The following is a 57,617-nucleotide window of genomic DNA, read 5'->3' on the forward strand; positions in this document are numbered from 1 at the left end:
CGCGCGCCCGCCCTCGGGCAGGTCGCGCGGACGGCTGATGCGCAGCGGCTGGCCGGCGACGCGCACCTTCTTCAGGTGCTCCATCAGCTCCTTGGGAATGCCCTCGGGCAGGTCGACGTAGCTGTGGTCCTGCTGGATGTCGATGCGGCCGATGAAACGGCTCTCCAGCTCGGCCTCGTTGGCGATCGCGCCGACGATGTTGCCCGGTTTGACGCCATGCACGTGGCCGACCTCGATGCGGAAGGTCTCCATGCCGGCTTCGGGTGCGTGCGCGCCACGATCGCGCGGCGGCCTGGGCGCGGCATCGGCGAAGCCCTGTTCGCCGCGGTTGCCCGCGAAGGGACGCGCTTCGCCGCGCTCGGGCTGCGAAGCGCGCTCGGGACGCGGGCGCTCGCGGGGCTGGTCCAGCAACAGCGGCTGTTCGCCCTGGACGAGGCCGGCCAGGGCGGCGGCGATCTCGGCCATCGGCACGTTCTTCTCGCGCTCGTAGCGCTCGACCAGGTCGCGGAACAGCGACAGGTCGGGGCGCTCGAGCGACTCGCCGATGCGGCCGAGGAACTTGTTCACGCGCTGCTCGTTGACCGTGTCGATGCTGGGCAGTTCCATCTGCTCGATCGGCTGGCGGGTGGCGCGCTCGATGGCGCGCAGCATGCCGCGCTCGCGCGGGGTGACGAACAGGATCGCCTCGCCGCTGCGGCCGGCGCGGCCGGTACGACCGATGCGGTGCACGTAGCTTTCGGTGTCGTAGGGGATGTCGTAGTTCAGCACGTGGCTGATCCGCTCCACGTCGAGCCCGCGCGCGGCGACGTCGGTCGCGACCAGCACGTCGATGCGGCCGTCCTTGAGCTGCTGCACGGTCTTCTCGCGCTGCGCCTGCTGGACGTCGCCGTTGATCGAAGCGGCGGAGAACCCACGCGCGGTCAGCTTCTCGGCCAGCTCGTCGGTGCCGAGCTTGGTGCGGGCGAAGATGATCATCGCGTCGAAGGGTTCGGCCTCCAGGATGCGGGTCAGCGCATCGAGCTTGTGCACGCCGCTGACCGACCAGTAGCGCTGGCGGATGTTCGCCGCGGTGCTGGTCTTGTTCTTGATCGAGACCTCGACCGGGTCCTTCAGGTAGGTCTGGGCGATGCGCCGGATCTGGCTGGGCATCGTCGCCGAGAACAGCGCGACCTGGCGCGTCTCGGGGGTCTTCTTCAGGACCGCCTCGACGTCGTCGATGAAGCCCATGCGCAGCATCTCGTCGGCTTCGTCCAGGACCAGGCCGCGGAGCTCCGACAGGTCCAGCGAGCCGCGCTCGAGGTGGTCGATGACACGCCCCGGGGTGCCGACGACCACGTGCACGCCGCGCCGCAGCGCCGCCAGCTGCGGATGGTAGCTCTGGCCGCCGTAGATCGGCAGCACGTGGAAGCCCGGCAGGTGGGTGGCGTACTTCTGGAAGGCCTCGGCGACCTGGATCGCCAGCTCGCGGGTGGGCGCCAGGACCAGCGCCTGTGGCTTCTTCTGCGCCGGGTCGATGCGCGCCAGGATCGGCAGCGCGAACGCGGCGGTCTTGCCGGTGCCGGTCTGCGCCTGGCCAAGCATGTCGCGGCCTTCAAGCAGCGGCGGGATGGTGGCGGCCTGGATCGGTGAGGGCGACTCGTAGCCGACGTCGCGCAAGGCCCGGAGCAACGGCTCGGGCAGCGCCAGGTCGCTGAACTTCATTTGGGGAGTGCTGTCGCCAGCGGTGTCGTCGCTCATCGGGGTGACCCTCGTGCTGCCCGCGAGGGCCAATCGGACATTTTACGCTCCCAACCGCCCCGGATGGTGCATTGCGTCATGGCCGGGTCAGGCGCGATTGGGCTTTCAGCCCAGCACCACGCGATCGCAGCCGCGCAGCCGTGCTTCCCGCATCGCCGCTTCGGCGCGCCCGGTCGCGGCCTTCAGTGCCTCGCGTTCGCGGGTCTGGGTGATCCCGACGCTCAGGGTGATGGGCGTGTCGCCCCCCATGCCGGCGATCGCGCCACGGATCCGTTCGACCACGCGCGTCGCGGCGTCGGCGTCGCTGCCCGGCAGCATGACCACGAAGCTGCGGCCATCCACGCGTGCGAGCAGGTCCCCGTGGCGCAGGCAGTCGCGCATGACGCGGGTCGACCGCTTCATCAGTTCGGCGACCGATTCGTTGCCATGCCGTTCGCGGATGTCGTCGACGGGGTCGAGGTCGAGCCGGACCACCGACAGGTCCTTCTGGATGTCGCGCTGGTGCCGGTGCAGGAAGTGGGCCCGGGTTTCCCAATGGTCGCGGTCGCCGGCTTCGAAAGAGGCCTGGTTGGCAGCGGCCTGGTGCAGGCGCCGGAGCAGACGTTCCCGGTACAGGAAGATGTCCATCGACGAGGACAGTTGCGCGCGGCGCAGGGTGGCCCCGATCACCACGCCCGCGACGAAGAAGAGGGTGTAGGCCCCCCACAGCCCCCTTGGCGCCTCGAGGTACCAGAGCATGCCGTACATCGGCAGGATCAGCGCCAGCGCCGTGGCGACCGCGGTCACGCGGGTCAAGGCGAAGGGCAGCAAGATGATCGCCATCAGCATGATCGGCACGTGGGTCAGGCTGAGGCGTTCGGGTTCGATCGAGGAGGTCACCGCGATGGCGATGCTGAAGAGAAGCGCATAGAGCGTGCCGAACAGCTCGGCGCTGCGGCTGAAGCCCGACAGCCAGGTCAGGCTGGCCAGGATGAGCAGGCCGAAGGTCAGTGAAAGCCGCAGCAGCAGGGTCCACTGGGCGGTGTCGCCCATCATGACCAGGTCGCGTGCCCAGCCCAGCGCGAACAGCAGCGGCAGCCCGAACATGAGCAGGCGCAGCGCGTGGCGCATCTTCTTGTAGGCGAATTTCTGGAAGCGCAGGAACTCGTCGGCCGACAGCCGATGCCTGGCCTTGTCGTAGTTCAGCAGTCCGGAAAACATCGATCGCGCCCCCTGTTCGACTGATCGAGATCCTGTGATGGTCTCGCCTGCCAATCCTTGCGGGCGCCTCGGCATACAATCGGGTGGACCCGGCTCCCTGCCCGGATTCGCGACGCATGCCCACGCCCCCCAGTCTACGCTTCGACAACGCCTTTGTGACGAGCCTGCCCGGTGATCCGGAGACCGGCCGGCACGTCCGCGCGGTCGAGGGCGCGCTATGGTCCCGGGTGGCGCCGGAGCCGGTCGCCGCGCCCCGCATGCTGGCCTGGTCCGCGGACATGGCCGCGCGCCTGGGCCTGGACCCGGGATGGATGCGCACGGAGGCGGCGGCGGAAGTCCTGGCGGGCAACCGGCTGCTGGAGGGCATGGCGCCTTTTGCCAGCAATTACGGCGGCCACCAGTTCGGGCATTGGGCCGGACAGCTGGGCGACGGCCGCGCGATCGGCCTGGGCGAAGTGCTCGATCCGGGCGGGCGCCGCTGGGAGCTCCAGCTCAAGGGCGCCGGCCCCACGCCGTATTCGCGCAGCGCCGACGGGCGGGCGGTGCTGCGCTCCTCTCTGCGCGAGTTCCTGTGCAGCGAGGCCATGCACCACCTGGGCGTGCCGACCACGCGCGCGCTCAGCCTGGTCGGGACCGGCGAGCAGGTGGTGCGCGACATGTTCTACGACGGCCACCCCGCGCCCGAGCCCGGCGCGGTGGTGTGCCGGGTTGCACCGTCCTTCATACGCTTCGGCCATTTCGAACTGCCGGCGTCGCGCGGCGACGTCGACCTGCTGCGGACGCTGGTCGATTTCTGCATCGCGCGGGATTTCCCGCACCTGCAGGGCACCGGCGAATCCTTGCTGGGCGACTGGTTCGGCGAAGTCTGCGAACGGACCGCGGTGATGGTCGCGCACTGGATGCGGGTCGGCTTCGTGCATGGCGTGATGAACACCGACAACATGTCCATCCTCGGCCTGACCATCGACTACGGCCCCTACGGCTGGATCGACGACTTCGATCCCGACTGGACCCCGAACACCACCGACCGCCAGCATCGGCGCTACCGCTTTGGCCAGCAGCCCCAGGTGGCCTACTGGAACCTCTCGCGCCTGGCTGGGGCACTGTCGCCTGTTTTCGACGGGCACGAGGCCCTGCAGGCCGGGCTGCGCCGCTTCGTGGACGCCTATGGCGCGGCCGACCGGGGCAACACCGCGGCCAAGCTCGGGCTGTCCGCCTGCCGGGACGAGGACCTCGACCTGATGCAGGCCTTGCGCGACCTGTTGAAGGCCGGTGAGGTCGACATGACCCTGTTCTTCCGCCACCTGGCCGACATCGATCCGGACGCGCCCTCGCTGGACGGGTTCGACGACGCGTTCTACGACGCCTCGCGCCGCGCGTCGGTCGAGGCGGCGCTTGGCGAGTGGCTGCGGACCTACGCCGCCCGTGTCGCCGGTGACCCCTTGCCCGCGGAGCACCGCAAGGCGCTGATGGATGCCGCCAACCCGCAATACGTGCTGCGCAACTACCTGGCGCAGGAGGCGATCGACCTGGCCCACGGGGGCGACATGTCGCGCACCGAAGCGCTGCTTGCGGTGCTGGGCCACCCCTACGACCTCCAGCCCGGGCGGGAGGCGTTTGCCCGCCGTCGCCCGGACTGGGCGCGCGACCGCGCGGGCTGCTCGATGCTCTCGTGCAGTTCATGAAACCTCGACAGGCGCGGGCGCAGCATCGGCGACACCTGGCTTCGATGGATGGGAGGACACCTCGATGGGACAGCTACTTTCGCAGGGCCCATGCCCGGCCTCACTGCTCCGGAAATGCGGCCTGCTGGTCGTCGCGCTTGCCCTGACCGCCTGCGCCACCGGCAGCGGTCCGGTCGCCAACGGGAGTGCCGGCAAGGCGTTCGTGGGCACGGTGGCCAGGATCGACATGGCCGACCGCCGACTCGCGCTGGCCGACGACAGCCGCACCGGCAACGCCCTGGGGCAGGGCGCCAGCACCCACCTGCGTTTCGACGCCGATACCCCGGTGCGTGAGGCCGGGCGCGCCGTCCCGCTCGCCGGACTCGCCGTGGGCGACCGCGTGCGGGTCGAAGCCGGCGACGACGGCACCCTACCCATGGCCCGCCGCATCGACGTGCTACACGCGCCCGATGCGCCCTTGCCCTGGGGGCGGTACGTGCATGGGCGAATCGTGTCGATCAACACCCGCAGCCGTACCGTCAACCTGGCGCAGGCGGGGACCAACCTGTCGGTCCGCGTGCGCTACGAAGCCGACACCAGCGTGGTCGATCTCCAGGGCGCGCCGATCGACGCCGCCGGGCTGGTGCCCGGAGACGAGGTCGACGTCGTGCTGCGCGTGGTCACGCCCGATCCGGTCGCGCTGAAAGTCACTCGCCTGCGCTGAACACGCGCATCCCCCGTAGAATGGGCGGATGTCCCTGATCAATCTCATCGACGTCGACTACAGCGTCGGCGGTCCCCTGCTGCTCGAACGCGTCAACCTGGCCATCGAGGCGGGCGAGCGTGTCGCCCTGATCGGCCGCAACGGCGCCGGCAAGTCGACCCTGCTGCGCCTGCTGTCGGGCGAGCTCCAGGCCGACGACGGCGAGGTGCGTGGCGAGGACGGCCTGCGCGTGGCGCGACTGGAGCAGGAAGTGCCGGCGGGCGCCGGGGGCGACGTCTGGGACGTTGTCGCCGAGGGCCTGGGCGAGCTGGGCCGCTGGCTGGCCGAGTACCACCACCTCAGCCATGCGGACGAAGTCGACATGGATGCACTGGCCCGCGTGCAGGGCCGGATCGAGGCCGCCGACGGCTGGTCGCTCGACCAGCGCGTGACCGAGACGCTGGACAAGCTGGAACTCGACGGCGATGCGCCCTTCGCGCGCCTGTCCGGCGGCATGAAGCGCCGGGTGCTGCTGGCCCGGGCGCTGGTGTCCTCGCCGGACGTCCTGTTGCTCGACGAGCCGACCAACCACCTCGACATCGAGGCGATCGACTGGCTCGAGGGCTTCCTCAAGGGATGGCAGGGCGCCCTGGTGTTCATCACCCACGACCGCCGCTTCCTGCGTTCGCTGGCGACGCGCATCGTCGAGATCGACCGCGGCCAGGTCACCAGCTGGCCGGGCGACTGGGCGAACTACGTCCGGCGCCGCGAGGAGCGCCTCAACGCCGAGGCGCAGGAGAACGCGCGCTTCGACAAGCTGCTGGCGCAGGAAGAAGCCTGGATCCGGCAGGGCATCAAGGCACGGCGCACCCGCGACGAGGGCCGGGTCAGGCGCCTGAAGCAGATGCGCAGCGAACGCGCCGAGCGGCGCGAGCTGCAGGGCAACGTGCGCATGGACCTCGCCCGCGGCGAGTCCTCCGGCAAGAAGGTCATCGACGCCAAGGGGCTGGGCTTCGCCTACGGCGACCGCGTGCTCGTGCAGGGCCTGGACACCACGGTCTTCCGCGGCGACCGCATCGGCCTGATCGGCCCCAACGGCAGCGGCAAGACCACGTTGATCAAGCTGCTGCTGGGCGAGATCGCGCCCTCGCGCGGCGAGGTACGACTGGGCAGCAACCTGCAGGTCGCGTATTTCGACCAGTACCGGGCGACCCTGCGCGAGGACTGGAACGCGCTGGAGAACGTCGCCGAGGGCCGCGAGTTCGTCGAGGTGGGCGGGAAGCAGAAGCACGTCATCGGCTACCTGCAGGACTTCCTGTTCACGCCCGAGCGCGCGCGCGCGCCGATCACCCGCCTGTCCGGCGGCGAGCGCAACCGCCTGCTGCTGGCCAAGCTGTTCGCCCAGCCGTCCAACCTGCTGGTGATGGACGAACCGACCAACGACCTGGACGTGGAAACCCTCGAGCTGCTCGAGGAACTGCTGGGCGACTACCCCGGCACCCTGCTGCTGGTCAGCCACGATCGCGACTTCCTGGACAACGTGGTGACCTCGACCATGGTCATGGAGGGCGGGGGACGGGTGGGCGAATACGTCGGCGGTTACACCGACTGGCTGCGCCAGCGGCCGCGCCAGGTTCCGTCCACGGCCAGTGTCGATCGAACGGCGGCAGCTGCCAGTCCGGCGGCGACCGACACCGCCAGTGCTGTCCCCGGCGCGCCCTCGCCACGGCGCAAGCTGAGCTACAAGGATGCGCGCGAACTCGAGCAACTGCCCGCTCGCATCGAGTCGCTGGAAGCGCGTCTGTCCGAGCTCACTGCGGCGATGAGCGATCCGGCGTTCTTCCAGGGCGAACCCGACGCGGTGGCCGGACATACCGCCCAGCTGGGCGCCGTCCAGGCCGAGCTCGACGCCGCCTATGCGCGCTGGGGCGAGCTGGAAGGCGAGGCGGGCTGAGCTTCGCGGGCGAGGGCGCATGGACCAGCTGACACTGGGCGGCTTCGAGCCGTCGCCGGAACGGCTTCGCCATCGCCTGTTCTTCGCGCTCTTGCCGGACGCGGCGACGCGGGCACGGATCGAGGCCGTGACGCTCCAGTCGCTGTCCCGCGTTCCCGGAGGCGGGCGCCGAGTGCGTCCGCACCGGTACCACCTGACGCTGCGCTGGCTCGGCGATCATCCGGACGCGCACGCCCACGTGCTGGACATGGCCACGCATGCGGCGCGAGGCGTGCGCTTGGCTCCCTTCGACCTGGACCTGGACCTGCGCGGCGCCTTCCCTTCGGCGCGCGTGTGCTGGCTGGGATGTCGCCAGGCGCCCGCTGCGCTCCCGGCGTTGCGGGTCCGCCTCGACCAAGGCCTGTTGGGTGGTCCCGTGCGCCTGAAGGGCGGGACGGCGCTGGTGCCGCACGTGACGGTGCTGCGCGACTGCATCGATCCCTGGCCCGAAGGCGCGCTCGAATCGCCGGTGCCCTGGCGGGTCGAGCGCTTCGTCCTCCTGCGCAGTGACCTGGACGGCGGGCACGCCTACGAGGAAGTCGCGGCCTGGCCGTTGCAGGGCTGAACGCCTGCCGCCCCGGCGTGCCGGTCAGGGCGCGGGGAAGCTGCCGCAGCCGCGAAAGGTCTCGCCATTGACGTGCAGGCGCGCGCTGGCCTCGAAGGACTCGCCGCTCATGTCGTCCTGGCAGGCGGTGCGCTCGACCTCGAGCCGCACGACGCTGCCGTCCGTGGCCGTGCCGGCATAGCCCAGCCCCTGCGCGGCCGCGCGCTCGACCTCGACCGTGCGTGTGCCGTAGTCGAGTTCGGCCTTGAGCCGGGGCGCATCGCCGGTGCCCACTTCCACGTGCCAACCGGGTTCGTTGCCGGCCGCACGAAAGGCGATGCCGCGACGGGCCGCGGCGCCCCAGGGCGAGGGCGTCTCGACCGGCGTGCAGGCGACGGCAGGTTGTCCCGCAAGCGAAAGCGCGTAAGCGCCGTCGCGTGTATCCAGCGCGTTGCCCAGGTCGTCCTCGTAGCGATTGCCGTCGTCGGCCGAGGCGAGCACGAGCTGCCGGCCGGAGAGGGCCAGCATGGCCTTGCCGTCACCGGGGCGCAGCTGGGCGTCGACGCGCAGGTCGCCGCACTGGAGCGTGAGGCCGGCTTGCGGCACTTCGCCTGGCGTATCGGGCGCGGCGCGACCGGCCACGCGCTTCATCAGCAGCTCGATCGGCGCGTCGCTGGCCGGGTCGACCGCATGACGGGTATCGGTGACGAAGAGCAGTCTGCCGTCGGGGCCCCTCACCGAGGCGTGCAGACCGTACAGGCCGTTCGGGCGCAGCTCCGTGGCGTCGTAGGGCAGGCGGAAGGGAATCGGCGAGCTGCGCGCGTCCTCGACCTCGACCTCGGCCAGGACAGCCCTGGGCGTGTCGGCCAACTGGTTGTCGAGCAGCTGCACGCTCAGTCGCGATCCCGGCGGAAGCAGCATGCGCTCGCGGTAGGTCGCCCGTCCCTCGATCATGGCGTCCGCGGGCGCGGGCGCCGCTTCCGCGGGCGTCGCGGCCGCATCGCCCGCCGCGGTGGCCGGAGCGGGCGGTGTGGGCTGGCAGGCCGAGAGGGCGAGCACCAGGCCTCCCAGCAGGCTCGCGGGCAGGGCATGGGGACGGAAGGATCGAGGGACCAGCTGCATGGGACGCTCCCGCGTGGGTGACGGCGCCAGTATGCGCCGCCGCCGTCTAGGTCGCGTCAGCGCCGGTGCCCGCGCCTCAACGGGAGGGGTCGGCGTCGGTGCGCAGCACCGGGTACAGGTTGTAGCGGTCGTCCCATGCGCTGTGCATCCGGTAGAAGTAGTCCAGTCGTGCCTGCGGACTGTCCGCGAAGGCCTTGTCCGATGCCACGCGCCGTTCGAAGGCGGATTTCAGGGCCGGGTCGCGGTCGAGCATCTCGCGCGCGACCTCCTCGGCGACATAGTCCTCCATGTACTCCTTGCGTTCGAAGGCGTTGTTGAACGCGCCCCAAGCGAGGAGGGCGTCGGGCGCAGCCGGCTCCAGCAGCGCCATGACCAGCCGCGCCTTGGGCTGCGCGATCGGCACGAACAGGGCGCCGGCGCGCAGGTCGTGGCGCCCGCGTGCCCAGTCCCCCTCGACCTCCAGGCGCTGGTGGCCTTCCAGCGGCGTGCTGGCGAACGTCGAGCTCGTGGCGCGGAAGGCCTCGGCCTCGACCCCTTCGACGGGGTGCGCCAGGCGTATGAAGCGGATGTCGTGCACGGCCAGCCGGGGCGCGACACGGTCGGCCTGCGCAGCCGGCACGAGGTAGCCGCCGCGCGGCGCGGTCGCGACGTCGTCCGGGACGATGCGGTCGTACAACGGGACCTTCCAGACCTGCGGTTGGCTTTCGTCGTAGCGGGTCATCAGCGCGCCGGACACCTCCGAGGGCGTGCGGGTGTAGGCATAGCCCCGGAACTCGATGGTGCGCGGCGTGTCGGTCGTCTTGTAGTCCAGAGGCACGGCTTCGCCACCCAGGCGGCTGGCACGCAGGTCGGCGTCGCGCGCCTGGCGCTGCCACTGGCGGCCGTGCCGGGCCACCAGGCTGAGCGATGCGAGGATGGTGTCGTGGGTGGCCTTGACCCGCTCCGGATAGGTCTTCCAGGAGTGGGTCTCCACCAGCATGCCGATGCGGTTGCGCAGCCAGGGATAGCCGTGCGAGAAGCGCGGCGGGGCGACGCCGTCACGGAACCCCGAAGCCGGGTTGTCGTACTCGATGAAGGAGGGGTAGAAGGGCAGGGGCATGGAGCCGGCGCGCTCGAGCGCGGCCAGCACGCCGTCGCGGAACGCCAGGCCGACCTTGCGCATCCCGGCGTCGCCGGCATTCAAGGGCTCGACCTGGATCGAGATGTCGTGTTCGAACTTGGCGCCGTCGGTCACGTGCAGGTCGAGGTAGGCCAGCGGGTCCCAGGCGTTGTACAGCGCCAGCATCGCCTGCATCTCCGGCGCGTCGGCCTTGGCGTAGTCGCGGTTGAGGTTGTAGTTCTGCGCCGTCGTGCGCCAGCCCATTTCCTCCGGGCCCCGCTGGTTGGGCCGGTTCCAGGCCTTGAAGCGTTCATGCCCGTCGACGTTGAAAACCGGCACGAACAGCAGGACCTGCGCGGCCAGCGGGTCGCCCTCGATCTCGCCGTCGAGCATTTCCCGCAGGGCCAGGAAGCCCGCGTCCTTGCCGTCGATCTCGCCGGCGTGGATGCCGCCCTGGACCAGGGTGACCGGCAGGCCCTGCTCGCGCGCCTGGGCCGGGGTGAACGCGCCGACGCGCGATGCCACCAGCAGTTTCATCGGCCGTCCCTCGGGCGTGGTGCCGAAGGTCTCGCACCGCACCGCGTCCGGATAGCGCGCGGCGAAGGCATCGCACAGCGCGATCACTTCCTCGTAGCGACCCGTCCGGACGAACCCGCTGCGCTCGGCGACGGTCCGCAGGCCGTCGTCGGCGGTGGCCGCGGACACGGGAGGGGCGAGAGTGGTGCAGGCAAGGACGAGGGCAGTGCAGAGGCGTCGGATCATCGTAGTTCTGGCAGCGGATGGCAGTGCCGACATGTTAACGGAGCCGTGGCGTTTGGCCCTGGCGCGGGGCACGTCTGCTGCCACCTGCCGTCGGCAGTGAGCGGCCCGGAGCGGCATGCGTACGGACGCGGGGCCCTGCCGCCGACTGGAGCGATGGGTGCCAATGCCCGCTTTGCCGGCATGGGGGCATCCCCCGAGAGGACGATCTGCGGTAGGCTCGCGGGTTAGTGCCTGCTCCCTGGACCGCCTGATGTCGACGAACGCCGCAGCCCCCTCAACGCCCGGGAAGATGCCCCGGCAGATCCCCTACATCATCGGCAACGAGGCCTGCGAGCGGTTCAGCTTCTACGGGATGCGCAACATCCTGGTCCCGTTCCTGGTCAGCAGCGTGCTGCTGGCCTACCTGCCCGAGGCGGACCGCGACGGCGCGGCGAAGGACATCTTCCACACCTTCGTCATCGGCGTGTACTTCTTCCCCCTGCTGGGCGGTTGGCTGTCGGACCGCTTCTTCGGCAAGTACAACACCGTGTTCTGGCTGTCGCTGGTCTACTGCGCGGGCCATGCCTGCCTGGCGCTGTTCGAGGAGAACCGCACCGGCTTCTATACCGGCCTGTTCCTGATCGCGTTGGGCTCGGGCGGCATCAAGCCCCTGGTGTCGGCCTTCGTCGGCGACCAGTTCGACCAGAGCAACAAGACCCTGGCCAAGGTGGTCTACGACGCCTTCTACTGGACGATCAACTTCGGCTCGTTCTTCGCGTCCTTGCTGATGCCGCTGTTCCTGCGCGAGCTGGGGCCGAGCATCGCGTTCGGCATACCGGGCATCCTGATGTTCGTCGCCACGGTGATCTTCTGGAGCGGGCGCCACAAGTACATCCACGAGCCGCCGTCGCCGCGCGACCCCCACGGCTTCCTGGCGGTGGTGAAGACCTCGCTGTTCGGCGCGGGCAGCGGCGGTGGCACCGTCCTGGCGGTCGCCGGCATGGTGCTGGCGGTGGCCTCGCTGGGCCTGATCCCGGCGCTGGGCTTCGTCAAGGCGGCGCTGATCGGGCTGGGCGTGCTGATCGCCCTGGTCGGCATCGGAGCGTCCATGCAGCTCGACCGCGCGCGCGGCCGGCATCCCGACGTGGCGGTGGAGGGCGTGCGTGCGGTGCTGCGCATCCTGATCGTGTTCGCCCTGGTCACGCCGTTCTGGTCGCTGTTCGACCAGAAGGCCTCCACCTGGGTGCTGCAGGGTGCGGACATGCGCATCCCGCACGAAAGCTGGTGGTGGCCGAGCTGGCTGGTGAAGGAGGCCGCGCAGATGCAGGCGCTCAACCCGATCATGGTCATGGCGCTGATCCCCTTCAACAACCTGGTGCTGTATCCGGCCTTGCGGCGGATGGGCTTCGAGCCCACGGCCCTGAAGCGGATGGGCTTCGGCATCGCGTTCTCGGGCCTGGCGTGGATCGTCGCCGGCATCGTGCAGCTGTGGATCGACGGCGGCGACCCGGTCTCGCTGGCCTGGCAGATCCTGCCCTATGCGTTGCTCACCTTCGGCGAGGTGCTGGTGTCGGCCACCGGCCTGGAATTCGCCTACAGCCAGGCGCCCAAGTCGATGAAGGGCACGATCATGAGCTTCTGGCTGCTGTCGGTGTCCTACGGCAACCTCTGGGTGCTGATGACCAATGCCGCGGTGCGCAACGACGCCGTCACCTCGCAGATCGCCAGCACCGGGCTCAGCGAGAACGCCTTCCTGATGTTCTTCTTCGCGGCGTTCGCCTTCGTCGCGGCCCTGCTGTTCGGGTGGTACGCCAAGCACTACCCGATGCAGGACCACTACCGCACGGTCTGACGGAGCGCCCGCATGCTGACCCTGATCCTGATCGCCGTCACCGTGCTGGTGTCATGGCAGGCGTTCGAGCGGCCCCGGCTGATCGAGCGCCTGATCCTGTGGCCGCCGGCGATCGAGCGCAATCACCAGTACGACCGCCTGGTGACGCATGGCTTCATCCATGCCGACTGGCAGCACCTGCTGTTCAACATGATCACGCTGTTCTTCTTCGGACGCGCGGTCGAGCCGGTGTTCGCCCAGTTGCTGGGCCCGGTGGGTTACGTGTTCTTCTACCTGTCGGCGATCGTGGTGGCGATCCTGCCGACCTGGCTCCGCCATCGGCATGATCCGCGCTATCGCAGCCTGGGCGCGTCGGGCGCGGTGTCGGCGGTGCTGTTCGCCTACATCCTGCTGTCGCCGTGGTCGCTGATCTTCGTGTTCTTCCTGCCGGTGCCGGCGATCCTCTACGGCGTGTTCTACGTCGGCTATTCGTTCTGGATGGACCGCCAGGGCGGGGACAACATCAACCACAGCGCCCATCTGTCCGGGGCGATCTACGGCGTGCTGTTCATGCTGCTGATGGAGCCGCGCGTGGGTGCGGTCTTCCTGGAGAGGCTGCTCAACCCGTCGTTCTGAACGTGGCCCGGTGGTCCGGGGCCGGCCCGGGACCGGCCGTGGGCGTGCGGTCCTGACGGCTCAGGCCGCCATCATGGTCTCGACGGGCATGTCTTCCAGGGACTGGCCGTAGGCGCGCGCGAGGCGCTGGTAGACCTCATGGTCGATCACGGAGAACTCCTCGGCGCCGGCGTTGCCGTTGCGGACCATGGAGAACAGGCGCTCGACGAGGACGGAGTCGCTGGCGGCGTGGATCAGGGCAATCTGGTTGTCGGTCATGGACTTAGCTCCCCTCGGTGATCGTTACCTCAATTCCCAAGCATGTTCCGTGCCAACGCTTCAGCTTCCTTTCATCTCACGGTGTGCCAAAAAAAATGTGACGAAGTACGTCAATTCTGGTCCTGCAATGGAGGCTCCTGCCCTTGGACGCCGTCCGCGGACCACCCGGCGTCGGCGGCATCACTTGCGGTGCAGCGGCCCCATGGTAAGGATGGACCGCCCGGTACCGGTGTCCTGCGAGATGAGCAAACGGCGCTGGCCATCGGCGCCGGTCACGTCCCCACCGGGGCAGCCGGCACGCTTCCCGATCCCGTCCCTTGGAGCCAGGCATGAGCCCCCAGAACCCGACCCCGTCCCACGCCCCGGAGATCCACCACGACGGCGACGTGCGCCGGTTCGCCACCACCGTCGACGGCGCGAAGGCCTACCTGGACTATCGCCAGGCCGATGGTGTCATGAGCATCACCCACACCTGGGTGCCTGCCGAGATCGGCGGGCGCGGCATCGCCGGCCAGCTGGTGCGCGCCGCGCTCGAGCATGCGCGCGCGTCCGGGCTGAAGGTCGAGCCCGCCTGTTCGTATGCCGCCGGCTGGATCCAGCGCCACCCCGAGTACGCCGACCTGGTGGCCTGAGCAGGAGGGGGCAGGCCTGCGGTCCTTGCGCTGGGCACCCCGCGAGGGTGGCCGCTGGCGTCCCGGGCATGCGTTTTCCCGTGCGGCGCGGGCCCGTGACCCTCACGTCACGCGGCCCCCGATAACGTTCGCGCATCGAAGACACAGGGGCCCCCGGATGAGTTCGTACCTTGCCGTTTCGCCGCCACGCCTGCGCGACGCGCTCCTGGCTTGCGGCCTGGCAGTCGTGCTGGCCAGCTGCGATCGCGGCGGCGGCACGCCCGAGGCGGAGCCGCCGACGGGCGGCGCGCTCGACGCTGTGGATCAGCCCGCAGCATCCGCGCCGGACACGCCCGTGGGCCCGGTGGAACTGGTCGACGTCTCCGACGCCACCGCCGACTATGTCGTCGGGATCACCTATCCGCCTTCCGCGGCCCGCTATCCCGCCCTGGCGGCCCGACTGAAGGCCTATGCCGACGCGGCCCGCGACGACCTCATGCAGGCCGTGCAGGCGAAGGGCGAGGGTGGCCCACCGAGCCTTTACGACCTGTCGCTGTCGTTCACCGAAGTGGTCGACACGCCCGAGCTGTTCGCCGTCGCCGCGGAAGGCAGCAGCTATACCGGCGGTGCGCACAGCGCGCCCCTGCTGGCGCGCTTCGTATGGCTGCCCAAGGAGAACCGCCTGCTCGAGATCACCGACCTCATTCCGGAGGGCGACGGCTGGCGGGACATCGCCGGGATGGTGCGCGAGCAGCTTCACACCTCGCTCTCGCAGCGTATCGACGCCGACAAGCTGGAGCCGGGCGAGCGCGACGCCATGGCGCGCGAGGCAGGACGCATGATCGACGACGGCACCGGCCCCGAGCCGGAGAACTACCGCGATTTCGAGCCCGTTGTCGACCGCAGCGGGCGCATCGTCGCCATTCGCTTCGTGTTTCCGCCCTACCAGGTGGGGCCGTATTCCGATGGCGCGCAGAGCGTCGAGATTCCCGCGGCCGCGCTGCGTCCCCACGTGGCCCAGGCATACCGCGACCTGTTCGTTCCCTAGTCCGGTCGTCGCTCCGGGCCGCCTTGACCTGACGCTGACGCCCCGTGGCGATATGGTAGGGGCCGGGTACAGGCAAGCGGGGACCCGCATGGCAGACGCCTCGAACCTGATCGGTCACCGATCCGCGACGCGCGGCTTCGCGCGCGAGCGCGTGCACGCGCTGCTCGCCTCGGCCGGCGTACGCGTCCGCGAGGGCGACGGCGGCGGCAGCCAGGACGATGAACTGGTGGTGCACGACCGGCGTCTTTACGGTCGGCTGCTGTTGCAGGGCTCGCTGGGCCTGGGCGAGGCCTACATGGACGGCTGGTGGGACGCGCCGTCGCTGGACGGGGTGCTCGCGCGGATCCTCGGCGCGCGGCTGGACCGTCGCGTCACCGGCGTGGCCGCGCGCCTGGACGGACTGCGTGCCCGCTGGTTCAACCTGCAGACCCGACGCCGAAGCCGCGAGGTCGGCCGAAGGCACTATGACCTCGGCAACGACCTCTACCGCGCCATGCTCGGCAAGCGGCTGGTCTACAGCTGCGGCTACTGGCGCGAGGCCGGTGACCTGGACGCCGCCCAGGAGGCCAAGCTCGACCTCGTCTGCCGCAAGCTGGGCCTGCGCCCGGGCATGCGCGTGCTCGACATCGGCTGCGGATGGGGCGAGGCGCTGAAGTTTGCCTGCGAGCGATATGGCGTCCGCGGCGTCGGCGTGACCATCTCCGCCGAGCAGGCCGGTTTCGCCCGCGCATTGTGCGCCGGACTCCCGGTCGAGATCCGGTTGCAGGACTACCGCGACGTCGACGAGCGCTTCGACCGCATCTTCTCGATCGGCATGTTCGAGCATGTCGGCCACGCCAACTACACCGCCTTCATGGACGTCATGCGCCGATGCCTGCCGGACGACGGCCTGTGCCTGCTGCATACGATCGGTCGCAACGTGTCGCGGCGGATCACCGATCCCTGGATCGCGCGCTACATCTTCCCCAACTCGATGCTGCCCTCGGCGATGCAGGTCAGCCATGCCGTGGAAGGGCGCTTCGTCATCGAGGACTGGCACAACTTCGGTACCGACTACGACCGCACCCTGCAGGCTTGGCGAGACAACATCGAACAGGCCTGGGAGCGCCTGCCGGCCCGATACGACGCCCGCTTCCGGCGGATGTGGCGCTTCTACCTGGCCGGTGCCATGGCCAGCTTCCGGACCCGGCGCGCGCAGCTGTGGCAATGGGTGCTCTCGCCCCATGGCGTCCCCGGCGGCTACGTCGCGCCGCGCTGAGCGACGCCCGTCACGGGGTCACGCCGCCGTTGCCGGGCGGTAACGCGCGCGACATGCCCGCACACGAAGCTGGCGTCGCCGGCGGAGGGGGTGCTGGCGCCACCCCCGCCATTGGAGGCACGCATGAACCCGGACACCCCCGTAGCCCCGTGCCGTCGCGCGACTGCCCGCAGGCGGCTTGCCTGCCTCTTGCTGGCAGGCTGCAGCGTCACGCATGGTTTGCCGGCACTCGCCGCCGGTCCCTCCGCGGCGGATGGCGCCAAGGCCCACGCCGCGCCGTCGCACCATCGCCCGCGCGCACCGCGCGACGGCCTCATCGTCATCGCCCATCGCGGCGCCAGCGGCTACCGGCCCGAGCACACCCTGGAGGCCTATCGCCTGGCGATACGACAGGGCGCTGACTTCATCGAGCCCGACCTGGTCGCCACGCGCGACGGCGTGCTCATCGCCCGCCACGAGAACGAGATATCCGGGACCACCGACGTTGCCCGCCATCCGGAGTTCGCCGATCGCCGCACGACCAAGCGCGTCGACGGCCAGCTGGTCACCGGCTGGTTCACGGAAGACTTCACCCTCGCCGAGATCCGCCGGTTGCGTGCGCGCGAGCGTATCCCCGGCATACGCCCGGACAATGCCCGCTTCGACGGCCTGTACACGATTCCCACCTTCGCCGAGATCCTGCGACTGGCCGCGCGCGAGAGCCGCGGGCATCGCCGCATCGGGGTGTATCCGGAAACCAAGCACCCCACCTACTTCGCGCGCGAGGGTCGCAGGCTGGACGGCTCGCCGATCGGCATCTCGCTCGGGCAGGCTCTGGTCGAGACCCTGGTGGAGGAGGGTTTCACCGATCCCCGGCGGGTCTTCATCCAGAGCTTCGAGTTCGAGAACCTGATCGAGCTGCACGAGGCGATCATGCCGGCGGCAGGCGTCGACCTGCCGCTGGTCCAGCTCTACGACGACCTGGACACGGCCGTGCCCTACGACCTGGCCTACAACGTGGCGCAAGGACGCGACCTGGCGACCGTGTACGGCGAGCTCGGCAGCAAGGTCGAGGGCGGCCTGCAGGCCGGCACGCCGTATGGCGCGTTCGCCACGCCGGCGGTGCTGGGCTGGATGAAGGCGAACTACGCCAGCGGGGTGGGGCCGTGGAAGGGCAACCTGCTGCCGCGCGCACCGCTGGCGCCACCGGTCGATGGCGACGGCGACGGCGAGGCGGAGGTGGTCTCGCGCAGCACCGCGCGCGTGCATCCGATGCTCGGCGATGCACTGGCGCAGGGCCTGCTGGTGCATCCCTATACCCTGCGCGCCGAAGAGGGCTACCTCGCTCAGGCGCCGAACGGCAACGTCGCCACGGCGCTGGCCGAAGCCGTCCAGTTGTATGGGCTGGGCGTCAACGGCTTCTTCATCGACCAGCCGGACGTGGGCGTCGCCGCCCGCGACATCTTCCGCGAGATCAACCGGCCGCTGATCGAGGGGCGTTGACCTGCAAGGGCCCGGCGTCCGCGCGATCGTCCTGACCGGTCGACGCGGATGCCGGGCCGGGGGGCAGGCCAAGCGCCGCGGGCAGGACCTGCACGGCATCGGCCGCCAGCTTCAGCGTCGCCAGCGCATCGGCGCGGGTGACCCCGGCGGTGAGGATCGCCAGGGGCAGTCCCGCTTCGCGCGCCGCCCGGGCGAAGCGGAACCCCGAATAGACCATCAGCGAGGAGCCGACCACGAGCATTGCATCGGCGCGGGCGAGGGCGGCCTGGGCCTCGGCGACGCGGGGGCGGGGCACGTTCTCGCCGAAGAACACGACGTCGGGCTTGAGCAGGCCGTTGCAGGCGGGGCAGCAGGGCGGCCGGAACGCGCCGAAGTCCAGGCCCTCCAGGTCGGCGTCGCCGTCGGGAGCGGCGCCCGCGTCCAGTCCCGTCCAGGCGGGGTTGAGGCGATCGAGCATCGCTTGCACGGCCGCGCGCGGGACGCGGTGGCCGCAGTCCAGGCACACCGTCATGTCGATGCGGCCATGCAGGTCCACCACGCGCCGGCTGCCGGCGCGCTGGTGCAGGCCGTCCACGTTCTGGGTGACCAGGCATTCGACCTGGCCGCGTGCCTCCAGCTCCGCCAGGGCCAGGTGCGCGGGATTGGGCCGGGCGGCGGCCACGACCGGCCAGCCCACGTGGCTGCGCGCCCAGTAGCGGGCACGGGCGAGCGGGTCGCCGGTGAAGGCCTGCCAGGTGATCGGTGGCGACCGCTTCCAGGCCCCGCTGGCGTCACGATAGTCGGGGATCCCCGAACCGGTGCTGCACCCCGCGCCGGTGAGGACGAGTACCCGTCGATGCGCGTCCAGCCAGTCTGCAAGCACGGCGCCCACATCCAGTTCATCAACGGGATCGGGCGGTTTGGCTGACCTGGGTGGGACCGCGGACATGATCCGATGCTACCAGCCGCGTCAGTCAGCCGGACGGGAACTGCGTGGCCATACGACGTCCACTGTGTGCTCGATGCCGTCGTCGACGAGCGTCAGCTGGAAGTCCGCCTGCTCGATGCCATCCAGTCGCAGGGTGGGATGCGTGACATCGGCTTGCAGCACGTCTATCGAGTAGGTGGTGCCCCCATGGCGGTATCGGAGCCGGTAGCCCGGCCAGTCCGTGGGCAGGCAGGGCTTGAGTGAGAGCCGGTCCCCCACGCGCCGCAGGCCCAGCAGCGATTCGGTGAGGAGCCTGTACATCCAGCCGGCCGAACCCGTGTACCAGGTCCAGCCGCCGCGGCCCTCGTGGGGCGCGACCCCGTAGACATCGGCCGCGAGGACGTAGGGTTCGGCCTTGTAACGGGCCACGGCCTCCGCGTCGCGCGCGTGCTCGATGGGGTTGATCATCCGTGCCAGCTGCCACGCGCGCGCGGCATCTCCCTGCTCGGCGAAGGCCATTGCCGCCCAGACCGCCGCGTGCGTGTACTGCCCACCGTTCTCGCGCACCCCGGGCACGTAGCCGCGGATGTAGCCGGGGTCCTTGGTCGTCTTGTCGAACGGGGGATCGAGCAACTGGATCAACCCCGACGCGTGCTTCACCAGGTGACGGTCGAGCGACGCCATGGCCTGCTCCGCACGGGCGGGATCAGCGGCACCCGACAGCACCGACCAGCTCTGGGAGATGGAGTCGATCCGGCATTCGTCGCTCTGGCTGGAGCCGAGCGGAGTGCCGTCGTCGAACCAGGCGCGGCGATACCATTTCCCGTCCCAGGCATGCAGCTCGAGGTTCGAACGCAGGCGCTCGGCCTGGTCGCGACACGTCTCGGCGAACGCCTCGTCGCCGCGTGCACGGGCGACATCGGCGAAGCGCCGCAGCGCGTCGAACAGGAAGAAGCCGAGCCAGACGCTTTCGCCACGGCCCGCTTCGCCGACCCGGTTCATGCCGTCGTTCCAGTCGCCGGTGCCGATCAACGGCAGGCCGCGTTCGCCCAGGAGGCGACACCCGCGTTCCAGGGCCAGCACGCAGTGCGCGTAGAGCGGCTGCTGGAGGTAGGAAGACACGGGCATGTCGTAGTAGGACTCTTCCTCGGGGCTGACCGGGCGCCCATCGATGTAACGCACGTTCTCGTCGAGCACGCTGGTGTCGCCGGTGACCTCGAGATAGCGGCACGCAGCCAGGGGCAGCCACAGGTAGTCGTCCGAGCATCGCGTGCGCACCCCGCGGCCCTGCGGGGGATGCCACCAGTGCATGACGTCCCCCTGCGGGAACTGGTGCGCGGCGCACAAAAGCAGGTGCTCGCGTGCGAGTGCGGGCCTGGCGTGGACGAGGGCCATCGTGTCCTGCAACTGGTCGCGGAAGCCGAACGCGCCGCCTGACTGGTAGAAGCCGCTGCGGGCCAGGTAACGGCAACCGAGGGTCTGGTAGGGCAGCCAGCCATTGACCAGGACGTCGACGCCGGGGTCCGGGGTCTCCACCTGGATGGAGGAAAGCAGGTGCCGCCAATGGATGCGGACGGCATCGAGTGCATCGTGGGCCCAGTCGGACCCGCGGACCCGCAACGCGGTGCGCACGGCATCGCCCTGGTCCTTGCCGATGCCCAGTCGGAACACGGTCTCGTGTTCCGCGCCGTCGGCCAGCTGGAGCGGTACCTGGATGGCGGCGCAGGGATCGAGCCCGACGCCGAGGCGCCCCGCGAGATTCTCCTGGCGCAGTGCCGCGGGATCGCGTGGATCGCCATTGCGGCCCAGGAATCCGGTGCGGTCGGCGGTGTAGCTGCAACCGTTGGCATCGGTGTCGAAGAAGGCGACGCGGCCCTGGAACTCGGTGTTGTAGGGATTGCGCGCGGTCAGCAGGCCGATGTCGGCGTGCAGTTCGCTGACCACGTGCATCTGCGACTTCACCCTCAGGTCGCCCAGTACCCACTCCACGTATCCGGTGGCGGTCAGCCGGCGCGCGCGGCCCGACAGGTTCCGCACGCGCAGCACGCTGACCTTCACCGCCTCGTCGAGGGCGACGTACACCCAGAGTTCACTGGCAATGCCGTCCTCGACGTGCTCGAAGACGCTGTAGCCGAAGCCGTGGCGGGTGCGGTAATCGCCCTGGCCTCGGCAGGGAAGGGGCATGGGCGACCAGACGCGACCGCTGTCCTCGTCGCGCAGGTAGAAGGCTTCGCCGCCGCTGTCGCCGACGGGGTCGTTGTGCCAGGGGGTCAGGCGGAACTCGTGCGCGTTCTCGAACCAGGTGTAGCCGGGTGCACTTTCGCTCACCACGGTGCCGAATTCGGCGTTGGCCAGCACGTTGCACCAGGGGGCCGGCGTCGGCGCACCCTCGCGGGAGACGATCACGTACTCGCGGCCATCGGCGGAGAAGCCGCCGACGCCGTTGTCGAACAGGCGGTCGTCCGACACGGCGCCGAAGGGCCAGGCGTCGAAGGTCTCCTCCTGGCTCCGCGGCGGGGGCAGGCCCGACGGGACCGGGTCCGGCGTGCCTGACTCCGGGGGCTCGACGTTGCCAGCCGGCACCAGCGCAGGGACCGTCCGCCCGTGCGGCACGTGGCGGCCGACCTGGGTCGCGAGCGTCCCGTTCTGGTCGCTGATGATGACCCTGGCGACCGACTGCAGCAGGATGCGGTCTTCCTGGGAAATGTGCTGCGCCGGGCGCACGAAGATGCCACCGGGGCGGTCGAGCATGCTGGCGTCGGTATCGGCGGAGATCATGCCGTGGATCTGTTCCTGCAACTGCTGCCGGTATCCAGCCTGGCTCTCGTTCCATATCACCAGGTCCGCGCGGAGGCCCTTGAGCCGCCAGTAGGCGTGCGCCTGGACCATCTGGCGCACCAGTTCGAGGTTGTCGGCGTCGGCGATCTTCAGAAGGACGATGGGCAGGTCGCCGGAGATCGAGTGCCCCCACAAGCCGGACTGGCCGCGCTGGTTCTGGAGCAGGACCTCGGGGTCCGCGCGCAGCATCGGATGGGCGTAGACCATGAGCCCTGCAAGGCGTTCGTAGAGCTGGGCATCGGCCTGGGAGGCATTGATCTGGCGCCTGACCACCTGGCTGTGGGTCCAGGCGAGATCGAACACGCGGTCGGCCAGGCGGCGGTCGCGGTACTTGTCCACCAGCCCCGTGCAGGCCTCGCGATCGACGCCCACGCCCTGGACCATGTCGATGATCGCGGTCTGGCCGGGTGCCAGTTCGATCCGGCAGCGGATCGCCACGATCGGATCCAGCACCGAGCCCTCGCTGTCGGACAGGACGTCGAGGGACGAGAGTGCCAGCGGCGCACGGGCCGTATTGCCGCGGCCGAGGAAGCGCGCGCGGTCGGTCTCGTATGAGATCGCGCTGATGTCCGCGTCGTGGACCGCTACCAGGTGGAACATCCACGGCGGCACCTCGTCGTGGGCGCGCGGCCGGCGCGTGCACAGCAGCGCCTGCTTGGCGCGCAGGATCTCCGATTGCACGAACAGGTTGCTGAAGGCCGGGTGCAGTTCGTCGGAGATCGCCGGCGCGAGCACGACCTCGGCGTAGGTGGTGACCTCGATCGTACGCGTCCGTCGGCTGCGGTTGCTCAGGCGCAGGCGGCGCAGTTCGATGTCGTCCTCGGCCGAGATGGCGATCTCGAGATGGCTCTCGTAACCCCGCATGCGTCCGCGGAACTCGGCCTTGGCATCGGAGAAGATCGCTTCGTAGTGGTCGACGGGCACGCAGGTTGGCTGGTGCGCGGCGGACCAGTACTGGCCGCTGTATACGTCGCGCAGATAGCAGAAGCTGCCCCAGTGGTCCCGCGTGCCATCTTCGCGCCAGCGCGTGACGGCCATCTCCCGGTGGCGACTGTAGCCGCCGCCGGCGCTGGTGAGCAGCCCATGGTAGCGTCCGTTGGACAGCAACTGGAGGGCCGGCCGGGACGTGGAAGGATTGCGGAACACGCGCAGGCGTGAACCGGCATCTTCGCTGCTTGCCCGCGTTTCCGTGGTTTCCGCCTCGTGTGGATGGAAGACGCCGGTGTGCGGGATCCTCTCCTGCAGCAGCAGCAGGGTGGCCTGGAACTGGGTGTCGGCGACGAAGCGGCGCTGCATCGGCTGCCGGCGCAGCAAATGGTCCAGTGCCAGCAGGCCCATGCCCTGGTGGTGGGCCATGAACGAGCGCACCACCACGTGATCCTGTCCGGGCGGCACGCGCGCCCGGGTATAGTCGATCGCCTCGTACAGGCCGAATTCGCCGCCGAAGCCCAGTGCCGTGAGCCGCTGCAGGTTCTGGCAGGCGGCTTCCGGTGCGACCATCAGCGCCATCATGCTCGCATAGGGCGCGATCACCAGGTCCTGCCCGAGGCCCCGCTTGAGTCCGAGGCCGGGGACGCCGAACGCCCGGTACTGGTAGTTCATCCGCGCATCGACGGCGTTGTAGCCCGATTCGGAAACCCCCCACGGTACCGCGCGGTCGTTGCCGTGGGCGATCTGCGCATCGACGGCATGGCGCGAGGTCTGGTCGAGCAGGGTGTCCGGGTAGCTGGGCATCACCAGCTGCGGCATCAGGTACTCGAACATGGAACCGCTCCAGGACAACAGGGTGGCGTTTCCATTGACTTCGGTGAGCAGCCGACCGAGCGCGAACCAGCTGTCCTTGGGCAGCAACCCCAGGGCAATGGCGACGAAGCTGCACAGGCGCGCCTCCGATGCCAACAGGTCGTAGGCACCTTCGTCGAGGTGGTGTTCGTCGACGTTGTAGCCGATCGACAGCAGGTGGCGGGAACGGTCGTAGAGGAACTCGTATTCCATCAACGAGAGCTGCCCCGCCGCGTGAGCGAGCCGTTCGAGCTGATGGACGCGTTCGCTGGCGCGCGAGCGGGCCAGGCCGTTGCCGGCGCCCGCCTGCAGCTCGCGCAGGGTCGGGATGCGTTCGTCCGGCATCCCGCCCGAGGGATGGCTGGCTTCCGCGGCGTCCGGCGGGCAAAGCTCCAGCGCGGCCCGGGCCGACCGGCAACCGGCAGCCAATGCATGCGCCCATCGCGCCGCGCGCGGTGCGTCCGTGCCGGGCAGGGCGGCGACGATCCGATCGGCGAGCGCCGCGAGTCGGGCCAGCCTACGGTCGGCTTCGGACACGCTGGAAGGTGCCCGAGCCAATGCCGGCTCCAGGGCGGTCCGGAATTCGGCCAGTGCAGCGGAGAGACCCGCATCGTCCCGTGCATCGACGGCACGGTCTTCTTCCAGTACGCCGAGCGTATCGGCCAGGCCGGTGAAGGTGCACGGCGCCAGCACGGGCGCGTCGATCAGCGCCAGCAGCCCCTGGCGCAGGGTCAGCAGGTGCCCGGCCAGGTTGCCGCTGTCGACGGTGGAGACGTAGCGCGGCGGAAGCGGTTGCAGGGTTTCGGTGTCGTACCAGTTGTAGAAATGGCCACGGTGGCGCGGCAGCTCTTCGAGGGTGGCGAATACCCGTTGCGTGTTGCGCGCCACTTCATTGGCCTGCAGGTAGCCGAAGTCATGGGCCGCCAGGTTGGCCAGCAACGACAGGCCGATGTTGGTCGGGGACGTGCGGCGCGCCACGACCAGGGCGGGGTGCTCCTGGATGTTGTCCGGCGGCAGCCAGTGGTCCTCGGCGCGAACATGGGTTTCGAAAAAGCCCCAGGTGCGACGCGCGAGCTTGCCCAGGAACTCGAGCTGCATCGGCGAGAGCTGGGCCGCTTGCTGCGGGGGCGGGTGGGCCAGCCACGCCATGAGCAGGGGCGACAGCAGCCAGAGGACCAGCAGGGGCGCGGCGACCCACAAGGACGCGGGCTGGACGATGGACAGCAGCAGGGCCACGCCAACGGCGAACACGGGCGCGAACCACATGCCACGCAGTTCCGCGTCCATGCCATCGCCGAGGCTGCGCTCGACTTCGCTGGAGGGATTCCATTGCAGCAGGTGCCGGCGGCTCGCGAGCAGGCGCCAGAGCGTTCGTGCGATCGCGTCCAGGCTCAGGGCGGTTTCGTACGGCAGGCACGCGACGTTGACGCCGGCGCGCCGGAGCTCGCCAAGGGCGGCGTCGCCGACGCGCACCAGGTGGGCTTCCAGCGGCACGTCCACGGGGAGGGCGGCGGCATGGCGCAACGCCGGCAGGAGGACCGGGAGCAACCAGAGGCATGACAGCCACGCCATCCAGGCGAGCAGATGGGTCGAGAAGATCCAGCCCAGCAGCAACAGGGTGGTGGCGGCCACCGGCACCAGGCTGCGTCGGAGATTGTCCAGCAGCTTGCCTCGCGACAGCCACGAGAGCGGGTTGCGCTCATGGCCTTTCCCTGCGCCCGGCACCCAGGGCAACAACCAGGGCAACAGCTGCCAGTCACCGCGGATCCATCGATAACGTCGCTTGGCATCGGCCGCGTAACGCGTGGGGTAGTCCTCGAAAAGACGCACGTCACTGACCAGCCCGGCGCGTGAATAGCAGCCTTCGAGGAGGTCGTGGCTGAGGATGCTGTTGTCCGGGAAACGGTCCGCTAGCGCCGCCTCGAACGCATCCACGTCGTAGATGCCCTTGCCGACGAAAGACCCCTCGCCGAACAGGTCCTGGTACACGTCGGAGACGGTGCGGGTGTAGGGATCGATGCCGGGCTCGCTGCCGAACATGCGTGCATAGCGCGTGCTCGGTCGTCCGCTCTGGCTGGTGCCCACGCCGGGCTGCAGGATGCCGTACCCCCTTACGACCCGTCGCAAGGAGGGGTCGAAGCGCGCGTGGTTCAGCGGGTGCGCGAGCGTGGCGACGAGTTCTCGCGCCGCGTCGCGGGGGAGCCGCGTGTCGGTATCCAGGGTGATCACGTAGCGGACCTGCGCCAGCACGGCGACTTCGCCGGCGACGGCGGAAAAACCCGCGTCGGTGGCGCCGTTGCGCAACAGCCTGTTCAACGCGGCCAGCTTGCCCCGCTTGCGCTCATGTCCCATCCAGCAGCCTTCGCGCGGATTCCATGCGCGCGGCCGGTGGAACAGGAAGAACACGTCGCCGCTTTCGGGGGAGTAGCGGGTGTTGAGCAATCGGACCTGTTGCACGGCCCGCGCCACCAGGGTGTCGTCACCGGGCAGGTTTTCCTGCGCGGCATCCAGGAAGTCGGTCAGCAACGCGAAGTGGAGGTGCGGGTCGCGGTTGGCCAGGAAGCGGACCTCGAGCCCTTCGACCAGGCGGTCGACCCCTTCGATGCTGGCCAACATGCTGGGCACGACCACCAGGCTCCGGCAATCGGCGGGGATGCCGGACGAGAAGTCCAACCGCGGAAGGGGGCGCGGCGGGACGAGGAGGGTGGCGGTCCAGTTCACCAGGGCGATGCCCAGCTCGCTGAAGACCACCACCGCGAGGGCCGCCAGCAGCCATGCCGGGATCCCCTGCTGCGGTATCCCCGCGCCCGCGGACAGCAATCCCCAGGTGAACAGCCCGGTCACCAGGGCGATGGGGGCAAGGTAGGCCGGCAGGGGAAGATGCCGTGCGCGCAGCCCCTTCATGCCCTTGCCGGGCCTCGACGCCGACAAGGCGGCCCGGGTCCGCGACATGCCGTCATCGACCAGGTAATAGCCGACGTGCGACTCGAGCACGCCGGGCGCCGACGCGGCGGTGGCCGAACGTGCCAGTCCCAACACCAGGTCCGCGACCTCCACCTCGTCGGCGCCACTGAGACGCGCCATCTTCTCCACCATGCGCCGGTAGCTGTCGCGCGTGTGGAAGTCCATCCGTGGGTAGGTCCCGGCGGGGTCTTCGCGCAGCCGCGCGTCGATCAAGCTGGTGTTTTCGACGAAGCGCCGCCAGTCCATGCGGGACAGGAAGCGCAGGCTGCCAATGCTGTTGCTGACCGAGACCTGGTCGGCGGCCTGTTGCTGGCTCTCCAGATGCACCAGCGCCTCGACGCTGTGTCCGCCGTCGGCCACCCATTGTTCGAGCCAGGTGGTGCACATCGACAGGACCGCGCCGCGACCCTGCAGCCCCCGGGTCAGCTCCGACACGAATGCACCGGTCAACGGTGGCGTGGAGCGCGCCAGGTCGGCGACTACCATCACCAGTGCCTTGGGATTCTCGGCGGCGGTCTCGTTCAAGCGGCGTGTCCAGCCGCTTGCCAGGCGATGGTCGGCGCCATCGCGCATGACCCGCACGGCCACGCGTCGCAGGTTGTCGATCAGGGCCAGGCGCAACATGATCGGAATGGCCCAAAGTTCGCCCAGCTTCAACGGCGCGGTTGACTGGTACGCCATGACGAAGCGATCCAGGGTCTGGGCATCGATGCGCCCATCGCCGTGGGCGATGGCTTCCAGCGACAGGTCGTACACCCGGGGAAGGCCCGCCGACGGGCCCTGGCTCAGCGAGGGGAGCTCCCGGCTGTAGCCCTTGGGGAGGTGGCGCCGGGCGGTGTGGATCTGTTCCTCGATCAGGTAGTAGTTGTCGAGCAGCCATTCACCGGCGGGGGTGACGCGCATCCCGTCGTGCACCATCCGCGCCAGCAGGGTGTAGGCGTCGTCGAGCAGGCCTTCGTTCTCCTCCAGCCGCTCCAGCAGGCGTTCGGGGCCGGCCCGGGGATTCAGCTGGTGCAGGCGGGAAAGTGCCCTCCCGTGAAGCTCCATTTGCTCGGCATTGAACAACTGGGACCGGAGCGGGGGCTCGGTTCCCAACGGACCGGGAATGGTGTCGCGCCGCCAGCGCCACAGGCGCCGCCGCAGGCGCAACCATCGGCCGTAGATGTTCCAGGGAGTAGGCATCGTGGACCCGCGGTGGGCGAGCGATCGCCGTGGGGGCCATCCTTGCATCGCGTCGCGGACAGCGAGGTGAACGCGCGTCCGGCAGGACGGAAAAGGCCGCCCCGGTTGCGCGGGGCGGCCTCATCACAATGGGCTTGGAGCGAGCCGGGGGCTTACTTCGTCCCGGCCGGCTCCGTCGGACCCGCGGCGGGTGCGCCGTCGTCGGCTTCCGGCTTCAGTCCGCGCTTGATCAGCAGGGGTTCGATCTGCGGGTCGTGGCCGGCGAAGTCGCGGAAGATCTTCATGGCGTCCTGGCTGCCGCCCTGCGAGAGCAGGGTGTCGCGGAAGTGGTCGCCGTTCGCGCGGGTCAGGCCACCGTTCTCCTTGAACCACTGCACGCTGTTGGCGTCCAGGACCTCGGACCAGATATAGGCGTAGTAGCCCGCCGAGTAGCCGCCCATGATGTGGCTGAAGTACGGCGTGCGGTAGCGCGGCGGCACCGGCTTGTAGTCGATGCCGTCGGCGGCGAGCGCGTCGGCCTCGAACTTCAATACGCCCGACGCGTCCGGGACCTGGTCGGCGGTGACCTGGTGCCAGCGCTGGTCCAGCATGGCCGCGCCCAGGTACTCGGTGGTGGCGAAGCCCTGGTTGAACTTCGACGATGCCAGGACCTTGTCGAGCAGCGCCTGCGGCATGGCCTCCCCGGTCTGGTAGTGCTTGGCGTAGTTGGCCAGGATCTCCGGCCAGTCGGCCCACATCTCGTTGACCTGCGAGGGGTACTCGACGAAGTCGCGCGGCACGCTGGTGCCGCTGAAATACGGGTACTTCACGTCCGAGAACATGCCGTGCAGGGCGTGGCCGAACTCATGGAACGTGGTGGTGACCTCGTCCCAGGTCATCAGCGTCGGGTCGCCTTCCGGCGGCTTCGGGATGTTGAGGTGGTTGGCCACCACCGGCTTGTCGCCGCTCAGCTCGGACTGCGACACGTAGGAGTTCATCCACGCGCCACCGCGCTTGGAATCGCGCGCGTAGGGGTCGAAGATGAAGATCGCCAGCTGGCTGCCGTCCTCGTTGAAGACGTCGTAGGTCCAGGTGTCGGGATGGTACTTCGGCAGGTCGGTGCGTTCCTTGAAGTCCAGGCCGTAGAGCTTGTGGGCGGCGAAGAACACGCCGTTCTCCAGGACGTTCTTCATCTCGAAGTAGGGCTTGAGCTGCGACTCGTCGAAGTTGTACTTCTCCGCGCGCACCTTCTCGGTGTAGAACGCCCAGTCCCAGGGCTCGAGCTTGAAGCTCGGCTCGCCCTTGGCGGCCTGTTCGCGGTCGATCATCGCCTGCAGGTCGGCGCCTTCGCGGCGGGCATTGGCGACCGCGGCGGGGGCGAGCTGGCCGAGCATCGCGTTGACCGCCTCCGGGGTCTTGGCGGTCTGGTCCTCCAGGCCGTAGGCCGCGTGGTTCGGGTAGCCCAGCAGCTTGGCGCGCTCGGCGCGCAGCTTCATCACCCGGGAAATGATCCCGCGGTTGTCGAATTCGCCGCCGTGGCTGCCGCGGGCGACGGAGGCCTCGTGGATGCGCTGGCGCAGGGCGCGGTTGGTCAGCTGCGACTCGGGCGGCTGGCCGGTGGTGTTGAGCAGGGTGATGACGTACTTGCCCTCCTTGCCGCGTTCCTTGGCGATGCGCGCCGCGGTGGCGATCTGGGCCTCGGTCAGGCCATCGAGTTCGGCGACGTCGTCGACGACGACCGCGGAGGCGTTGACGTCCTTGAGCACGTTGTCGCTGAACTTCGTGCCCAGCTCGGCCAGCTCGGCGTTCATCGCCTTGAGCTTGGCCTTGTCGGCGTCATCGAGCTTGGCGCCCGCGCGCACGAAACCGGTGTGGTAGCGCTCGATCAGGCGGACGGCCTGGGCGTCCAGGCCCAGGTCGCTGCGCTTGGCGTAGAGCGCGTCGATGCGCTCGAACAGCTTGCCGTTGAGGTTGATCGCGTCGCCATGGGCGGCGAAGCGGGTCGCGTAGTCGCTGCGCAGCTTGTTGCGCGTGTCGTTGGTGTCGGTGCCGACGAGGTTAAAGAACACCGTCGTCGCGCGGTCCAGGACCTGGCCGCTCTTCTCCATCGCGATGATGGTGTTGTCGAAGGTCGGCGGCTCGGGGTTGTTGGCGATCGCCTCGATCTCCTTCAGGTGCTGCGACATGCCGTAGTCGAAGGCCGGGGCGAAGTCGCTGTCCTTGATCTTGTCGAACTGCGGGTAGTGCAGCGGCAAGGGGCTTTCGGACATGAACGGGTTGGAGCTCTGGGGCGTCATCGCGGCACCGGTATCGGCGGATTGGGCATGGGCGGGAATGGCGACGACGGATACGGCCATCGCCAGGGCCAGCGCAAGGGGGTGCTTCATCGGGTGGAACCTCGTCGTGAGTCAGTCCCCAGCCTAACGGATGAACACGAGACGATCCCATGACGAAAGCCATGCACGGGCCGGCCGTAACCCTGGGGCGCCCCGGTGCGAACGGGTCGGGTGGGCGATTGGCGCCCGGTACCCGCACGAAAGCGGCCCTTCATGAACGGGGCGCTGGCGTGCTTAATGGGACGATCCGCGCCGGCAGGGCGGTCCGCGGGTGGCACCCGGCACGCGATAGGAGCATATGGCTGTGTTTTCGCAGGAGTTGGCGGCTCGATGAGGCACTTCATACCCCGCGCGGCCACCGCGGCCGCCATCGCCTGCCTGCTCCAGGCGGTCACTGCGCCGGTACGGGCGGCGCCCGCCTGCGAGGTCGCCAGCGGATCGCAGGTCGTCCCGCTCGTGGAGCTCTACACGTCCGAGGGCTGCAACAGCTGCCCGCCTGCCGACGCCTGGTTGACGCGGCTGGCCGCGCGCGAGGACGCCGCCGCGACCTCGTTGCTGGCCTTCCACGTGGACTACTGGGACGACATCGGCTGGGTCGACCGCTTCGGCGCGGCCGCGCATACGCGGCGCCAGCGTGCGCGGGTGACGCTCGACAAAGGAACGACGGTGTTCACACCCCAGGTCATGATCGGCGCCGATACCCGGGTGGACTGGCGCGACGAGGGGGATGCGCGTCGCGCCCTGCGGACCGCGAAGGGCAAGTCCTCACCGGTCTCGCTGGTGATGCGGGTCGTGCCGGCGGACGACCGGGTCCGGGTCGGCATCAAGGCCGCGCCGGTGGGCGGGACGGTTGCCGGGCGCGGGATGTTGTGGCTGGCGCTGTACCAGGATGGCCTGCGCACCGAGGTCAGGGCCGGTGAGAACCAGGGCCGGACCCTGCGCCACGATCGCGTGGTGCGCACGCTCGAAGGGCCTTGGGACGTGGGCATGGCGCCCGTGGTCGGCGAGGCCACGATCAGGTATCCGGAAGGTGCGGACCCGGCGACGCTGGGCCTCGTCCTGTTCGCCGAGTCGATCGAGGACGGTCGCGGGTGGCAGTCGCTCAACCTGCCGCTGGCCGCCTGCGCGCGCCCGGAACCCTAGCGCGCGATCGTGACGCCGCCCGCCAACGCCACCGGAGGCATCGCGGTAGCGGTTGGCGGACGCCCCGCGCCGGGCCCCTGTCGCCCCATGCCCCCCGTCACCCTCTCGTAGGGCCCTTGCCCGCGCCCCGGGCATGTTGCATGTTGGCGCGTACATTTCGCCCGGCCCCGCGGCCCGACACGGGGACATCAGATCGCCGCGAGGCCCGGGCCATCGCGGCGCACGTCGCCACAAGGAGATCCGCGATGCCGAGCCATGCCGTTTCCCCGCCCAGGGGCCTATCCTCGCTTGCCGTGGCGCTTTGCCTCGCCGCGCTCGCGACGCCGATCCATGCCTTCGCGGCCGAGACGTTGCGTTACGTCGCCCTCGTCGATGGTGGCCGCCAGGCCGGCCAACAGGTCGTGACCCGCGCCGACGACGGCACCGTCGACGTCGACTTCGTGTTCAAGGACAACGGCCGCGGCCCCGAACTCAAGGAACGTTTCACCCTGGCCGCGGACGGCACCTTCAGCACCTACCGGGTCAAGGGGACCTCGACCTTCGGCGCGCCGGTGGACGAAAGCTTCACCCTGGCCGACGGCATCGCCCGCTGGAAGTCGACCTCCGACGAAGGCCGGCAAGCGGTCGAGGGCGCTGGCCAGTATTCCCCGCTCGCGGGCACCCCGGCGACGCTGTCGGTGGCGATCCGGGCCCTGTCCAGGCGGCTGGACGGGCGCCTGCCGCTGATCCCGAGCGGGACGCTGACGATGCGGCCGGTCGAGACGGTCGAGGTCGGCGAAGGCACGAAACGGCGCAAGGTCCAGCTGCTGGCACTCACCGGCGTGGGCCTGACCCCGACCTTCGCCTGGGCGACCACCGGCGAGTCGCCGCGACTGTTCGCCTTCATCGCGCCCGGTTGGGTCCAGCTCATCGAGGATGGCTGGCAGTCCAGTGCCGACGACCTCGAGGCCCGGCAGAAGAAGGCCGAGGGCACCGTGCTCGCGGAACTGCACCGACGCCTCGCGCACCCTGCCGGCGGCACCCTGCTGATCCGCAACGCACGCGTGTTCGACAGCGAGCACGCGCGCCTGGGCGAGGCCAGCGACGTGCTGGTGCGCGCGGGACGCATCGTTTCGGTCAGCGCGACGGGCAGCGAGCGCGCGCCGGCCGACCAGGTCGTCGACGCCGGCGGTCGCGTGCTGCTGCCGGGCCTGTTCGACAGCCACGCCCACGTGGGCCGCTGGGACGGCGGCCTCAACCTTGCCTCGGGCGTGACCAGCGTGAGGGACATGGGCAACGACAACGCCACCCTGCAGCAGGTCAAGCGCGACGCGGAGGCGGGCAAGCTGATCATGCCGCGCATCGTCGCGGCCGGCTTCCTCGAGGGCGAAAGCGATTTTTCCGCGCGCAACGGCTTCGTGGTCAGCGACCTGGCCGGGGCGCGCAAGGCCGTGGACTGGTACGCCGCCAACGGCTATCCCCAGATCAAGATCTACAACTCCTTCCCGAAGGCCATCCTCGCCGACACCGTCGACTATGCCCACGGCAAGGGCCTGCGGGTGAGCGGGCACGTGCCGGCCTTCCTGCGCGCGCAGGACGTGATCGACGCCGGTTTCGACGAGATCCAGCACATCAACCAGCTGCTGCTGAACTTCTTCGTCACCGACACCACGGACACCCGCACACTGGAACGCTTCTACCTGGTCGCGGAAAAGACCGCCGGCCTGGACCTGGACAGCGCGCCCGTGCAGGACTTCATCGCCAGCCTGGTCGAGCACGAGGTGGTGATCGATCCGACCCTGGCCACCTTCGAATTCCTCCACCAGCGCGACGGCGAGATGTCGCCGATCGTCGCCGACGTCGCCGACCACCTGCCGCCGGATATCCAGCGCAGCCGCCGCTCGGGCGAGATGAACATCCCCGACGATGCGACCGGCGCGCGCTACGACCGCAGCTTCGCCGGCCTTGTCGACTTCGTCGGTCGCGCCCATGCCGCCGGCGTGCCCGTGGTCGCCGGTACCGACGAGATGGTCGGCTTCACCCTGCAGCGCGAGCTGGAGCTCTACGTGCAGGCCGGCATGACGCCGTCCGAAGCCTTGCAGACGGCGACCTGGAACGGCGCCCGCTATGCGCGCGTGCTCGACCAGCGTGGCTCGATCACGCCCGGCAAGCAGGCCGACCTGGTCCTGGTCGACGGTGACCCGACCCGCGATATCCGCGACATCCGCAAGCTGGCCTTCGTGCTGCAGGGCGACCGGGTCTATTACCCGGCGGAGATCCACGAGGCCATCGGGATCGAGCCGTTCACCCAACCGCTTCGTTTCCAGCCCACGGCCCGCTGAGCGGGCCCGCGACCGGTCGTGGCACGGGGCCGCGGCCGGCCGCCCGGGACGGCCTGCATACGCCTTCGTACGCACCCTTTAACGATGTTGTAACATCTGCCTGCCACGCGACCTGCCGCGGCGTGCCGATGCGCGCCCGGGCCGTCAAGGGACGGTCCCCGAGAACCCGGTCCACCCCGCGTCCCGACGGGCATGCCCGTGCCGGACCCGGCGGACCGACATGCCGAACCGCCCCGGCCCGCACCGTCGCGCCCGGGGCGCCCGCCCAGACAGTCCTCCCGACAAACCCTTGCCGAGACCCCTCATGACTGCCCATCGCACCCCGGTCCGTCCCGGACTTTCCCGCCATGCCCTGGCCGCCGCCGTCGCCGCCGCGCTCGTCCTTGCCCTGCCGGCCGCCGCCGCGGCGCAGGAGGCCGATCCGGTCGATCCCGCCAGCACGACCGATGCCAAGACCCTCGACACCCTGATGGTGACGGCCCAGCGCAAGATCGAGAACGCGCAGGACGTGCCGATCTCCATCACCACCGTCGACCCGCAGAAGCTCGACGTGCTGAACTCCGGCGGCGGCGACGTCCGCGTGCTGTCGGGCCGCGTGCCGAGCCTGAACGTCGAATCCTCGTTCGGGCGTGCCTTCCCGCGGTTCTACATCCGCGGCTACGGCAACACCGATTTCCGCCTCAACACCTCGCAGCCGGTGTCGCTGGTCTATGACGACGTGGTGCAGGAAAACCCGATCCTGAAGGGCTTCCCGATGTTCGACCTCGAGCAGGTCGAAGTGCTGCGCGGCCCGCAGGGCTCGCTGTTCGGCCGCAACAGCCCGGCCGGCGTGGTCAAGTTCGACTCCGTGCGCCCGTCCCAGGACATGGACGGTTACGCCAAGCTCGGGGTCGGCAGCGACAACATGGTCAACTTCGAGGGCGCGGTTGGTGGCGGCGTCAGCGAGCGCTGGTCCATGCGCGCCTCGGCGATGTTCCAGCGCCGCGACGACTGGGTGGAGAATACCTTCGACGGCCCCAACGACGGCTTCGAGGGCTACGACGAGTCCGCCGCGCGCGTCCAGGCGCTGTACGAAGGCGAGGATTTCCAGGCCCTGCTCAACGTCCATGGTCGCCACCTCAACGGCACCGCCCGCCTGTTCCGCGCCAACATCTTCAAGCCGGGCAGCAACGACCTGGTCGACGGCTTCGACGAGGACAAGGTCTCGCTGGACGGCTACAACCATTCCGAGCTCGACAGCGAAGGCGCGAGCGCCCGCCTGAGCTGGGACCTGGGCGGCTACACGCTGCACTCGATCACCGGCTACGAGTCCGTGGAGACCTACAGCCGCGGCGACGTCGACGGCGGCTACGGTGCCTCGTTCCTGCCCGATTCCGGACCCGGCGTGATCCCCTTCGCCTCCGAAACCGCCGACGGTATCCCCGACCACTCGCAGTGGACCCAGGAAATCCGCCTGGAATCGGACTCCGGCACCGCCTTCAACTGGCAGGCCGGCCTGTTCTATTTCGCCGAGGACTACGACGTCGAGAGCTTCAGCTACGACTCGCTCAACGGCGGTGCGCAGGACGGTTACCAGCGCGTGCGGCAGACCAACGATTCCTGGGCCGTGTTCGCCGCCGCGACCTGGGACGTGAGCCCATCGTTCCAGCTGCGTGGCGGCCTGCGCTACACCTGGGACGAGAAGGAGCTGACGGTCGAGGAATACTGGAACACCGGCTTCGTGCCCTGCGTGCTCGAGGGCAAGTGCACCCTGGACCAGCTGGCCGCGCTCGAGCCCGACGGCGACCTCTCGGCCTCGCCCGAGGACAAGAAGCTGAGCTGGGACCTGTCGGGCACCTACGCGCTGAGCGATGAGGTCAAGCTCTACGGCCGCGTCGCCACCGGCTACCGTGGCAGCAGCATCCAGTCCGCCGGTGCGTTCAACGCCAAATCGGTGGCCGATCCGGAGACCTCCACCTCGATCGAGGTGGGCGTCAAGGCCGACCTGTGGGAGCGCCGCGCGCGCCTCAACGCCGGCCTGTTCTACTACGAGGTCAAGGACCAGCAGCTGACCGCCGTGGGCGGCGCGTCGAACGCCAACATCCTGCTCAACGCCGAGCGCAGCACCGGCCAGGGTTTCGAGATCGACTTCCAGGCCTACCTGACCGACGGGCTGCTGCTGACCGTGGGCAGCAGCTACAACGACACCGAGATCAAGGACGACGACCTCGCCGTGTCGATATGCGCGGCCTGCACCGTGACCGACCCGCTCGACGGCACCGGCCGGGCCCTGATCGATGGCAATGCCCTCCCGCAGGCGCCGGAGTGGACGCACAACCTGACCCTGCGCTGGGGCGTTCCGGTCGGCGAGACCGGCGAGTTCTACGCCTTCACGGACTGGTCGTACCGCAGCGAAGTGAACTACTTCCTCTATGAATCCAGGGAGTTCACCGGCAAGTCGCTGGTGGAGGGAGGGCTGCGCCTGGGCTACAACTGGGCGTACGGCAAGTACGACGTGGCCCTGTTCGGCCGCAACATCCTCGACGAGGTCCAGGCCGTCGGCGGCATCGACTTCAACAACCTGACCGGCTTCATCAACGAGCCGCGCGTGGTCGGGGTGGAGTTCAAGGCCGCCTTCTGACGCGGCATCGCTGCCCCGCTGGTCGCAAGCGAACGCCGGGCTCGTCCCGGCGTTCGCGCATGCGGCATCCGCGAGGGTGCCCGTGGCGCTATGCTGGGGTCTCGCCCCGGACACAGGAAGCGCCCGCATGACCACCGCCTTCGATTTCAGTGCCGTCGACATCGACGGCCAGCAGCAGTCGCTCGATGCCTACCGGGGCAAGGTGCTGCTGGTCGTGAACGTCGCTTCCAAGTGTGGCTTCACGCCCCAGTACGAGGGGCTGGAGAAGCTCTGGCGCGAGTTCGGGCCGCAGGGCCTCGTCGTACTGGGCTTCCCCTGCGACCAGTTCGGGCACCAGGAGCCGGGCAACGAAGCCGAGATCAAGGACTTCTGCTCGCTGACCTACGACGTGACGTTCCCGATGTACGCCAAGGTCGATGTCAATGGGGATGCCGCCCATCCGCTGTGGAAGTGGCTCAAGGACGAGAAGGGCGGCTTCCTCGGCATCGACGCGATCAAGTGGAACTTCAGCAAGTTCCTCGTCGGTCGCGACGGGCATGTCATCAAGCGCTACGCCCCGACCGACAAGCCGGCCTCCCTGGCCGCCGACGTCCGCGCGGCGCTGGCGACCTAGGGCGTCCGCCATGGGAGGCAGGGATTGCCCGTACACCATCGCCTACGACGGGAACCGCGGCATGCTCCGCGCGCATGTCACCGGGACCAACGGCAGCTTCGAGACATCGCTGCGCTACTGGCTCGACATTGCCGGGGAGGTGCGCCGGGTGGCGCCCGAAAGCCTGCTCGTCGTCGACGAGATGAGCGGCGAGGTACCTCCGCCGGGACAGCTCGCACAGCTGGTGGAGGCACTCATGCACCAGGGCTTCGAGGGCGTCCGCGTGGCCTACGTCGAGTCCCACCCCGAGCAGATCCCCGAGGTCGAGGTGGCCGAGATCCATGCCCGCGAGCGCGGATACGCGTTCCGCGTGTTCGGCGACGAAGCCGCGGCGCGGGTCTGGCTCCAGTACGGCGGCGCCTGAGGCGGCGTCAGTTGCCGGCCGGTCGCGCCAGGACCTCAGGTGGCAGCAGGGCCAGGATCTCCTGCGAGAAACCGGCCAGCATCTCCTCGGAATACCCCCTGTGGACGTGGGCGACGCGGCCTTCGCGGTCGATCACGAACATGTTCGGCAGGACGGACACGCCGTAGCGATCGCCGGCCTTTCCGCGGGCATCGTGCACCCAGGTCACCTCGAGGTCGCGGTTGGCGCGCAGGACCGACAGGAAGTCCTGCCGAGGCTCCTTGAGGTTGATGGCGACCACTTCGAGGTGGTCGCGACCCACGACCTTCTGCAAGCGATCGAGGATCGGCAGTTCCTTCCTGCACGGTCCGCACCACGAGGCCCAGAACGTGACGATCAGGACCTTGCCGCGGTACTGGCTTACCGTGAGCGCGTTGCCCTGGCGGTCGCTGCCCAGGGAATCCGGGGGTGCCTGGCCGACTCGCGGCTGCTCCGGCTCCGCGGCGATCGCGGCGACCGCGAACAGACAGAGCAGGAGAAGGCCCATCGCGCACATGGCCTGCTTGTTCTTCTGCATCGACTTGCCCTGGTTCGTCCTTGAAGCCCCAAGCATCGGGGATCGTGGCGCCGGCGTCGAGAGGCCCGCGAAACGGGCCACGGCGTCGCCGGGCTCGCGGGACGCGGTCCTACTTCTCGACGAACGCGCGCTCGAACACGTACTGCCCGGGCGTGCCGATGCGGGGCGCGGCGCTGAAGCCACGGCCGTCCAGCAGGGTGCGGAAATCGGCCAGCATCTGCGGGCTGCCGCAGACCATCGCCCGGTCGCGCTCGGGGTCGAGTGCCTCGATGCCCAGTTGCTGCATCATCTGCCCGCTGGCCATCAGGTCGGTCATGCGCCCGCGGTGGTCGTGGCCGTCGAACACGAAAGGCTCGCGCGTGACCGCGGGGTAGTAGCGCAGTTGACGGGCGATGGTCTCGCCGAGGAACTCGTGGTGCGGCAACTCGTTGACGATGTAGTCGCGATAGGCGAGGTCCTGCGCGTTGCGCACGCCATGGCAGAGGATCACGCGCTCGAAGCGCTCGTAGGTCTCCGGGTCCTTGATGATCGACAGCCATGGCGCGAAGCCGGTACCCGTGCCCAGGAGGTAGAGGTTGCGCCCCGGGTGCAGGTCGCTGATCAGCAGGGTGCCGGTGGGCTTGCGGCCGATCAGGATGCCGTCGCCGGGCTTGATGTGCTGCAGGCGCGAGGTGAGCGGGCCATCGGGCACCTTGATGCTGAAGAACTCCAGCTGCTCTTCCCAGTTGGCGCTGGCGATCGAGTACGCGCGCAGCAGCGGCTTGCTGCTGCCATCGGCCTGCTCGACCGGCAGGCCGATCATCACGAACTGGCCGTTGTCGAAGCGGAAACCGTCGTCGCGGGTGGTGGTGAAACTGAAGTAGTCGTCCGTCCAATGACGGACGTCCAGCACGGTTTCGGTGCCGAAAGCTGAGGACATGTCGGGGTGGGGGCGTGGAGCGAAGCCGTTATTTTACGCGATTTGGTGATGGGTGATTGGGGAATGGGGGGCGCAGGTCCCGATGAATCACCCATCACGAATCCCTGGTCACCTGTACCCCGCCGCCTGCAGCTCGAACAGCTCCGCGTAGCGGCCGCCGGCGGCCATCAGCTCGTCATGGGTGCCGCTGGCCTCGAGCCGGCCTTCGGCCAGCACCAGGATGCGGTCGGCCATGCGCACGCTGCTGAAGCGGTGCGAGATCAGCACCGCCGTGCGGCGGTCGGACAGTTCCTTGAAGCGCTGGAACACCTCGAACTCCGCCCGCGCGTCCAGCGCGGCGGTGGGTTCGTCGAGGATCATCACCTGTGCTTCGCGCATGTAGGCGCGGGCGATCGCGATCTTCTGCCATTGCCCGCCGGACAGGTCCACGCCGGTCTTGAAGCGCCGTCCGATGACCTGGTCGTAGCCCTGTGGCAGGCCGGCGATCATCGTATCGGCCATCGCGCGCGCGGCCGCGTCGCGGATCCGCCCGGCGTCGTCCATGGCCTCGATCCGGCCGACGCCGATGTTCTCGCCGGCGGTGAGGTGGTAGCGGACGAAATCCTGGAAGATCACCCCGATGTTGGCCCGCAACTGTTCCAGGTCGTACTCGCGCAGGTCGTGGCCATCGAGCAGGATGCGGCCCTCGTCGGGGTCGTAGAGGCGCGCCAGCAGCTTGACCAGGGTGGTCTTGCCCGCGCCGTTCTCGCCGACCAGTGCCAGCACCTCGCCGGCGCGAAGCTCGAAGTCCAGCCCGCGCAGCGCCCACGTGTCCGCGTCCGGATAGCGGAAGCCGACGTTCTCGAACACGAAGCCTTGCCGGATCGGCTGCGGCACGTCGCGCGGTGCCGCTGGCGTGGCGATCTCCGGCCGGATCGCGAAGAACGAAAACAGGTCGTCCAGGTACAGGGCCTGGCCGGCGACCTGCGAGAAGCCCACCAGCAGGCCTTCCAGCAGCTGTCGCAGGCGCAGGAAACTGCCGGCGAGGAAGGTCAGGTCGCCGATGCTGAAGTCGCCGCTGACGGTGCGCCAGGCGATGTAGGCGTACGCGACGTAGTACCCCAGCGTGCCGAGCGCCGCGAGCAGCGTGCCCCAGAACGCCCGGCGCCGGGCGAGCGTGCGGTTCGCGCGGAAGAAGCGCCCCGCCAGTTCGCGGTAGCGTTCGATCAGGAAGGTGTGGAGGTTGAAGATCTTCACCTCCTTGGCGGTCTCGACGCTGGCCCCCATCTGGCGGACGTACTCGAGCTGGCGACGCTCGGGCGTCCACGCGAAGTTGAGCGAGTAGCCGAGTGCGTTGAAGTGCGACTCCCCGATGAAGGCCGGGACCAGGGCCACCGCGAGCAGGGCGATCAGCCAGGGCGCGTACACCAGCAGGCCGGCGGCGAAACTGGCCACGGTGATCATGTCCTGCACCTGGCCGAAGATCTGGCTCATCAGGTTGACCCGGCCCATGGTCTGGCGCCGGGCGCGGTCGAGCTTGTCCTGCAGGTCGGGATCCTCGAAGTCCTCCAGGTCGAGCGTCGCGGCGTGCTCCATGAGGCGCACGCTGGTCGCGTTGGTGAACAGCTCCGAGAGCAGGGCATCGCCATAGCTCACCAGCCGGCCGATCAGGTCCGAGGCGATCGCCAGTCCGAATTCGGCCGCCAGCAACGTGGCCAGGGTATCGAAGCGATGGCTGGCGATGGCGTCGGCCAGCGTGCCGGTGGCCACGCCGCTGCCGACCAGGGCGACCACCTCGTCGATGATCAGCTTGCCGACGAACAGCATCAGCACCGGCAGGAAGGCCCGCACCAGGCGCAGGCCGAGGGTCATCAGGGTGAGCGCGGGACTGGTCGCCCAGATCATCCGCAGGAATGGCGGCAGGTTGCGCAGCGCGTCGAAGCGCTCGCGCAGGCTGGGTTTGGAACCGCCTTGCGATGCGGGGGCGGGCATGGCGCCTTCCTGGACCGGGATGCCGGGAGTGTACGCGTTCGGCGACGACGGCCGGCGCCGGGTGCCGGCCGTCGTTCCTCCGGTCCTGCGGCTCAGGCTGCGGCGGCGACGTACGGCGTCTCGGGCAGGGGCCGGCGCAGGCCGACGTTGAGCATGTTCCAGGCCCGGATGGCCGCGACCGCGAAGCTCAGCTCACTGACCTCGCGCGCATCGAACTCGGCCTGAAGCGCCTCGAGCGCGCCCTCGGGAACCGCTTGGCAGCCCAGCGCATTGAGTGCCTCGGCCCAGGCGAGCGCGGCACGTTCGCGCGCATCGAACAACGGCGACTCGCGCCATGCCGCCACGGTATCGAGCTTGCGTTGGGCGACACCCGAGCGGCGCAGCGCTTCGGCATGCATGTCCAGGCAGAACACGCAGCCATTGAGCTGGGACACGCGCAGCGACACCAGTTCCACCAGTCGTGGCCCCAGCGGGCCCTTGTAGAGCTGTGCGCTGAGCTGGGCCAGCTGCTGGAACGCGCGCGGTGCGTGCGTGGCGTAGTCGACGGGGGCATTGTCCATGGGGTTCGTCCTCTTCGCATTGCGGCCGGGATGGCCGTTCCAGGTCAAGGACGTGGCGCGACGCTTGCGCGTGACACTGCGCGGACGCCGCCTTGCTCAGTTCGCCCGCCAGTGGCGCAGCTTGACGGGGTTCAGGACGGTGAATATGCCGTCGATGCGGCCCTCGCGGAGGGTGATCGTGGTGACCGACTCCAGCCGGCCCTCGCGCGTGCGGATGATGGCCGGTTCGCCATTGACCGTGCCGATCGTGGCGTGGATCTCCTGGCCGACCCTGCGCGCGACCGCGGCGTAGAGCCGGCCGATGCGCTCGGCGCCGAACAGGGGCCGGATGGCCGCCGTGACCTTGCCGCCGCCGTCGGAGACCAGGCGCGCGTTCGCGTCGAGCAGGCGCACGATGGCGGATTCGTCGCCGGTCTGGGCGGCCTGCATGAAGCGCGTGAGCAGTTCGCGATGGCGATCGCGGTGGACTTCGAAGCGCGGGCGTCCCGCCTGCAGGCGCCCACGTGCGCGATGCACCATCTGCCGGCAGTTGGCCACGCTGTGCCCCAGGAGCGCCGCGATCTGCTCGTAGTCATGGTCGAAGGCTTCCTTCAGCAGGAAGGCCGCGCGTTCCTCGGGTCCCAGCCGCTCGAGAAGGGCCAGGAAGGCCAGCGACACCTGGTCGGCGATCTCGGCGCCGGCCTCGGGCGTGGCGGATGCATCCACGTCCACGGGTTCGGGCAGCCAGGGGCCCGGGTAGGCGTCGCGTTCGTGCCGGAGCCTGCGCAGGCGGTCGATCCCCAGCCGCGTGGTCGCGGTGACCAGCCAGGCTTCCGGGTCGCGGACGGCGTCCCGTTCCGCCTGCGACCACCGCAGCCAGGCGTCCTGGACCACGTCCTCGGCGTCGCCGCGGCTGCCGAGCAGCCGGTAGGCCAGCGCGAACAGGCGTGGGCGGTGGTGCTGGAAAATGTCGATGGTCATGTGGGGCAGGACGGGGCAGGGCGCGTGCGCGTGACAGTGCGGGACCGGTTCAGGCGGCATCGTCCCCGGGCGGGGCCTGCAGGGCCTTGGGCAAGTGCCAGCCGTAGCGCAGCGCCGCCAGCCGCAGGGAGAAGCACAGCGCGACGCCCGCGACGGTCACCGGCACCGGGGGCAGATGCAGCACGCTCCCGACCGCCACCACGCTGGCGCCGGCCAGTGCCGCGATCGCGTAGAGCTCGGCATGCAGGACCAGCGGCACCCGGGCCAGCAGGACGTCGCGCAGCATGCCCCCGCCGATCCCGCTCAGCATGCCCAGGCAGGGCGCCATCAGCGGCCCGATCCCCGCGCCGAGCGCCTTGTCGGTGCCGGCGACGGCGAACACCGCCAGGCCCAGGGCGTCGAACACGCGCACCGGCTGGTGCAGGCGCTCGATCCAGGGGCTCCAGGCGAAGGCGATCAGGCCGGCGCTGATCCAGATGGCCGGGTAGCGCCAGTCGTGCAGCGCGGCGGGCGGGGTGGCGCCGATCAGCAGGTCGCGCAGGATGCCGCCGGCGCTGGCGGTGGCGAAGGCCAGCACCAGCACCCCGAACAGGTCCAGGCGGTGGCGCACGCCGAGCATGGCGCCGCTGAGCGCGAACACGAAGGTGCCGATCAGGTCGAGATGGAGGATGAGGCTTTGCATTGGGGGCGTCCGCGGCGACGGGTCCGTCCCGGCCCGGGCCGGGGCGCACCGCGCACTATACCGGCCGCGTCCGGCGCGGCTGCGTGCGGCGGGGCCGGGCAGTAGAATATGGCCCCCACCGCCAAGCCAGCCGATGCCGTGACCGCCAGCCAGCCCGCTTCCCGGACGCCTGTTTCGATCAAGCAGGATGATTTCATCCAGTCCGTCGCCGACGCCCTGCAGTACATCAGCTACTACCACCCGGTCGATTACATCCGGAACCTCGCCGCGGCCCATGAGCGCGAGGCCTCGCCGGCGGCGAAGGACGCGATGGCGCAGATCCTGATCAATTCGCGGCTGTGCGCCGAGGGCCACCGGCCGATCTGCCAGGACACCGGCATCGTCACCGTGTTCCTCGAGATCGGCATGGACGTGCGCTGGGACGACGCCACCATGGGCGTGGAGGACATGGTCCACGAAGGCGTCCGTCGCGCCTACAACCATCCCGACAACAAGCTGCGTGCCAGCGTCCTGGCCGATCCGGCGGGCAAGCGCGCCAATACCCGGGACAACACGCCGGGCGTCGTCAACGTGAAGATCGTGCCGGGCAACACCGTCGACGTCATCGTCGCGGCCAAGGGCGGCGGCTCGGAAGCGAAGTCGAAGTTCGCCATGCTCAATCCCTCCGATTCGATCGTCGACTGGGTGCTGCGCACCGTCCCGACGATGGGCGCCGGCTGGTGCCCCCCCGGCATGCTCGGGATTGGTATCGGCGGCACCGCCGAGAAGGCCATGCTGCTGGCCAAGGAGTCGCTGATGGAGCCGATCGACATCACCGACCTGCAGGCGCGCGGGCCGTCGAACCGCGCCGAGGAACTGCGCCTGGAGCTGTACGAGAAGGTCAATGCGCTGGGTATCGGCGCCCAGGGCCTGGGAGGGCTGACCACGGTGCTCGACATCAAGGTCAAGGACTACCCCACGCACGCGGCGAACCTGCCGGTGGCGATGATCCCCAACTGCGCCGCCACCCGCCACGCCCACTTCACCCTCGACGGCAGCGGCCCGGTCACGCTCGATCCGCCCTCGCTGGAGGACTGGCCCGAGCTGACCTACGACGCCAGCAAGGGACGCCGGGTCGACCTCGATGCCATCACGCCGGACGAGGTCGCCAGCTGGAAGCCCGGTGAGGTGCTGTTGCTCAACGGCAAGCTGCTGACCGGGCGCGACGCGGCGCACAAGCGCATCGTCTCGATGCTCGACAAGGGCGAGCCGCTGCCGGTCGATTTCAAGGGACGCTTCATCTACTACGTCGGGCCCGTTGATCCGGTCCGCGACGAAGTGGTGGGTCCCGCCGGTCCCACCACCGCGACACGCATGGACAAGTTCACCGAGCAGGTGCTCGAACAGACCGGCCTGCTGGGCATGGTCGGCAAGGCCGAGCGCGGCCCGGTCGCGATCGAGGCGATCCGCAAGCACCGCTCGGCCTACCTGATGGCGGTCGGCGGGGCGGCCTACCTGGTGTCGAAGGCGATCAAGGCCGCGCGCGTCGTCGCCTTCGAGGACCTAGGCATGGAGGCGATCTACGAGTTCACCGTGCAGGACATGCCGGTGACGGTGGCGGTCGACAGCCAGGGCGAGTCGGTGCACCGCACCGGGCCGCGCGAGTGGCAGGCGCGCATCGGCAAGATCCCGGTCGTGGTGGAGCCGGCATGAGCGTCGTCCTCCACGGCTCGCGCAGCACCGCCTCGCTGGTCGTCCACTGGTTGCTGATCGAGCTGGGCGTCGAGCACGAACTGGTGCTGCTTGACTTTGACAAGCGCGAACACAAGACCGCGGACTACCTCGCGCTCAATCCGCAGGGCCGCGTGCCCACCCTGGTCATCGACGGACAGGTGCTGACCGAATCGGCGGCCATCGCGATGCACCTGGCCGACCTGTATCCCGGTGCCGGGCTGGCGCCGCCAACCGGCACGCCGGCGCGCGCGGACTACTACCGCTGGATGTGCTTCGCGGTCTACACCCTCATGCCGGCCTACCGGGCGTGGTTCTATGCCGACGAGGCAGCCGGGGCGGAGAACGCGGACGCGGTGCGCGAGCGTGCGCGCGCGGCGATCGAATCGGCATGGGAACAGGTCGATTCGCACCTGCGCGCCCGCCGGCCCTACCTGCTCGGCACGTCGATGAGCGCGGTCGACTTCGTGTTCACGATGCTGATGCGCTGGTCGCGGAACATGCCGCGGCCGAGCGACGACTGGCCGGCGTTGCGCGCGCTGGCGCGGCGGATGAAGGACCTGCCTTCCTTCCGCGAGGTGTACCGGCGCGAAGGCCTGGAGGACTGGACCTAGGCCCAGGTTCAGAGCTGTTCGGCGATGCGGCCAAGCAGGCTGCGCGTCGCGGGCTGGAGGAGGTACCGGGTGGCCATCGCCTCGAGTGCGGCGATGTTGGTGTCGCTGACGTCGTCCAGGTCGTCCAGTCCCGGGGTGAGCTGCGACTGCAGGCGGAAATAGCCATCGCCGACGATGTGGCGGGCGATGTAGTCGACCGAATCGGTGTTGCCGTCAAACAGCACGTCGATGATCGGCGTCGCCCATTCCAGCGCGCCCCATTCGCGCGCCGACTTCAGGTCGATGGGCCGGTTGCGCTCGCCGGTGCCGACCGAGACCACGCGCAGGTCGTGGGCGTTGTCCACCCGCTGGTCCTTGCGCAGCGCCTCGGCGATCGCGCAGGCGGTGGGGTTGTTGGCGACCACGCCGCCGTCGATGAGGGCGCGCTTGCGCCCCTCGACCACCATGCCATGCGCGGGAAAGTAGGTCGGCGCGGCACTGGAGGCGCGACAGACTTCCCACATCGGCAGGTCGGCGTGCTCGGGCTTGAAGCTCTTGAACACCACCGGCACGCGCGCGATCGTGTCGTAGCTGGTGATCAGCAGCGGCAGCTTCGCCTCGCCCAGGGTCGTGGTGCCGAACACCTTGCGCAGGACCTTCTCCAGCCCCTTGGCGTCGTAGCGCGGCGCCGAAACGCCCTGGGTGAACAGGCGACCGGCCCGTGACCACAGGCGACCGGCCATGCCGGGGAAGATGACGTGGCGTTCCTTGCGGTACCAGTCCGCCAGCTGCGCGGGTGACAGGCCGACGGCCAGGCCGCAGGCCATCAGCGCGCCGGTCGAGCTGCCGGCGATCAGGTCGACGTGCTTGACCAGGCCTGGCTTGCCGGCACGGGCGAGGGCATCCTCGATGCCCGACAGCCAGATGCAGCCGACCAGGCCGCGGATGCCGCCTCCGTCGAGGGAAAGGATGCGTCGCATCTTCATGCCGGTTCCTCCTTGTTGGGCCACGGGGGCCGCATCTCCTTTCGACGGACCGACCTTCCCACCGACCGGGTCGCGTCGACCGCTCAGTACCACTCCAGCATGGACACGCCCAGGCCGATGTAGGTCGCGCGATGGTTGTAGTCGATCAGGCTTTCGCCATAGCCATCGAACACCTGCAGGTGCCCGCGCAGGTTGTTGTGGATCGGGAATCCCCAGTCGAACTGCAGCGAACCATGCGAGCGGTCGCCCCCGCGCAATGAATGTCGTGCGGTCAGCGAGAACTGGTGGCCGCCGCGCACGTGGACCAGGGTGGCGTCGCCGCGGCCGACGTAGTCCTCGATGTCGGCGTTGTTGTCGTCCGCGGCGTCTTCGTCCACGCGCCACCAGGGTCGCAGCACCAGCGACCAGTTGTCGCGATCCAGGCCGACGGTGCCGACGACGCGGTTCCAGCTGCGGGAGATCGGATCGGCACGGCCATTGGACTGGTGGTTGAGGCTGATGCCCGCCATGCGCCCGTTCCAGCCCAGCAGGCTGTAGTTGTTGCGGAACATCAACGTCACTTCGGGCTCGTAGTTGGTTTCCCGGAACGGTCGCGAGATGTCGCTGTTGTAGACCTGCCAGCGCGAACTCTGGGTGTAGCCCAGCCACAGGTCGCCGTTGTCGCCGAAGATGTTCTCCCAGGCCTTCATCTTGAAGCTCAGCTGGAACTTCGCTTCCAGCGCGTCCAGGCCGATCGGCTGGGTGACGGTGTTGTTGGGGTTGGGCGAGCTGGGCGTGTCGTTGACGTCGCTGGTCCAGAACGCGGGCAGCAGGTAGGTGGGTTTGTAGGCGCGGAAGTTGAAGATGCCCAGCTTGGAGTCGCGGGCCAGCTCCCAGCGGCTGTCGAGCAGGGACCCCTTGCCGGCGTTGGCGATCGCGCGATCGAGCGGGTCGTCGTTCGGGTACAGCTCGCCGCCCGCGCCCATCGCCGGCACCGCCTCGGGCGCGACCGCCTCGCCGACCTCGAGGTTTTCCTGGATCGCCTTGGCCTCGCGCGCGGCGATGTCCGCATCCTTGGGCGCGCGCGCGCCGCGCCCGAGGCTGCGGTCGTAGCAGGCGAGCCGGTCGGCGTCGGCCACGATCGACACGCAGGCTTCCGGCGTCGCGACATCCGGATCCGACTGGGCCAGCACCGGCAGCGGCAGGGCGAACGCGAGCAGGACGGGGGCGGCGGGCAGGGGCAGGCGTGGCATGGGCAACTTCCGGGTCGGTCGGGAAACGGGGGCGCGTCAGAAGAAGAGCGCGGCGACGAACAGTCCGAGCATGGTAAAGGCGAGCCCGAGCTTGAACACGGTGCCGACGATGATGCCGACCCAGGTGCCGATGCCGACGCGGGTGGACTGGCCCATCTGCCGGGTATGCAGGAATTCGCCGAGGACGGCGCCCACGAAGGGCCCGACGAAGATGCCGATCAGTCCGAAGAACAGGCCCGCGAACGTGCCGATCACCGCGCCCGCGATCGCGAGCCGGCTGGCGCCCACCCGCTTGGCGCCCATCGCGGTGGCGGCGAAGTCGACGACCAGCGACAGCACCGTCAGGATCGCCAGGCACAGCAGGGGCAGCCAGCCCACGTGGGCGAAGTCCCCGGCCCAGGCCGCCAGCAGCATGCCGACGAATACCAGCGGAATCCCGGGCAGTGCCGGCAGTACCGTGCCGGCGATGCCGACGAGGATCATGATCGCGGCAAGCGCGTAATACAGATTCTGGATATCCAAGGGCCGGGTGTCCTGTCGGGCGGGGTATTGGCGGGGCCGGGATGGCCCGATTGCATTTTCACATTGTGCGGGGTAATTTGCCGATGCTGCGTTTGCTAGGGTCACCGTGAATCGTGGCCCGATGCGGTTGATCCAATGATCCGCTACATCGTTGCACCTCGCTTCCTCCTTGCAACCAGCACTTCGCAACCGCGATGTCCCCGTCAACGTTCCAAGGAGCAAGTCAAAATGTCCGACCGCGAAACCGGTACCGTCAAGTGGTTCAACGATGCCAAGGGCTTCGGCTTCATCAGCCGTGAGAACGGCGAAGACGTGTTCGTGCACTTCCGCGCCATCCAGACCCAGGGCTTCAAGAGCCTGCAGGAGGGCCAGAAGGTCTCGTTCACCGTCGTCCAGGGCCAGAAGGGCCTGCAGGCCGACGCCGTCGAGCCGCTGTAAATCCAGGTCGTCCCGTCGCGGCGCCGCCCGCGAATCAGGATGCAAGAGAAACCCGGCCACTGGCCGGGTTTCTTTTTGGGCCGCTGGCAGGCCCGTTGCGGACTCCACCGCGATCGCGCTCCCCGCGGCGCATGGGAGCGCGTCGCGAGGATGCGTCAGCTGCCGATGATGCGGCCGTTGCTGACGCGGACCTGCTCGCCCACCTGCAGGCCGACGACGTTGTTCATGTTGATGCGGTTGGTGCGGCCGTCGCTCATGCGGACATAGACCTCGTACTTGGTCTGGACCGAGTTCTGCACGGCGTTGCCGGCGACCGCGCCCGCGGCCGCACCGGCCACGGTGGCGGTGTTCTGGCGCCCCTTGCTCTCGTCTTCGGCCAGTTCGCGGCCGGCGACCGCGCCGACCAGACCGCCCAGGATCGCGCCGGTGGCATTGGGGGCGGTACCGGTCTCGATGGGATCGATGCGGGTGATCACGCCGCAGTCGGCGCAATTGGCCGGCTGCGAGCCGTAGCCGTAACCCGGCGAGGTGCTGCCGTAGCCCGCGCCGGCCGAACCGTATCCGGAAGTGGCGCAACCGGTCACGGCGAGCGCGCTCGCGGCCACCAGGCCGGCCATGCGAAGGTTGAATCGGTTCATGAGGGAATCTCCTGCGTCGGGTGGGGTGGTCTTCGTCGACCACGTGCAGCCCAAGCTAGGAAAGCGATCATGAATGCGTCGTCAACGCTTCGGGGAAGCGTTCAGCGGGATGACGGCTCAGCGAAAATCCTGGTGGCAGGCCTTGCACGCGCCGCCGACGTCGGCGACCAGCTGCTCCACGCCGGCGCAGTTGAGCGGCGGGCTGCCGAGCGCGGTATCCAGGGCGGCGCGCATGCCGCTCGCGGCCTTGACGAAGCGCTCGTCGTCGCGCAGGTCGGGGAAGGCCGGCTCAAGGTCGTTGGCCATCTCGCGCAGGGTCTTGATGTGCGGGATGGTGTCGGTGGCACTGCAACGGCTGTGCTCGACGTTGGAACGCAGCTGGGCCAGGTGCCACTGCTGGACCTGCATGACGCTGTCGGGGAAGTGGTCCTTGCGCGCCTGCAAGGCCCGCATCGCCATGACCGTCGCGATCGCGCCCAGCACCAGGCCGAGGATCAGCATGAAGAGGAACTTCTGCGCGTTGCCGGTCGGCTTCTTGGCCGCGGTGTCGTTGGGCTGGGGAGCGTTCATGGCCTGGCCTCGGGGAATGTTGTCGGCACGATATCACGGCGGCATGTGGCCACCGCGGGGAGGCCATAGAATGGCGCCCATGCAGACTCCCGATACCATCGCCGCACCCGCCGCCGGCGCCCCGGGCCTTGGGCTCGACGCCGGCTGGCTCGAACGCTTTGCCGGCATCGACCGGCTGTACGGCCGGGGGACGGTCGCGCATTTCTCGCGTTGCCGGGTCGCCGTCGTCGGCATGGGCGGCGTGGGTTCATGGGTCGCCGAGGCCCTGGCGCGGACCGGCATCGGCCACCTCACGCTGGTGGACGCGGACGACCTGTGCGTATCCAACACCAACCGACAGCTGCCGGCGCTCGCGGGCCAGTACGGGCGCAACAAGGTCGACGCGATGGCCGAACGCTGCCTGGCCATCAACCCGGCGATCTCGGTGGACCCGGTGCCGAGCTTCCTGACCGCGGGCAATGTCGCCGAGCTGCTGGCGCCGGGTTTCGACCTGGTGGTGGACGCCTGCGACAGCTTCCGCAGCAAGGTCGAGCTGATCGCCTGGTGCCGGCGGCGCAAGTTGCCGCTGGTGGTGGTGGGCTCGGCCGGTGGCCGTACCGACACGACGCTGGTGCGCGTGCGCGACCTGTCGCGCACCGAACACGACGCGATGCTGGCGCTGATCCGCAAGAAGCTGCGCGCCGAGTTCAATTTCCCGCGCAGCCCCTCGCGGTACTTCAGCGTCGCCGCGGTCTACTCGCTCGAGAACGTCCAGTACCCCCAGCCCGATGGCAGCGTGTGCGGGGTGAGGCCGAAGGTCGACGGTGAGGCGGGCTTCAAGCTCGACTGCGGCGGCGGCCTGGGCGCCGCCACCCACGTCACCGGCGCGTTCGCGTTCGCGGCCGTGGGCAAGGCGATCGAACTGCTGCGCAAGGCGCGGCCGGCCGGCTGACGCGGGGGCGTCGGGTCAGGCGGGCGGGAGACCGAACAGGCGTTCGGCGTTGCGGGCGGTGGCGCGGGCCAGTGCCTCGGGCGCCATCCCGCGCAGGTGCGCGATCGCCTCGACCACATGGGGCAGGCGCGCGGGTTCGTTGCGTTCGCCGCGGATGCCGGCATCGGGCTGGTCGGGCGCGTCGGTCTCGACCAGCAGGCTTTCGATGTCGACCTCGGCCGCGACGCGCCGCAGGCGCCGCGCGCGCTCGTGGGTGACCGGGCCGCCGAGGCCGATCATGAAGCCCATCCCGTGCAGGCGCTGGGCCTGGTCCAGGCTCCCGGAAAAGCTGTGGACGACGCCGCGCAGCGGGGCGAAGCGGCGGATCGCGGCCATCACCGCGTCCACGGCCTTGCGCGCGTGGATGATCAGCGGCAGGTCCAGGTCGCGCGCCAGGCGCAGCTGGCCCTCGAAATAGAAGGCCTGCGCTTCGGCATCGAAGCCCTCCACGAAGAAGTCCAGCCCGCACTCGCCGACGGCGACCGCCTTCTCGGTCTGCAGCCATCGCGCAAGGCGTTCGAGGTCGCCCGGCTCGTGGGCGTCCATGAACATCGGATGCAGGCCGTAGGCCGCGTACAGGCCCGGCGCGCGCCGGCAGGCGTCGCGCAGTCCGGCCCAGGATGCCGCCGTCACCGCCGGCACCACCTGCCGCGTCACGCCGGCCGCGCGCGCCCGCGCGATCACCGCGTCGCGGTCGGCATCGAAACGCGGCGCGTCCAGGTGGCAATGGCTGTCGACCAGCACCGCGTGGCCCCGCTCAGCGGCGGTCGGCGTCCAGGGTGACGCCGCGGTCCTTGCGCTTGCGCGACAGCAACAGGGTGGCCAGGCCCAGCAGCAGTTCGTCGGCGAAGGGCACCATGTCAGGCACGAACAGGTCGACGACGAACACCGCTGCCGTCACCAGGAACAGCTTCGGGTAGCTGAGCTTCTCGACGAAACGGAAGAGCGGGGAGAGCAGGGAGGTCGCCATCGTCATGCCGGTGATATCGGATTCTGTGGACGCTATCACAAGGATTCGTGGGCGGCTTTTTGCCTGCGTTCACATTTGGCCCTCGTCGGGCAAAAAAATAGGTGCTTGTTCAGCTTGGAAGTGGTCGAATCACCGTCAAGACGAAGTACGGGAATCATTCCCGTTCCTAATGGAGGCCCCTGATGAACAAGAGCATGTTGGCAGTTGCACTGGCGTCCCTGCTGGTAGGCGGCATCGCCGTCGCGGCGTACAACAGCTTCTCCGGCGACGACCGGGTGGAAGAGGTCTCGCTCGATGCCGAAGGTGCCGACAGCGGCCTGTTCGGCGATCGTGAGGACAATGCCATCGGTGGCGTGGAATACGCCGACGTGGTCGAGGTCCAGCCCGTCACCGAGAAGCAGCCGCTGTATGCCGCGGTCCTGAGCACCGACGCCGTTCGCGAGACCAGCTCCACCTCGACCCCGCGCGAAGTCTGCGAAGACGTCGTGGTGCAGGAGCGCCTGCCCGAGCGCGACGGCAACGTCGGCGGTACCGTGGCCGGCGCCATCATCGGCGGCGTGATCGGCAACCAGGTGGGCGGCGGCAACGGCCGCAAGGTCGCCACCGCGGCCGGCGCGGCGGCGGGCGGCTACATCGGCAACCGCGTCGACCGCAACCACGTCGGTGGGCAGGTCGTCGAGCGGACCGACCGCCAGTGCCGGACCGTGACCGACACGTCCAACACCAGCCGCGTCGTCGGTTATGACGTGACCTACAAGGCGCCCGACGGCAGCACCGGCACCAAGCGCCTGGACAGCAAGCCGGGCGAGCGCATCCTGCTCGGCGACGAGGAGACCGTCGTCGCTTATGACGTGACCTACCGCTACGACGGCCAGGAGGGCTCGGTGCGCATGGACGAGCGTCCCGGCGACCGCCTGCCGGTCATCGATGGCAAGGTCGTGACCCAGACCGCCGACGCCAGCGACCCCGTCGCGCGCGGCTGATCCGTCACCAGCGCTGCACCCCGAGGGGCCGGCCTGTCCGGCCCCTTTTCTTTGGGCCGGTCCCTCGCATCGACGCGGCGCTCCGTACCGTGCCGTATCACCGTCTGTCCGGGGCGTCGGCGTGGGGTGCCGCTCGCGCCGGGGCGCCGATACAATGCCGGTCCCCTTCCTTCGCGAGCGCACCATGGCCCTGCAGCCCTACGACCTGTTCGACGTCCGATCCCTGCTGACCGAGGAGGAGCGCGCGGTACAGGACACGGTGGCGCGCTTCACCGACGAGCGGGTGCTGCCGATCATCGGTGACGCCTTCGACCAGGCACGCTTCCCCCGGGAGCTCGTCGCGGAGATCGCGGAACTGGGCCTGCTGGGGTCCTCGCTGCCGGAAGAATACGGTTGCGCCGGCCTCAACGCCGTCAGTTACGGCCTGATCTGCCAGGAACTCGAGCGCGGCGACTCGGGCATCCGCAGCTTCGTTTCGGTGCAGTCCTCGCTGTGCATGTACCCCATCTACGCCTACGGCTCGGAGGAGCAGCGAAAGCGCTGGCTGCCCGACATGGCCGCGGGCAAGGTCATCGGCTGCTTCGGCCTGACCGAACCCCACGGCGGTTCCGACCCGGCCAACATGAAGACCCAGGCCAAGCGCGACGGCGACGACTGGATCCTCAACGGCTCCAAGATGTGGATCACCAACGGCAACCTGGCCGACATCGCGATCGTCTGGGCGCAGACGGAGGACGGCATCCAGGGCTTCGTCGTCGAGAAGGGCATGGCCGGGTTCGCCGCGCAGGAGATCAAGCACAAGATGAGCCTGCGCGCCTCGGTGACCAGCTCGTTGTTCTTCGACAACGTCCGCGTACCCGACGCCAACCGGCTGCCCAACGTCAAGGGCCTCAAGGGCCCGCTCGGCTGCCTGACGCAGGCACGCTACGGCATCACCTGGGGCCCGATCGGCGCGGCGATCGCCTGCCTGGACGAAGCGCTCAATTACTCAAAGGAGCGCATCCTGTTCGACCGGCCGGTCGCGGCCACGCAGAGCGCGCAGATCAAGCTCGCCGAGATGGCGCGGCGGATCACCCTGGCGCAGTTGCTCGTCCTGCAGCTGGGACGCCTCAAGGACTCGGGCACCATGCAGCCGCAGCAGGTGTCGCTGGCGAAGTGGAACAACTGCCGCATGGCCATCGACATCGCGCGCGAATGCCGCGACCTGCTCGGCGGCGCCGGCATCACCACCGAGCACTCGGCGATCCGCCACGCCCTGAACCTGGAGTCGGTGATCACCTACGAGGGCACCGAAACCGTTCACCAGCTGGTCATCGGCCGCGAGCTCACCGGCATCAGCGCGTTCTGACCGCGCGCGTCGGCGCGGCGGCACGCTTGGGATGGGAGGATTGGACGTGGCATTGGAGATTGGCGGCGCGCCGGTCATCGAGACCGGGCGCCTGGTCCTGCGCTTGCCGCAGGCCGGGGATTTCGAGCGCTATGCCGAGCTGTTCGGCGACGAGAGCGCCCGCCACATCGGCGGGCCGCTGTCGCGGGGCGACGCGTGGCGGCGCTTCCTGCAGATGCCCGGGGCCTGGATGCTCCAGGGCTTCGGGATGTTCTCGGTGGTCGAGAAGGCCAGCGGGCGCTGGGTCGGCCAGGCCGGGCCGTGGCAGCCTGACGGCTGGCCCGGCACCGAGGTCGGCTATGCCTTCCATCCCGATGCCCGTGGCCGTGGCTACGCGACCGAAGCCTGCGAGGCGGCGATCGACTGGGCCTTCGACACCCTGGGCTGGACCGAAGTGATCCACTGCATCGCCCCGGCGAACACCGCATCGCAGCAGGTCGCGGTTCGATTGGGGTCTACCCGCCTGGGCAAGGCGGCGCTGCCTCCGCCGCTGGACACGCACGAGGCCGACCTGTGGGGGCAGAGCCGCGAGGCCTGGCGCGCCCGCCGCGCGGAGTCGTCGCGGTGATCACCATCCACGGCTTCTCGCCCTCGGGCAACTGCCACAAGCTGCGCCTGTTGCTCACGCAGTTGGACCGCCCGTATCGCTGGGTCGAGACCGACAGCGCGAACGGGCAGACGCGCACGCCCGCCTACCTGGCGAAGAACCCCAATGGCAAGGTGCCGATGCTCGAGCTCGAGGACGGGCGCGTCCTCGTCGAGTCCAACGCCATCCTGCACTGGCTGGCGGACGGCACCGCGTTCCTGCCCGACGACCCGTGGCAGCGCGCGCAGGCACTGAGCTGGATGTTCTTCGAACAGTACAGCCATGAGCCCTATGTCGCCGTGGCACGCTTCATCTGCGGCTGGACCGAACTGGACTCGCCCCGGCGCGCCGAGCTTCCCGGGCTCCGCCGCCGCGCCCACGAGGCGCTTTCGGTGATGGAGCGGCACCTGGCCGGGCAGGACTGGTTCACCGGTCCGGCGTACGGGATCGCCGACATCGCCCTGCACGCGTATACCCACGTGGCGGGCGAGGGTGGCATCGCGCTGTCGCCGTACCCCGCCATCGAAGCCTGGTGCGATCGCGTGCGCGCGACGCCCGGTTTCGTCCCCATGCCCGCGCCCGACGCGCGTGCCGCCGAGCGTATCGCGCGCTCCCTGGCGGCCGGCTGACCCTTCGAATCCAAGTGCCCCGCGACCCGTGGGGCGGAGCCCATCCATCCATGTTCGCCACTGTTCCCGATCCGATACCCGCCCGCATGAAGGGCCTCAACCGTGCCGAGATCTGCGACGTCAACTTCACCGAGTTCGTGAAGGCCTGGCAGGGCCATCGCGATGCCGCGCCCGCGCCCGGCGAGGCGATCCTGCCCCACAGCGCACTCGACGCCCGGGGCTTTCGCGAGCTGTTCGAGTCGCAGCTGGTCAGCCGCCACCTGGACCTGATGGCACGCGTGCTGCGCGTGCAGAACAAGGTCTTCTACACCATCGGCTCGTCCGGCCACGAAGGCAACGCGATGGTCGCGCGGCTTGCGCGGCACACCGATCCGGCGTTCCTGCACTACCGCTCGGGCGGTTTCATGGCCGAGCGCTTCCGCAAGCTGCCGGGCATGGACCCGGTGATGGACTCGGCGCTGTCGTTCGCCGCCAGCAAGGACGACCCGGCCAGCGGCGGCCGCCACAAGGTCTGGGGCAGCAAGCCGCTGTGGGTGCTGCCGCAGACCTCGACCATCGCCTCGCACCTGCCCAAGGCCCTGGGCACCGCGATCGCGATCGAGGCCGGCCGCCGCCTCGGCCACGCCTTGCCGGTGCCGGACGACAGCATCGCGATCTGCTCCTTCGGCGACGCCTCGGCCAACCATGCCACCGCGCAGACGGCGTTCAATGCCGCGGCGTGGACCGCATACCAGAAGCTGCCCGCGCCGGTGCTGTTCGTCTGCGAGGACAACGGGATCGGCATCTCGGTCAAGACGCCCGGCGGCTGGATCGGCAACCGCTTCAGCCGCATGGACGGGCTGGACTACTTCGCCGCCGATGGCCTCGACCTGGCCGCGGGCTACGGCGACGTCCAGCGCGCCGTCGAGCATTGCCGGAAGACCCGCCGCCCCACTTTCCTGCACCTGCGCACCCAGCGGCTGATGGGCCACGCCGGCACCGACTTCGAGATCGAGTGGCGCTCGATCGACGAGTTGTGCCGGGTGGAGGCGGGCGATCCGCTGCTGCGCTCGGCGGCGATCGCGCTCGAGTCGGGCCTGATGTCGAAGGACGAGGTGCTGGCGCTGTACGAAGCCACCCGGCGGCGCTGCTTCGCCGCGGCCGGGGAAGCCGATCGCCGGCCCAAGCTCGAGCGCCTGGACGAGGTGGTCGCCCCGCTGGCCCCGTTCTCGCCGGCGGCGGTGATGGCCGAGGCGCGGCGGAAGGGCGAGCCCGAACGCCGCGAGGCCGTGTTCGGGGGCGAGTCGCGCCTGCCCGAACGGCAGGCGCCACGCCACATGGCGATCCAGATCAACAACGCCCTGCACGACGTCTTCGCCAAGTATCCCGAGACCTTGCTGTTCGGCGAGGACGTCGCGCAGAAGGGCGGCGTCTACACCGTCACCAAGGGCCTGCAGAAGGCCTTCGGTCCGCGCCGGGTGTTCAACACGCTGCTCGACGAGACGATGATCCTGGGCATGGCGCAGGGCTTCGCCAACATGGGCATGCTGCCGATCCCCGAGATCCAGTACCTGGCCTACTTCCACAACGCCTGCGACCAGATCCGCGGCGAGGCGGCCAGCCTGCAGTTCTTCAGCAACAACCAGTACGCCAACCCGATGGTCGTGCGCGTGGCCGGCCTGGGCTACCAGCGCGGCTTCGGCGGCCACTTCCACAACGACAACTCGATCACTGCGCTGCGCGACATCCCCGGCCTGGTGGTCGGCTGTCCCTCGCGCGGCGACGACGCGGCGACCATGCTGCGCACGCTGGTGGCGCTGTCGAAGGTCGACGGGCGGGTCTCGATCTTCCTCGAGCCGATCGCGCTGTACATGACCAAGGACCTGCATGAGCCCGGCGATGGCGGTTGGTTGACCGCGTACCCGCCGCCCGGCGAGGCGATGGTACTGGGCGAGGGCCGCGTGTATGGAGAAGGCCATGACGACCTGGTCGTGTTCACCTACGGCAACGGCGTCCCGATGAGCCTGCGCGCCGCGCGCACGATCGAGGCCGCGCACGGTTGGAAGTGCCGGGTGGTCGACCTGCGCTGGCTGGTGCCGCTCAACGTGGACTACATCCGCGAACAGGCGCGCAGCGCCAAGCGGATCCTGGTCGTCGACGAAGGGCGCCGCAGCGGCGGCGTGGGCGAGGGCATCGTCACGGCGATCATCGAGGGCGGTTTCGGCGCGCGTCCCTATGGACGTGTGGCCGGTGCGGACACCTTCACTCCGCTTGCCGGCGCTGCGTTCGCGGTCATTCCCTCGGAAGAAGCGATCGTCGAAGCGGCCGCCGCGCTGGCCTGATCGGGGCCGGGCGTCAGCGCCCGAGGCCGTCCCGCAGCGGCAGCGGTTCGAGCTCGAGCGTGCCCACGCGCACGCGCGGCGCCGGCCCGCCGTCCAGCGGCACCACGGCAAGGCAGGTCAGACCGTCACTGGATACCGAGACCACGGTGCCGGTCTCGCGTTCGCCATCGCCGACCGCGGCGCCGACGGCCACCGCCGTCCCGGCACGATACCCGGCCAGGCCGCGCTTGGCCTTGCCCAGGAAGTGGGTACGGGCCACGATCTCCTGGCCCGGGTAGCAGCCTTTCTTCACGCTGAAGGCGCGCAGTCGCTCGAGCGACAGCTGCTGCGGCGTCCACTGGCCCGACTGCGAGGCGTCCAGGCGCGGCAGGCCATGGGCCAGGTCGGCGTCGCGCCAGGCTGCCGTGGCGTCTCCGGCC

46 protein-coding genes are annotated in these 57,617 nt (G+C 69.5%); 24 read left to right on the plus strand and 22 right to left on the minus strand.

The window, feature by feature from the left end:
* Together FKV25_RS09460 and FKV25_RS09465 are read right to left on the minus strand one after the other, a co-directional pair.
* Positions 1-1,737, minus strand: a 1,737-nt coding sequence (locus FKV25_RS09460) for a DEAD/DEAH box helicase (protein WP_141518554.1), incomplete at its 3' end; no start/stop codon positions are given.
* Positions 1,738-1,842: 105 nt separating this feature from the next.
* Entirely contained in the window at positions 1,843-2,937 is a 1,095-nt protein-coding gene (locus FKV25_RS09465) for a diguanylate cyclase domain-containing protein (protein ID WP_170218602.1), read from the minus strand.
* A gap of 116 nt (positions 2,938-3,053) precedes the next feature.
* Between FKV25_RS09465 and FKV25_RS09470 the strand changes: the two genes are divergently transcribed.
* From FKV25_RS09470 to thpR, 4 genes are all read left to right on the plus strand, one after another.
* Positions 3,054-4,622: a protein adenylyltransferase SelO gene (locus FKV25_RS09470; RefSeq protein ID WP_141518556.1), complete on the plus strand. Its 1,569-nt coding sequence runs from the start codon at positions 3,054-3,056 to the stop codon at positions 4,620-4,622.
* Positions 4,623-4,686: 64 nt separating this feature from the next.
* Positions 4,687-5,325, plus strand: a complete 639-nt coding sequence (locus FKV25_RS09475; RefSeq protein WP_141518557.1) for a hypothetical protein — start codon at positions 4,687-4,689, stop codon at positions 5,323-5,325.
* Positions 5,326-5,353: 28 nt separating this feature from the next.
* Positions 5,354-7,258 (plus strand): ATP-binding cassette domain-containing protein, encoded by a 1,905-nt coding sequence (locus tag FKV25_RS09480; RefSeq protein WP_141518558.1) that lies wholly within the window; start codon positions 5,354-5,356, stop codon positions 7,256-7,258.
* Between the two features lie 19 nt (positions 7,259-7,277).
* A complete protein-coding gene (thpR, locus tag FKV25_RS09485; RefSeq protein ID WP_170218603.1) occupies positions 7,278-7,862 on the plus strand; it encodes an RNA 2',3'-cyclic phosphodiesterase in 585 nt (194 codons plus the stop codon).
* Between the two features lie 24 nt (positions 7,863-7,886).
* On the opposite strand, the gene FKV25_RS09490 is transcribed toward thpR, so the two are convergent.
* Together FKV25_RS09490 and FKV25_RS09495 are read right to left on the minus strand one after the other, a co-directional pair.
* Complete coding sequence (locus tag FKV25_RS09490; protein ID WP_141518560.1) at positions 7,887-8,963, minus strand: YbaY family lipoprotein; 1,077 nt, start codon at positions 8,961-8,963, stop codon at positions 7,887-7,889.
* A 76-nt stretch (positions 8,964-9,039) separates the two neighbouring features.
* Positions 9,040-10,824, minus strand: a complete 1,785-nt coding sequence (locus FKV25_RS09495; protein ID WP_141518561.1) for a M14 family metallopeptidase — start codon at positions 10,822-10,824, stop codon at positions 9,040-9,042.
* Positions 10,825-11,074: 250 nt separating this feature from the next.
* Between FKV25_RS09495 and FKV25_RS09500 the strand changes: the two genes are divergently transcribed.
* On the plus strand, positions 11,075-12,655 hold the full coding sequence (locus tag FKV25_RS09500) for a POT-type proton-dependent oligopeptide transporter (protein WP_141518562.1): 1,581 nt from the start codon (positions 11,075-11,077) through the stop codon (positions 12,653-12,655).
* A gap of 12 nt (positions 12,656-12,667) precedes the next feature.
* Positions 12,668-13,270, plus strand: coding sequence for a rhomboid family intramembrane serine protease (locus tag FKV25_RS09505; RefSeq protein ID WP_141518563.1), 603 nt, complete (start codon positions 12,668-12,670; stop codon positions 13,268-13,270).
* A 60-nt stretch (positions 13,271-13,330) separates the two neighbouring features.
* On the opposite strand, the gene FKV25_RS09510 is transcribed toward FKV25_RS09505, so the two are convergent.
* Positions 13,331-13,528 (minus strand): hypothetical protein, encoded by a 198-nt coding sequence (locus FKV25_RS09510; protein WP_141518564.1) that lies wholly within the window; start codon positions 13,526-13,528, stop codon positions 13,331-13,333.
* Between the two features lie 329 nt (positions 13,529-13,857).
* On the opposite strand from FKV25_RS09510, the gene FKV25_RS09515 reads away from it, so the two are divergent.
* The 4 genes from FKV25_RS09515 to FKV25_RS09530 all read left to right on the plus strand — a co-directional run bounded on the left by FKV25_RS09515 (position 13,858) and on the right by FKV25_RS09530 (position 17,927).
* A complete protein-coding gene (locus FKV25_RS09515) occupies positions 13,858-14,160 on the plus strand; it encodes a GNAT family N-acetyltransferase (protein WP_141518565.1) in 303 nt (100 codons plus the stop codon).
* 157 nt (positions 14,161-14,317) lie between these two features.
* Entirely contained in the window at positions 14,318-15,187 is an 870-nt protein-coding gene (locus FKV25_RS09520; RefSeq protein ID WP_141518566.1) for a DUF3298 and DUF4163 domain-containing protein, read from the plus strand.
* Between the two features lie 88 nt (positions 15,188-15,275).
* Positions 15,276-16,445, plus strand: coding sequence for a cyclopropane fatty acyl phospholipid synthase (gene cfa / locus FKV25_RS09525; protein WP_141518567.1), 1,170 nt, complete (start codon positions 15,276-15,278; stop codon positions 16,443-16,445).
* 123 nt (positions 16,446-16,568) lie between these two features.
* Positions 16,569-17,927, plus strand: coding sequence for a glycerophosphodiester phosphodiesterase family protein (locus FKV25_RS09530; protein ID WP_141518568.1), 1,359 nt, complete (start codon positions 16,569-16,571; stop codon positions 17,925-17,927).
* On the opposite strand, the gene FKV25_RS09535 is transcribed toward FKV25_RS09530, so the two are convergent.
* The 3 genes from FKV25_RS09535 to FKV25_RS09545 form a co-directional block, all read right to left on the minus strand.
* Positions 17,899-18,855, minus strand: a complete 957-nt coding sequence (locus FKV25_RS09535; RefSeq protein WP_141518569.1) for an NAD-dependent protein deacetylase — start codon at positions 18,853-18,855, stop codon at positions 17,899-17,901. The two genes, FKV25_RS09530 and FKV25_RS09535, sit on opposite strands and share 29 nt — an antisense overlap.
* Positions 18,856-18,876: 21 nt before the next feature.
* Positions 18,877-27,600 carry a glycoside hydrolase family 94 protein gene (locus tag FKV25_RS09540; protein WP_141518570.1) on the minus strand — a complete coding sequence of 2,908 codons (8,724 nt, stop codon included), beginning with the start codon at positions 27,598-27,600 and terminating at the stop codon, positions 18,877-18,879.
* Between the two features lie 152 nt (positions 27,601-27,752).
* Positions 27,753-29,876: a M3 family metallopeptidase gene (locus FKV25_RS09545; RefSeq protein WP_425462623.1), complete on the minus strand. Its 2,124-nt coding sequence runs from the start codon at positions 29,874-29,876 to the stop codon at positions 27,753-27,755.
* Positions 29,877-30,245: 369 nt separating this feature from the next.
* On the opposite strand from FKV25_RS09545, the gene FKV25_RS09550 reads away from it, so the two are divergent.
* The 5 genes from FKV25_RS09550 to FKV25_RS09570 all read left to right on the plus strand — a co-directional run bounded on the left by FKV25_RS09550 (position 30,246) and on the right by FKV25_RS09570 (position 37,015).
* The gene (locus FKV25_RS09550; protein ID WP_170218604.1) at positions 30,246-31,058 is read left to right on the plus strand and encodes a DUF1223 domain-containing protein; all 813 of its coding nucleotides are present in this window, start codon (positions 30,246-30,248) and stop codon (positions 31,056-31,058) included.
* A gap of 245 nt (positions 31,059-31,303) precedes the next feature.
* Positions 31,304-33,379 (plus strand): amidohydrolase family protein, encoded by a 2,076-nt coding sequence (locus FKV25_RS09555; protein ID WP_141518573.1) that lies wholly within the window; start codon positions 31,304-31,306, stop codon positions 33,377-33,379.
* Positions 33,380-33,683: 304 nt separating this feature from the next.
* Entirely contained in the window at positions 33,684-35,999 is a 2,316-nt protein-coding gene (locus FKV25_RS09560; RefSeq protein WP_141518574.1) for a TonB-dependent receptor, read from the plus strand.
* A gap of 127 nt (positions 36,000-36,126) precedes the next feature.
* Positions 36,127-36,612 (plus strand): glutathione peroxidase, encoded by a 486-nt coding sequence (locus FKV25_RS09565; protein WP_141518575.1) that lies wholly within the window; start codon positions 36,127-36,129, stop codon positions 36,610-36,612.
* A 61-nt stretch (positions 36,613-36,673) separates the two neighbouring features.
* Positions 36,674-37,015, plus strand: a complete 342-nt coding sequence (locus tag FKV25_RS09570) for a hypothetical protein (protein WP_141518576.1) — start codon at positions 36,674-36,676, stop codon at positions 37,013-37,015.
* A 7-nt stretch (positions 37,016-37,022) separates the two neighbouring features.
* Here FKV25_RS09570 and FKV25_RS09575 read toward each other — a convergent pair whose 3' ends face one another.
* The 6 genes from FKV25_RS09575 to FKV25_RS09600 all read right to left on the minus strand — a co-directional run bounded on the left by FKV25_RS09575 (position 37,023) and on the right by FKV25_RS09600 (position 42,663).
* The gene (locus FKV25_RS09575; protein ID WP_141518577.1) at positions 37,023-37,571 is read right to left on the minus strand and encodes a TlpA disulfide reductase family protein; all 549 of its coding nucleotides are present in this window, start codon (positions 37,569-37,571) and stop codon (positions 37,023-37,025) included.
* A gap of 109 nt (positions 37,572-37,680) precedes the next feature.
* On the minus strand, positions 37,681-38,490 hold the full coding sequence (locus FKV25_RS09580) for a ferredoxin--NADP reductase (RefSeq protein ID WP_141518578.1): 810 nt from the start codon (positions 38,488-38,490) through the stop codon (positions 37,681-37,683).
* A 108-nt stretch (positions 38,491-38,598) separates the two neighbouring features.
* A complete protein-coding gene (locus FKV25_RS09585) occupies positions 38,599-40,461 on the minus strand; it encodes an ABC transporter ATP-binding protein (protein ID WP_141518579.1) in 1,863 nt (620 codons plus the stop codon).
* A gap of 92 nt (positions 40,462-40,553) precedes the next feature.
* Positions 40,554-41,021 (minus strand): carboxymuconolactone decarboxylase family protein, encoded by a 468-nt coding sequence (locus FKV25_RS09590; RefSeq protein WP_141518580.1) that lies wholly within the window; start codon positions 41,019-41,021, stop codon positions 40,554-40,556.
* 96 nt (positions 41,022-41,117) lie between these two features.
* On the minus strand, positions 41,118-41,981 hold the full coding sequence (locus tag FKV25_RS09595) for an RNA polymerase sigma-70 factor (RefSeq protein ID WP_141518581.1): 864 nt from the start codon (positions 41,979-41,981) through the stop codon (positions 41,118-41,120).
* A gap of 49 nt (positions 41,982-42,030) precedes the next feature.
* Positions 42,031-42,663 carry a trimeric intracellular cation channel family protein gene (locus FKV25_RS09600; RefSeq protein WP_141518582.1) on the minus strand — a complete coding sequence of 211 codons (633 nt, stop codon included), beginning with the start codon at positions 42,661-42,663 and terminating at the stop codon, positions 42,031-42,033.
* Between the two features lie 108 nt (positions 42,664-42,771).
* Here FKV25_RS09600 and FKV25_RS09605 point away from each other — a divergent pair, with 108 nt between their 5' ends.
* Both FKV25_RS09605 and FKV25_RS09610 read left to right on the plus strand, forming a co-directional pair.
* Positions 42,772-44,355, plus strand: coding sequence for a fumarate hydratase (locus tag FKV25_RS09605; protein ID WP_246072035.1), 1,584 nt, complete (start codon positions 42,772-42,774; stop codon positions 44,353-44,355).
* Entirely contained in the window at positions 44,352-44,987 is a 636-nt protein-coding gene (locus FKV25_RS09610; protein WP_141518583.1) for a glutathione S-transferase family protein, read from the plus strand. Before FKV25_RS09605 ends, FKV25_RS09610 begins: the two co-directional genes overlap by 4 nt.
* 8 nt (positions 44,988-44,995) lie before the next feature.
* Here FKV25_RS09610 and FKV25_RS09615 read toward each other — a convergent pair whose 3' ends face one another.
* The 3 genes from FKV25_RS09615 to FKV25_RS09625 form a co-directional block, all read right to left on the minus strand.
* Positions 44,996-45,952: a patatin-like phospholipase family protein gene (locus FKV25_RS09615; protein WP_141518584.1), complete on the minus strand. Its 957-nt coding sequence runs from the start codon at positions 45,950-45,952 to the stop codon at positions 44,996-44,998.
* Positions 45,953-46,035: 83 nt separating this feature from the next.
* The gene (locus tag FKV25_RS09620; RefSeq protein WP_141518585.1) at positions 46,036-47,184 is read right to left on the minus strand and encodes a phospholipase A; all 1,149 of its coding nucleotides are present in this window, start codon (positions 47,182-47,184) and stop codon (positions 46,036-46,038) included.
* A 36-nt stretch (positions 47,185-47,220) separates the two neighbouring features.
* On the minus strand, positions 47,221-47,706 hold the full coding sequence (locus FKV25_RS09625) for a DUF456 domain-containing protein (RefSeq protein ID WP_141518586.1): 486 nt from the start codon (positions 47,704-47,706) through the stop codon (positions 47,221-47,223).
* A gap of 228 nt (positions 47,707-47,934) precedes the next feature.
* Here FKV25_RS09625 and FKV25_RS09630 point away from each other — a divergent pair, with 228 nt between their 5' ends.
* Positions 47,935-48,144, plus strand: coding sequence for a cold-shock protein (locus FKV25_RS09630; protein WP_141518587.1), 210 nt, complete (start codon positions 47,935-47,937; stop codon positions 48,142-48,144).
* Between the two features lie 155 nt (positions 48,145-48,299).
* On the opposite strand, the gene FKV25_RS09635 is transcribed toward FKV25_RS09630, so the two are convergent.
* Entirely contained in the window at positions 48,300-48,782 is a 483-nt protein-coding gene (locus FKV25_RS09635) for a glycine zipper 2TM domain-containing protein (RefSeq protein WP_246072036.1), read from the minus strand.
* A gap of 117 nt (positions 48,783-48,899) precedes the next feature.
* Positions 48,900-49,352, minus strand: a complete 453-nt coding sequence (locus FKV25_RS09640) for a cytochrome c (protein ID WP_141518588.1) — start codon at positions 49,350-49,352, stop codon at positions 48,900-48,902.
* A 79-nt stretch (positions 49,353-49,431) separates the two neighbouring features.
* Between FKV25_RS09640 and FKV25_RS09645 the strand changes: the two genes are divergently transcribed.
* Complete coding sequence (locus FKV25_RS09645; protein WP_246072037.1) at positions 49,432-50,283, plus strand: tRNA threonylcarbamoyladenosine dehydratase; 852 nt, start codon at positions 49,432-49,434, stop codon at positions 50,281-50,283.
* 15 nt (positions 50,284-50,298) lie between these two features.
* On the opposite strand, the gene FKV25_RS09650 is transcribed toward FKV25_RS09645, so the two are convergent.
* Entirely contained in the window at positions 50,299-51,063 is a 765-nt protein-coding gene (locus FKV25_RS09650; RefSeq protein ID WP_141518595.1) for a TatD family hydrolase, read from the minus strand.
* Between the two features lie 16 nt (positions 51,064-51,079).
* Positions 51,080-51,298 carry a DUF6116 family protein gene (locus FKV25_RS09655; RefSeq protein WP_425462622.1) on the minus strand — a complete coding sequence of 73 codons (219 nt, stop codon included), beginning with the start codon at positions 51,296-51,298 and terminating at the stop codon, positions 51,080-51,082.
* A gap of 176 nt (positions 51,299-51,474) precedes the next feature.
* Between FKV25_RS09655 and FKV25_RS09660 the strand changes: the two genes are divergently transcribed.
* From FKV25_RS09660 to FKV25_RS09680, 5 genes are all read left to right on the plus strand, one after another.
* Positions 51,475-52,275, plus strand: coding sequence for a glycine zipper 2TM domain-containing protein (locus FKV25_RS09660; protein WP_170218605.1), 801 nt, complete (start codon positions 51,475-51,477; stop codon positions 52,273-52,275).
* 184 nt (positions 52,276-52,459) lie between these two features.
* Complete coding sequence (locus tag FKV25_RS09665; protein WP_141518598.1) at positions 52,460-53,623, plus strand: acyl-CoA dehydrogenase family protein; 1,164 nt, start codon at positions 52,460-52,462, stop codon at positions 53,621-53,623.
* A gap of 46 nt (positions 53,624-53,669) precedes the next feature.
* Complete coding sequence (locus FKV25_RS09670; RefSeq protein ID WP_246072038.1) at positions 53,670-54,230, plus strand: GNAT family N-acetyltransferase; 561 nt, start codon at positions 53,670-53,672, stop codon at positions 54,228-54,230.
* Complete coding sequence (locus FKV25_RS09675) at positions 54,230-54,877, plus strand: glutathione S-transferase family protein (protein WP_211345408.1); 648 nt, start codon at positions 54,230-54,232, stop codon at positions 54,875-54,877. Before FKV25_RS09670 ends, FKV25_RS09675 begins: the two co-directional genes overlap by 1 nt.
* Before the next feature lie 50 nt (positions 54,878-54,927).
* Positions 54,928-57,198: a thiamine pyrophosphate-dependent enzyme gene (locus FKV25_RS09680; RefSeq protein WP_141518592.1), complete on the plus strand. Its 2,271-nt coding sequence runs from the start codon at positions 54,928-54,930 to the stop codon at positions 57,196-57,198.
* 13 nt (positions 57,199-57,211) lie between these two features.
* On the opposite strand, the gene ygfZ is transcribed toward FKV25_RS09680, so the two are convergent.
* A partial coding sequence (gene ygfZ / locus FKV25_RS16480; protein WP_246072039.1) for a CAF17-like 4Fe-4S cluster assembly/insertion protein YgfZ occupies positions 57,212-57,617 on the minus strand: 406 nt, incomplete at its 5' end.

The sequence above is a fragment of the Marilutibacter aestuarii genome (genome assembly GCF_006546775.1).
Lineage (GTDB): Bacteria > Pseudomonadota > Gammaproteobacteria > Xanthomonadales > Xanthomonadaceae > Marilutibacter > Marilutibacter aestuarii.

Excerpts from the sequence above, each read along its gene's own strand:
- FKV25_RS09575 (WP_141518577.1), bottom strand. The coding sequence starts at position 37,571 with ATGCAGAAGAACAAGCAGGCCATGTGCGCGATGGGCCTTCTCCTGCTC.
- FKV25_RS09545 (WP_425462623.1), bottom strand. The coding sequence starts at position 29,876 with ATGACGCCCCAGAGCTCCAACCCGTTCATGTCCGAAAGCCCCTTGCCG.
- FKV25_RS09465 (WP_170218602.1), bottom strand. The coding sequence starts at position 2,937 with ATGTTTTCCGGACTGCTGAACTACGACAAGGCCAGGCATCGGCTGTCG.
- FKV25_RS09540 (WP_141518570.1), bottom strand. The coding sequence starts at position 27,600 with ATGCCTACTCCCTGGAACATCTACGGCCGATGGTTGCGCCTGCGGCGG.
- FKV25_RS09635 (WP_246072036.1), bottom strand. The coding sequence starts at position 48,782 with ATGAACCGATTCAACCTTCGCATGGCCGGCCTGGTGGCCGCGAGCGCG.
- FKV25_RS09565 (WP_141518575.1), top strand. The coding sequence starts at position 36,127 with ATGACCACCGCCTTCGATTTCAGTGCCGTCGACATCGACGGCCAGCAG.
- FKV25_RS09495 (WP_141518561.1), bottom strand. The coding sequence starts at position 10,824 with ATGATCCGACGCCTCTGCACTGCCCTCGTCCTTGCCTGCACCACTCTC.
- FKV25_RS09620 (WP_141518585.1), bottom strand. The coding sequence starts at position 47,184 with ATGCCACGCCTGCCCCTGCCCGCCGCCCCCGTCCTGCTCGCGTTCGCC.
- FKV25_RS09475 (WP_141518557.1), top strand. The coding sequence starts at position 4,687 with ATGGGACAGCTACTTTCGCAGGGCCCATGCCCGGCCTCACTGCTCCGG.
- FKV25_RS09555 (WP_141518573.1), top strand. The coding sequence starts at position 31,304 with ATGCCGAGCCATGCCGTTTCCCCGCCCAGGGGCCTATCCTCGCTTGCC.
- FKV25_RS09585 (WP_141518579.1), bottom strand. The coding sequence starts at position 40,461 with ATGCCCGCCCCCGCATCGCAAGGCGGTTCCAAACCCAGCCTGCGCGAG.
- FKV25_RS09660 (WP_170218605.1), top strand. The coding sequence starts at position 51,475 with ATGAACAAGAGCATGTTGGCAGTTGCACTGGCGTCCCTGCTGGTAGGC.
- FKV25_RS09550 (WP_170218604.1), top strand. The coding sequence starts at position 30,246 with ATGAGGCACTTCATACCCCGCGCGGCCACCGCGGCCGCCATCGCCTGC.
- FKV25_RS09665 (WP_141518598.1), top strand. The coding sequence starts at position 52,460 with ATGGCCCTGCAGCCCTACGACCTGTTCGACGTCCGATCCCTGCTGACC.
- FKV25_RS09640 (WP_141518588.1), bottom strand. The coding sequence starts at position 49,352 with ATGAACGCTCCCCAGCCCAACGACACCGCGGCCAAGAAGCCGACCGGC.
- FKV25_RS09580 (WP_141518578.1), bottom strand. The coding sequence starts at position 38,490 with ATGTCCTCAGCTTTCGGCACCGAAACCGTGCTGGACGTCCGTCATTGG.
- FKV25_RS09600 (WP_141518582.1), bottom strand. The coding sequence starts at position 42,663 with ATGCAAAGCCTCATCCTCCATCTCGACCTGATCGGCACCTTCGTGTTC.
- FKV25_RS09505 (WP_141518563.1), top strand. The coding sequence starts at position 12,668 with ATGCTGACCCTGATCCTGATCGCCGTCACCGTGCTGGTGTCATGGCAG.
- FKV25_RS09680 (WP_141518592.1), top strand. The coding sequence starts at position 54,928 with ATGTTCGCCACTGTTCCCGATCCGATACCCGCCCGCATGAAGGGCCTC.
- FKV25_RS09590 (WP_141518580.1), bottom strand. The coding sequence starts at position 41,021 with ATGGACAATGCCCCCGTCGACTACGCCACGCACGCACCGCGCGCGTTC.
- FKV25_RS09535 (WP_141518569.1), bottom strand. The coding sequence starts at position 18,855 with ATGTCCGCGGTCCCACCCAGGTCAGCCAAACCGCCCGATCCCGTTGAT.
- FKV25_RS09480 (WP_141518558.1), top strand. The coding sequence starts at position 5,354 with ATGTCCCTGATCAATCTCATCGACGTCGACTACAGCGTCGGCGGTCCC.
- FKV25_RS09520 (WP_141518566.1), top strand. The coding sequence starts at position 14,318 with ATGAGTTCGTACCTTGCCGTTTCGCCGCCACGCCTGCGCGACGCGCTC.
- FKV25_RS09630 (WP_141518587.1), top strand. The coding sequence starts at position 47,935 with ATGTCCGACCGCGAAACCGGTACCGTCAAGTGGTTCAACGATGCCAAG.
- FKV25_RS09645 (WP_246072037.1), top strand. The coding sequence starts at position 49,432 with ATGCAGACTCCCGATACCATCGCCGCACCCGCCGCCGGCGCCCCGGGC.
- FKV25_RS09510 (WP_141518564.1), bottom strand. The coding sequence starts at position 13,528 with ATGACCGACAACCAGATTGCCCTGATCCACGCCGCCAGCGACTCCGTC.
- thpR (WP_170218603.1), top strand. The coding sequence starts at position 7,278 with ATGGACCAGCTGACACTGGGCGGCTTCGAGCCGTCGCCGGAACGGCTT.
- FKV25_RS09560 (WP_141518574.1), top strand. The coding sequence starts at position 33,684 with ATGACTGCCCATCGCACCCCGGTCCGTCCCGGACTTTCCCGCCATGCC.
- FKV25_RS09595 (WP_141518581.1), bottom strand. The coding sequence starts at position 41,981 with ATGACCATCGACATTTTCCAGCACCACCGCCCACGCCTGTTCGCGCTG.
- FKV25_RS09515 (WP_141518565.1), top strand. The coding sequence starts at position 13,858 with ATGAGCCCCCAGAACCCGACCCCGTCCCACGCCCCGGAGATCCACCAC.
- FKV25_RS09610 (WP_141518583.1), top strand. The coding sequence starts at position 44,352 with ATGAGCGTCGTCCTCCACGGCTCGCGCAGCACCGCCTCGCTGGTCGTC.
- FKV25_RS09490 (WP_141518560.1), bottom strand. The coding sequence starts at position 8,963 with ATGCAGCTGGTCCCTCGATCCTTCCGTCCCCATGCCCTGCCCGCGAGC.
- FKV25_RS09655 (WP_425462622.1), bottom strand. The coding sequence starts at position 51,298 with ATGACGATGGCGACCTCCCTGCTCTCCCCGCTCTTCCGTTTCGTCGAG.
- FKV25_RS09530 (WP_141518568.1), top strand. The coding sequence starts at position 16,569 with ATGAACCCGGACACCCCCGTAGCCCCGTGCCGTCGCGCGACTGCCCGC.
- FKV25_RS09500 (WP_141518562.1), top strand. The coding sequence starts at position 11,075 with ATGTCGACGAACGCCGCAGCCCCCTCAACGCCCGGGAAGATGCCCCGG.
- FKV25_RS09605 (WP_246072035.1), top strand. The coding sequence starts at position 42,772 with ATGGCCCCCACCGCCAAGCCAGCCGATGCCGTGACCGCCAGCCAGCCC.
- FKV25_RS09470 (WP_141518556.1), top strand. The coding sequence starts at position 3,054 with ATGCCCACGCCCCCCAGTCTACGCTTCGACAACGCCTTTGTGACGAGC.
- FKV25_RS09570 (WP_141518576.1), top strand. The coding sequence starts at position 36,674 with ATGCTCCGCGCGCATGTCACCGGGACCAACGGCAGCTTCGAGACATCG.
- cfa (WP_141518567.1), top strand. The coding sequence starts at position 15,276 with ATGGCAGACGCCTCGAACCTGATCGGTCACCGATCCGCGACGCGCGGC.
- FKV25_RS09615 (WP_141518584.1), bottom strand. The coding sequence starts at position 45,952 with ATGAAGATGCGACGCATCCTTTCCCTCGACGGAGGCGGCATCCGCGGC.